The organism is Paraburkholderia sp. MM5496-R1 (assembly GCF_050436205.1).
GTDB lineage: Bacteria > Pseudomonadota > Gammaproteobacteria > Burkholderiales > Burkholderiaceae > Paraburkholderia > Paraburkholderia tuberum.
On sequence record NZ_JBNDLT010000003.1, the window covers coordinates 112,065 to 169,735 of the forward strand.

Annotated in this window: 46 protein-coding genes and 2 pseudogenes (2 of these 48 cut by a window edge); 14 read left to right on the top strand and 34 right to left on the bottom strand. The window is 63.1% G+C overall.

Annotation, left to right across the window (positions count from 1 at the left end; translation table 11 throughout):
* From OKW38_RS26720 to rhaM, 3 genes are all read right to left on the bottom strand, one after another.
* Window positions 1-1,048: the 5' portion of a sugar ABC transporter ATP-binding protein gene (locus OKW38_RS26720; protein ID WP_429363944.1), read on the bottom strand. It extends 482 nt beyond the left edge of the window; the window shows 1,048 of its 1,530 coding nt (coding positions 1-1,048); it begins with the start codon at window positions 1,046-1,048; its stop codon lies beyond the left edge, outside the window.
* A gap of 47 nt (window positions 1,049-1,095) precedes the next feature.
* Window positions 1,096-1,989 carry an amidohydrolase family protein gene (locus OKW38_RS26725; protein ID WP_429363945.1) on the bottom strand — a complete coding sequence of 298 codons (894 nt, stop codon included), beginning with the start codon at window positions 1,987-1,989 and terminating at the stop codon, window positions 1,096-1,098.
* A 74-nt stretch (window positions 1,990-2,063) separates the two neighbouring features.
* A complete protein-coding gene (gene rhaM / locus OKW38_RS26730) occupies window positions 2,064-2,381 on the bottom strand; it encodes an L-rhamnose mutarotase (protein ID WP_090806566.1) in 318 nt (105 codons plus the stop codon).
* 121 nt (window positions 2,382-2,502) lie between these two features.
* Between rhaM and OKW38_RS26735 the strand changes: the two genes are divergently transcribed.
* Window positions 2,503-3,498 carry a LysR family transcriptional regulator gene (locus OKW38_RS26735; RefSeq protein WP_090806568.1) on the top strand — a complete coding sequence of 332 codons (996 nt, stop codon included), beginning with the start codon at window positions 2,503-2,505 and terminating at the stop codon, window positions 3,496-3,498.
* A gap of 19 nt (window positions 3,499-3,517) precedes the next feature.
* On the opposite strand, the gene OKW38_RS26740 is transcribed toward OKW38_RS26735, so the two are convergent.
* The 5 genes from OKW38_RS26740 to OKW38_RS26760 form a co-directional block, all read right to left on the bottom strand.
* Window positions 3,518-4,300, bottom strand: coding sequence for an SDR family NAD(P)-dependent oxidoreductase (locus tag OKW38_RS26740; RefSeq protein WP_184011280.1), 783 nt, complete (start codon window positions 4,298-4,300; stop codon window positions 3,518-3,520).
* Window positions 4,301-4,358: 58 nt separating this feature from the next.
* Window positions 4,359-5,537: an L-rhamnonate dehydratase gene (gene rhmD, locus OKW38_RS26745; protein WP_429363947.1), complete on the bottom strand. Its 1,179-nt coding sequence runs from the start codon at window positions 5,535-5,537 to the stop codon at window positions 4,359-4,361.
* Window positions 5,538-5,658: 121 nt separating this feature from the next.
* A complete protein-coding gene (locus OKW38_RS26750; RefSeq protein ID WP_090810144.1) occupies window positions 5,659-6,411 on the bottom strand; it encodes an SDR family NAD(P)-dependent oxidoreductase in 753 nt (250 codons plus the stop codon).
* 162 nt (window positions 6,412-6,573) lie between these two features.
* On the bottom strand, window positions 6,574-6,807 hold the full coding sequence (locus OKW38_RS26755) for a hypothetical protein (protein ID WP_429333683.1): 234 nt from the start codon (window positions 6,805-6,807) through the stop codon (window positions 6,574-6,576).
* Window positions 6,808-6,951: 144 nt separating this feature from the next.
* Window positions 6,952-7,569: a copper-binding protein gene (locus OKW38_RS26760; protein WP_090806574.1), complete on the bottom strand. Its 618-nt coding sequence runs from the start codon at window positions 7,567-7,569 to the stop codon at window positions 6,952-6,954.
* A gap of 941 nt (window positions 7,570-8,510) precedes the next feature.
* Here OKW38_RS26760 and OKW38_RS26765 point away from each other — a divergent pair.
* Window positions 8,511-8,786, top strand: coding sequence for a hypothetical protein (locus tag OKW38_RS26765; protein WP_429363949.1), 276 nt, complete (start codon window positions 8,511-8,513; stop codon window positions 8,784-8,786).
* Window positions 8,787-8,904: 118 nt separating this feature from the next.
* On the opposite strand, the gene OKW38_RS26770 is transcribed toward OKW38_RS26765, so the two are convergent.
* Window positions 8,905-9,213, bottom strand: coding sequence for a hypothetical protein (locus tag OKW38_RS26770; RefSeq protein WP_167368698.1), 309 nt, complete (start codon window positions 9,211-9,213; stop codon window positions 8,905-8,907).
* 787 nt (window positions 9,214-10,000) lie between these two features.
* On the opposite strand from OKW38_RS26770, the gene OKW38_RS26775 reads away from it, so the two are divergent.
* On the top strand, window positions 10,001-10,327 hold the full coding sequence (locus tag OKW38_RS26775; RefSeq protein WP_429363951.1) for an H-NS family nucleoid-associated regulatory protein: 327 nt from the start codon (window positions 10,001-10,003) through the stop codon (window positions 10,325-10,327).
* Here the strand turns inward: OKW38_RS26775 and OKW38_RS26780 are convergent.
* Complete coding sequence (locus OKW38_RS26780) at window positions 10,324-11,145, bottom strand: arsenate reductase ArsC (protein WP_429363953.1); 822 nt, start codon at window positions 11,143-11,145, stop codon at window positions 10,324-10,326. The genes OKW38_RS26775 and OKW38_RS26780 overlap by 4 nt on opposite strands.
* 99 nt (window positions 11,146-11,244) lie before the next feature.
* A complete protein-coding gene (locus tag OKW38_RS26785) occupies window positions 11,245-11,958 on the bottom strand; it encodes a J domain-containing protein (protein WP_429363955.1) in 714 nt (237 codons plus the stop codon).
* Window positions 11,959-12,332: 374 nt separating this feature from the next.
* Here OKW38_RS26785 and OKW38_RS26790 point away from each other — a divergent pair, with 374 nt between their 5' ends.
* The 4 genes from OKW38_RS26790 to OKW38_RS26805 all read left to right on the top strand — a co-directional run bounded on the left by OKW38_RS26790 (window position 12,333) and on the right by OKW38_RS26805 (window position 16,245).
* Entirely contained in the window at window positions 12,333-13,157 is an 825-nt protein-coding gene (locus OKW38_RS26790; RefSeq protein WP_429363957.1) for an NADPH-dependent FMN reductase, read from the top strand.
* A gap of 322 nt (window positions 13,158-13,479) precedes the next feature.
* Window positions 13,480-13,695, top strand: coding sequence for a hypothetical protein (locus OKW38_RS26795; protein ID WP_008917353.1), 216 nt, complete (start codon window positions 13,480-13,482; stop codon window positions 13,693-13,695).
* A 203-nt stretch (window positions 13,696-13,898) separates the two neighbouring features.
* Window positions 13,899-15,353 (top strand): indoleacetamide hydrolase, encoded by a 1,455-nt coding sequence (gene iaaH, locus OKW38_RS26800; RefSeq protein ID WP_429363959.1) that lies wholly within the window; start codon window positions 13,899-13,901, stop codon window positions 15,351-15,353.
* 103 nt (window positions 15,354-15,456) lie between these two features.
* Complete coding sequence (locus OKW38_RS26805) at window positions 15,457-16,245, top strand: CDP-diacylglycerol diphosphatase (protein WP_429363961.1); 789 nt, start codon at window positions 15,457-15,459, stop codon at window positions 16,243-16,245.
* Between the two features lie 51 nt (window positions 16,246-16,296).
* Here OKW38_RS26805 and OKW38_RS26810 read toward each other — a convergent pair whose 3' ends face one another.
* The 18 genes and pseudogenes from OKW38_RS26810 to OKW38_RS26895 form a co-directional block, all read right to left on the bottom strand.
* Window positions 16,297-17,961: a glycoside hydrolase family 44 protein gene (locus OKW38_RS26810; protein ID WP_429363963.1), complete on the bottom strand. Its 1,665-nt coding sequence runs from the start codon at window positions 17,959-17,961 to the stop codon at window positions 16,297-16,299.
* A complete protein-coding gene (locus OKW38_RS26815) occupies window positions 17,939-19,114 on the bottom strand; it encodes an alginate O-acetyltransferase AlgX-related protein (RefSeq protein ID WP_429363965.1) in 1,176 nt (391 codons plus the stop codon). Before OKW38_RS26815 ends, OKW38_RS26810 begins: the two co-directional genes overlap by 23 nt.
* Before the next feature lie 4 nt (window positions 19,115-19,118).
* A complete protein-coding gene (locus tag OKW38_RS26820; protein ID WP_429363967.1) occupies window positions 19,119-20,528 on the bottom strand; it encodes an MBOAT family O-acyltransferase in 1,410 nt (469 codons plus the stop codon).
* A gap of 153 nt (window positions 20,529-20,681) precedes the next feature.
* Window positions 20,682-21,377: a cell division protein FtsQ gene (locus OKW38_RS26825; protein ID WP_429333673.1), complete on the bottom strand. Its 696-nt coding sequence runs from the start codon at window positions 21,375-21,377 to the stop codon at window positions 20,682-20,684.
* 50 nt (window positions 21,378-21,427) lie between these two features.
* Window positions 21,428-22,078 carry an SGNH/GDSL hydrolase family protein gene (locus OKW38_RS26830; protein ID WP_429363969.1) on the bottom strand — a complete coding sequence of 217 codons (651 nt, stop codon included), beginning with the start codon at window positions 22,076-22,078 and terminating at the stop codon, window positions 21,428-21,430.
* 52 nt (window positions 22,079-22,130) lie between these two features.
* Complete coding sequence (locus tag OKW38_RS26835) at window positions 22,131-25,856, bottom strand: cellulose synthase subunit BcsC-related outer membrane protein (protein WP_429363971.1); 3,726 nt, start codon at window positions 25,854-25,856, stop codon at window positions 22,131-22,133.
* 333 nt (window positions 25,857-26,189) lie between these two features.
* Window positions 26,190-28,598 (bottom strand): cellulose biosynthesis cyclic di-GMP-binding regulatory protein BcsB, encoded by a 2,409-nt coding sequence (gene bcsB / locus OKW38_RS26840; RefSeq protein ID WP_429363973.1) that lies wholly within the window; start codon window positions 28,596-28,598, stop codon window positions 26,190-26,192.
* A 40-nt stretch (window positions 28,599-28,638) separates the two neighbouring features.
* Window positions 28,639-30,975 carry a cellulose biosynthesis cyclic di-GMP-binding regulatory protein BcsB gene (gene bcsB, locus OKW38_RS26845; RefSeq protein ID WP_429363975.1) on the bottom strand — a complete coding sequence of 779 codons (2,337 nt, stop codon included), beginning with the start codon at window positions 30,973-30,975 and terminating at the stop codon, window positions 28,639-28,641.
* Window positions 30,972-33,227, bottom strand: a complete 2,256-nt coding sequence (bcsA, locus tag OKW38_RS26850; RefSeq protein ID WP_429333669.1) for a UDP-forming cellulose synthase catalytic subunit — start codon at window positions 33,225-33,227, stop codon at window positions 30,972-30,974. The genes bcsB (OKW38_RS26845) and bcsA overlap by 4 nt, the downstream gene beginning before the upstream one ends.
* 103 nt (window positions 33,228-33,330) lie before the next feature.
* On the bottom strand, window positions 33,331-33,753 hold the full coding sequence (gene bcsR / locus OKW38_RS26855) for a BcsR/BcsP family cellulose biosynthesis protein (protein ID WP_090806611.1): 423 nt from the start codon (window positions 33,751-33,753) through the stop codon (window positions 33,331-33,333).
* Window positions 33,754-34,208: 455 nt separating this feature from the next.
* A pseudogene (locus OKW38_RS26860) lies at window positions 34,209-34,403 on the bottom strand (tetratricopeptide repeat protein); the annotation flags it as partial.
* Between the two features lie 91 nt (window positions 34,404-34,494).
* On the bottom strand, window positions 34,495-35,634 hold the full coding sequence (locus OKW38_RS26865) for a mannitol dehydrogenase family protein (protein WP_429333668.1): 1,140 nt from the start codon (window positions 35,632-35,634) through the stop codon (window positions 34,495-34,497).
* A gap of 25 nt (window positions 35,635-35,659) precedes the next feature.
* Window positions 35,660-36,670 (bottom strand): zinc-binding alcohol dehydrogenase family protein, encoded by a 1,011-nt coding sequence (locus OKW38_RS26870; RefSeq protein WP_429363977.1) that lies wholly within the window; start codon window positions 36,668-36,670, stop codon window positions 35,660-35,662.
* Between the two features lie 113 nt (window positions 36,671-36,783).
* Complete coding sequence (locus OKW38_RS26875; RefSeq protein ID WP_429363979.1) at window positions 36,784-37,098, bottom strand: L-rhamnose mutarotase; 315 nt, start codon at window positions 37,096-37,098, stop codon at window positions 36,784-36,786.
* Between the two features lie 57 nt (window positions 37,099-37,155).
* Window positions 37,156-38,172 (bottom strand): aldo/keto reductase, encoded by a 1,017-nt coding sequence (locus OKW38_RS26880; protein WP_429363981.1) that lies wholly within the window; start codon window positions 38,170-38,172, stop codon window positions 37,156-37,158.
* A 114-nt stretch (window positions 38,173-38,286) separates the two neighbouring features.
* Window positions 38,287-39,231 carry an ABC transporter substrate-binding protein gene (locus tag OKW38_RS26885; RefSeq protein WP_429363983.1) on the bottom strand — a complete coding sequence of 315 codons (945 nt, stop codon included), beginning with the start codon at window positions 39,229-39,231 and terminating at the stop codon, window positions 38,287-38,289.
* Window positions 39,232-39,299: 68 nt separating this feature from the next.
* Window positions 39,300-40,328, bottom strand: coding sequence for an ABC transporter permease (locus OKW38_RS26890; protein ID WP_429363985.1), 1,029 nt, complete (start codon window positions 40,326-40,328; stop codon window positions 39,300-39,302).
* A complete protein-coding gene (locus tag OKW38_RS26895; RefSeq protein WP_429365541.1) occupies window positions 40,321-41,868 on the bottom strand; it encodes a sugar ABC transporter ATP-binding protein in 1,548 nt (515 codons plus the stop codon). The genes OKW38_RS26890 and OKW38_RS26895 overlap by 8 nt, the downstream gene beginning before the upstream one ends.
* A gap of 244 nt (window positions 41,869-42,112) precedes the next feature.
* Between OKW38_RS26895 and OKW38_RS26900 the strand changes: the two genes are divergently transcribed.
* The 5 genes from OKW38_RS26900 (at window position 42,113) to OKW38_RS26920 (ending at window position 49,669) form a co-directional block, all read left to right on the top strand.
* Window positions 42,113-42,853: a FadR/GntR family transcriptional regulator gene (locus OKW38_RS26900; RefSeq protein WP_429363987.1), complete on the top strand. Its 741-nt coding sequence runs from the start codon at window positions 42,113-42,115 to the stop codon at window positions 42,851-42,853.
* A gap of 465 nt (window positions 42,854-43,318) precedes the next feature.
* The gene (locus tag OKW38_RS26905) at window positions 43,319-44,623 is read left to right on the top strand and encodes an ATP-grasp domain-containing protein (RefSeq protein ID WP_090806627.1); all 1,305 of its coding nucleotides are present in this window, start codon (window positions 43,319-43,321) and stop codon (window positions 44,621-44,623) included.
* Between the two features lie 10 nt (window positions 44,624-44,633).
* Window positions 44,634-47,333 (top strand): CoA-binding protein, encoded by a 2,700-nt coding sequence (locus tag OKW38_RS26910; protein ID WP_429363989.1) that lies wholly within the window; start codon window positions 44,634-44,636, stop codon window positions 47,331-47,333.
* A 201-nt stretch (window positions 47,334-47,534) separates the two neighbouring features.
* Window positions 47,535-48,833, top strand: coding sequence for an MFS transporter (locus OKW38_RS26915; protein ID WP_429363991.1), 1,299 nt, complete (start codon window positions 47,535-47,537; stop codon window positions 48,831-48,833).
* Between the two features lie 53 nt (window positions 48,834-48,886).
* A complete protein-coding gene (locus tag OKW38_RS26920; RefSeq protein ID WP_429363993.1) occupies window positions 48,887-49,669 on the top strand; it encodes a substrate-binding domain-containing protein in 783 nt (260 codons plus the stop codon).
* Window positions 49,670-49,709: 40 nt separating this feature from the next.
* On the opposite strand, the gene dctA is transcribed toward OKW38_RS26920, so the two are convergent.
* On the bottom strand, window positions 49,710-51,020 hold the full coding sequence (dctA, locus tag OKW38_RS26925; protein WP_429363995.1) for a C4-dicarboxylate transporter DctA: 1,311 nt from the start codon (window positions 51,018-51,020) through the stop codon (window positions 49,710-49,712).
* Complete coding sequence (locus OKW38_RS26930) at window positions 51,017-51,985, bottom strand: LysR family transcriptional regulator (protein WP_090806635.1); 969 nt, start codon at window positions 51,983-51,985, stop codon at window positions 51,017-51,019. The genes dctA and OKW38_RS26930 overlap by 4 nt, the downstream gene beginning before the upstream one ends.
* A 479-nt stretch (window positions 51,986-52,464) precedes the next feature.
* Here OKW38_RS26930 and OKW38_RS26935 point away from each other — a divergent pair, with 479 nt between their 5' ends.
* Together OKW38_RS26935 and OKW38_RS26940 are read left to right on the top strand one after the other, a co-directional pair.
* Window positions 52,465-54,612, top strand: coding sequence for a molybdopterin-containing oxidoreductase family protein (locus tag OKW38_RS26935; RefSeq protein WP_429363997.1), 2,148 nt, complete (start codon window positions 52,465-52,467; stop codon window positions 54,610-54,612).
* A gap of 524 nt (window positions 54,613-55,136) precedes the next feature.
* Window positions 55,137-55,448, top strand: coding sequence for a hypothetical protein (locus tag OKW38_RS26940; protein ID WP_090806639.1), 312 nt, complete (start codon window positions 55,137-55,139; stop codon window positions 55,446-55,448).
* A gap of 6 nt (window positions 55,449-55,454) precedes the next feature.
* Here the strand turns inward: OKW38_RS26940 and OKW38_RS26945 are convergent, their stop codons facing one another.
* From OKW38_RS26945 to OKW38_RS26955, 3 genes and pseudogenes are all read right to left on the bottom strand, one after another.
* A complete protein-coding gene (locus tag OKW38_RS26945; RefSeq protein WP_429363999.1) occupies window positions 55,455-56,348 on the bottom strand; it encodes a class I SAM-dependent methyltransferase in 894 nt (297 codons plus the stop codon).
* Between the two features lie 258 nt (window positions 56,349-56,606).
* Entirely contained in the window at window positions 56,607-57,278 is a 672-nt protein-coding gene (locus tag OKW38_RS26950; RefSeq protein ID WP_429364001.1) for a SagB/ThcOx family dehydrogenase, read from the bottom strand.
* Between the two features lie 250 nt (window positions 57,279-57,528).
* Window positions 57,529-57,671: pseudogene (locus OKW38_RS26955) on the bottom strand (nitrate reductase) (its annotated part continues 1 nt past the right edge of the window); the annotation flags it as partial.

Sequence of the window (57,671 nt, forward strand, 5' to 3'; positions counted from 1 at the left end):
GCGCGAGCCCTTGCTGGCGGCGATCCTCCGGCACGAGCGCGAGCCCGGCGCGCACCGCGGCCGCGGGCTTGCCGGTGCCGAGCCGCTTGCCGGACAGCCACACTTCGCCCGAATCGAGCGGATCGATACCGAAGATCGCCCGCGCGACCTCGCTGCGTCCCGCGCCGACGAGGCCCGCGAGCGCGACGATCTCGCCGGCGCGCACGTCGAACGAGACATCCTTGAACACGCCGATGCGCGTCAAGCCGCGCACCGACAGACGCACGTCGCCCGGTGTGCAATCGGCCTTCGGATAGAACGTTTGCAGATCGCGGCCGACCATCTTGGCGACGATCGCGTCGGTGCTCAGATCGGCGGTCAGCGCGTCGAAGACTGTCGCGCCGTCGCGCATGATCGTCACGCGCTGCGTCAGCGCGAACACTTCGTCGAGCCGGTGCGTGATGAACAGAATCGCGACGTCGCGTTCGCGCAGCTTGCGCACGATCGCGAAGAGCCGCTCGACTTCGGGCAGCGACAATGCGGCCGTCGGTTCATCCATGATCAGCACGCTCGCGTTCAGCGACAACGCCTTCGCGATTTCGATCACCTGCTGATCCGCGATCGACAGACCACGCACCAGTTGATCCGCGCGCAACTCGACGCCGAGCGACGCGAGCAGTCCGTCCACTTCGCGATGCATCGCGTCGTACTGGATGCGGCCGAAGCGGTCGACCGGCTGCCGGCCCATGAAGATGTTCTCCGCGATCGACAGATCGAAGAACAGCGTCGGCTCCTGATAGATGACCGCGAGCCCGGCGTCGCGCGCTTCGGCCGGCGTCGCGAAGCGACGTGGCTCGCCCTTCACCAGAAGCTCGCCGGCGTCGGGCTGATGCACCCCGGCGAGAATTTTCACGAGCGTCGATTTGCCCGCGCCGTTCTCGCCGAGCAGCGCATGCACCTCGCCGGGCCACAGCACGAGGTCGCCGTCGGACAGCGCGCGCACCCGGCCGAAGGATTTGCTCGCGTGCCGCAATTCGAGTCGCGGCACCGTGGAAGGGGATGGCTGCACTGCGTGTCTCCTTTTTTGCGGCTGTCTTCTCTTCGACGCGCCGCGCGTCAAATCCGGTAGTACCGTTGCGCGTTGCGCCGAAACAGCGCGTCCTTCTCAGCCTCGCTCGCATCGCCAACGATCGCCGCATACGCGCGCCACAAATCCGTATACGAACCAAATAGCCGGTCGACGGGAAAATTCGACGCGAACATCGCACGTTCGACGCCGAACGTATCGATCGTTTCGAGCACATAAGGCCGCAGGCTTTCGACGCTCCAGTGATGATCGAACATCGCGAGCCCGCTGATCTTCACCGCGACGTTCGGACACGCCGCCAGCAGGCGCATGCCTTCGCGCCACGCGCGGTAACCGGCCACGCTATTGCGATCGACGAACATGCCCGCATGATTGACGACCAGAAGCGTGTCCGCATGCGCACGCGCCAAGGCGGCCGCCTCCTCCATTTGCGACGGATACAGTTGCAGATCGAACGACAGGTCGTAACGGCGCAGCAACGCGAAATGCTCGCGCCACCGCGGCTCGCGCATGTAATGACGGCCGACGTAATCGAACAGTTTGTTGTCGTGCACGTTGAGAATCTGCCGGATGCCGCGCGTATTCGCGAACGACGCATGCGCTTCGAGCAACTCGGGCGCATTTTGCGCGGACAGGTCCACGGCGGCGACGATCGCATTCGGCATGCCGCGCGAGGCGTCGCGATCCGCGATCGACTGCAACCAGCGCGTTTCCTCGACGGGATCGGCCGGATCGTGATTCGCTTCGACGTGCACGAGCTTCAGCACGTCGATGTCGCCCGCTTCACCGAGCAGATCGTCGAGCAGATAGTCGTGCCTCAGATCGCGCGCATCGCCGACGAACGACACGCCCGGGTTCTCCAGCCACGGATAGCGATGCGTCTTCAGATCCCACAGATGGATATGCGAATCGACAACCTGCATGCGGCACCTTCGTCCGGTGAAAAGCGTTTCGAGGTTCGTGCGTCGTTGCGGGGTTCAACTGGGTTCAGCTCGACTCAATGACTGAGACGAAAGACCGGTTCGAGCGTCTGCGACAGCGGCGTGTGATCGGGCGCGGTCTGCATGATGTCGGCCATGTAATCCCACCATTTGCGCATCACGTCGAGTTGCGGCAACTGGTCCATCGTGTGATCGCTGGTGCGCGAGAGCACCGCGAAAAGATGATGCGTGTCGGGGTCGAAGAAAATCCGGTAGTCGCGCACGCCGGCGTTGTGCAGCGCGTCAACGAGCTCGGGCCAGATCTGCGTATGACGCCGTTCGTATTCTTCGCGCATGCCGGGGTTCAGCACCATCCGAAAAGCGATTGTCTCCATGGCGGCCTGTCTCCTGTCGACCTCTTCGGACGACTATAATTCCTGCATCGATAGCCTCTCAATCCGTTGTTGGGATTGGTCGATCCACAAACCGAATCGCACGGGCACTCCTACTGGCACCATGAGCCAACATTCAGCCGCCGTCGCACTCGTCAATCGTCTCAAGTTCAAGCATCTCGCCCTGCTCGTCGCACTCGACGACACCCGCAACCTGCATCAGGCCGCCGAGACCGTCAACGTCGCGCAACCGAGCGCAAGCCGCATGCTCGGCGACATCGAGGAAGCGTTCGGCTTCCTGCTGTTCGAGCGCAACGCGCGCGGCATGACGCCGACGCCGCTCGGCGTCGTCACGCTCGCATACGCGCGCCGTGCGCTCGCCGAGCTCACACGCTTCGCCGAAGACCTCGATGTCAAACGCCGCGGCGGTCACGGCCAGTTGACCGTCGGCGCGATCATGGGCGCCGCGCCCGATCTGCTGGCGATGTCGGTCGCCGCGCTGAAGACCGAAAGCCCGCTGCTCAGCGTGCGCATCCTCGGTGAAACAAGCGATCAGGTCGTGCAATTGCTGCATCGGCGCGAGGTCGATCTCGCGCTGGGGCGCCTGACCAACCCTCTGCAGCACAACGACTTCAGCTTCGAGCCGCTGGCGCGCGAAACGCTGCTGCTCGTCGTGCGCGCCGTGCATCCGCTCGCGCGGCGCACGCGCATCACGTTGCGCGAACTGGTCGCGTGGCCGTGGGTTGCGCAACCCGTCACGAGTCCGGCGCGCGTGCTGTTCGAGGAAGAACTCGCGCGTGCCGGGCTCGCCACGCCAGTCAATCTGACCGAATGCGCGTCGATCTTCGCGACGCTGCAATTGCTCGAGAATTACGATGCGGTCGCGATGCTGCCGGAGTCGGTCGTGCGCGATCATGTGCGCGGCGGCCTGCTGGTCGCGCTGCCGCTCGAAATCGGCAAGAGTCTCGCCGGTTTCGGCATTCTCACGCGCAAGGAAGAGCAGCTCGCCGAGCCGGCGCTACGCTTCATCGAACTGCTGCGCGGCTTCTCGCGCGACCTCGCGCGCGACGATCCGGCCGCCGCACCCGGCACGCCGACTACGCCCGTCACGGTCAATTGACGCCCGCATCGCGCGTCGCTTATTGCAGGTTCACGAACAGGCCGCCGTCGACGAGCAGCGCGGCGCCCGTCACATAGCGCGCGCGGTCCGAGGCGAGAAACACGACGCAATCGGCGACGTCGTCGGGACGCCCGAGGCGGCCGAGCGGAATGCGCTTTTCGAAGTAGGCCTTCTTCGCTTCGTCGGCGAGATCTTCGGCGTTCAGATCGGTCGCGATCGTGCCCGGCATGACAGAGTTGCAGCGGATGCCGAACGGCCCCAACGCAATCGCGCACGACTGCATCAGCGAATGCACGCCGGCCTTGGTCGGCGTGTAATGCGTTTGCATGCCGCCGCCCACCAACGCGCTGATCGAACTCGTCGCGACGATCGCGCCGCCAGTGCCCTGCTTTTTCATCTGCTGCGCGGCAGCCTGCGTGACGAAGAACGCGCCGTTCAGATTGACCGCGACCGTCGATTCGAGCACGTCCGCCGGCATGTCGAGAAACGCGTGAAACGGGCAGATGCCGGCATTGCTCGCGAGCACGTCGAGCTTGCCGAACGCGTCGAGCGTCCGTCGCACCAGCTCCTGGCCGGTGTCGCGCGCCGCGACGTTGCCTTCCACCGCGATCGCGCGCCGCCCCAACGCCTCGATTTCGCCGACGACTTCCTCGACCGCCGAGCGCCGGCCATACGATGCGTCGTTGTCGCCCCAGTAGTTGATCGCCACGTCCGCGCCTTCGCGCGCGCAGGCCACCGCGATCGCGCGTCCGATGCCGCGCGAGCCGCCGGTGACGATCACGACTTTGTCCTTGAGCAGCACCCTAATCTCCTTTGCGGCGGGTTCGCCGTTCGGCACAGCTTCAAAACGTTCGACACGTTCAATGCTGATAAGGCCGCACCAGCGCGCACTCCGGATTGAGCCGCACGCCAAAGCCCGGCGTGTCCGGCACCTTCATGCGCCCGTTCACCGGCACCGGCTCGCCGAGCAGCAGCGGGTGGAACATCGGCACGACTTCGTCGGCTTTCGGCGCCATCATCAGAAACTCGGAGAACGGCGAGTTATGGCGCGTGACGACGAAGTGATAGCTGTACACCGACGACCCATGCGGCACCACCATCACGTTGTGCGCATCGGCGAGCGCGGAAATCTTGATCAGCTCGGTGATGCCGCCGCACCAGCCGACGTCGGGCTGGATCAGATCGCAGCACTGCATCTCCAGCAGCATCCGGAAGCCCCAGCGCGTCGCCTCGTGCTCGCCGGTCGACACCATCATGCCGCGTGGCACGTTGCGGCGCAGTTCGGCGTAACCCCAGTAATCGTCGGGAGGAAGACATTCCTCGACCCATTTGAGGCCGTATTGGTGCGCGCCTTGCGCGAGCCGCGTCGCGTAGCGCAGGTCGAGGCTCATCCAGCAGTCGTACATCAGCCAGAAGTCGTCGCCGACGCGCGAGCGCATGTCGGCGAGCTTGTCGAGGTTTTGCCTGAGTCCGTCTTCGCCTTCCGCGGGACCATGCTGCAACGGCAGCTTGCCGCCGATGAAGCCCATCTCCTTCGCGAGATCGGGCCGCGCGCCGGTCGCATAGAACACCAGCTCGTCGCGCACCGGGCCGCCCAATAGCTGATACACGGGCTCCTTGCGAACCTTCGCGAGCAGATCCCACAGCGCGAGATCGACACCGGAAATCGTGTTCAGCACGACGCCCTTGCGCCCGTAGTACAGCGTCGCGAAGTACATCTGATCCCACATCTTCTCGATGTCGGTCACCAGTTGCCCTTCGAGAAAACGCGCGAGATGCTTCTCGACGATGAACGCGCCGATCTCGCCGCCGGTCGTCACCGCGAAGCCCACGGTGCCGTCGCTCGCTTCGATCTCGACGACCAGCGTGCCGAGCACATTGATGCCGAACGACTGGCGGCTCTGGCGGTACTCGGGATAACGCGCCATCGGCGTCGCGATGTGATCGTCGATCCAGTGTCCGCCGGCCTGGTCGTGATAGTCCGCGCCGCCGCCGCGAACGATGAAGGCACGCACGTGCCGGATGGTAGGCATGGCCATGAAAGGGCTCCGTGAGAGAGGCGTGGAAGCGGCTCGACAACGCGCGTTCGACGCGTGTGCAATACGCTGCCGGACGTGAGCACTGCGTGAGCACTGCGTGAGCAATGCGCGAGCAGCGCGCTCAATAGGTGGCGCGGCCGCCCGACAGGTCGAATACCGAGCCGGTGCTGAACGCGCAGTCTTCGGAAGACAGCCACAGGATCAGCGACGCCGCTTCTTCCGGCAGCAGGAAACGGTTCATCGGAATCTTCGACAGCATGTAGTCGATGTGCTGCTGCGACATCGAATCGAAGATTTCGGTCTTGGCCGCGGCCGGCGTGACCGCATTGACGAGGATGTTTCTGGTCGCGAGTTCCTTGCCGAGCGACTTGGTGAGCCCGATCAACCCCGCTTTCGATGCGCTGTAGTGCGAAGCATTCGGATTGCCCTCCTTGCCCGCCACCGACGCGATATTGACGATGCGGCCGTAGCCCTGCTTCAGCATCTGCGGCACGACCGCGCGGCAGGTCAGGTACGGGCCGATCAGATTCACGTCGATCACGCGGCGCCACATGTCGGGCGCAAGCTCCCAGGTCGTGCCGTTGCCGCCGGTGATGCCCGCGCAGTTGATCAGCACGTCGATCGAGCCGTGCCCGGCGACCGTTTGCGCGGTGGCCTGCTGAACCGCGGCGTCGTCGGTCAGCTCGACCGTGATGGCGCTGACCTTACCGAGTTCGCTCAGCTCGCGCTGGCTGCGCGCGAGCCGTTCGCTATCGACGTCCCACAACGCGACCGACGCGCCCGAGCGCAACGCCCGCTGCGCGACCGCGTAGCCGATGCCACGCGCGCCGCCGGTGATGACGACCGTGCGCCCCTCCAGATCGATCCGATTCATTGCTGTGCTCCTGTAGGCCGCCGTGCGGCGTGCCATCGAGTTGTTGTATATCGCTGCGGTCAATATACGGGCGGTGCGATGCGCCAACAATTCGACTATTGGAGGGGGCGATAGCAAAAGTGGATCGGCAGCGGGAGCGAGCGCTAAAGGGAAGCGAAGCGGCTAATCATCGGCAGCGACGAAAAGCATCGAGACATACAGAATGGTCGACACGACGATGATGCCGACGCCGACCAGCACCTTGGTCTGGTCGAAGTTGATCCCGCCGATGATCGCTATGCCGATCCCGAACACCGACGACAACGTGCCGAGCGCCGCGAGGCCCACGTGTATCTTGCTGCGGACCAGCCGTTTGCGCTCCGATTCGGCAGTGGTTTCCGTTTCGCTCTGTTCCATTCCCCGCTCCTTCGCGCGCGACGCGATGACCATCGTGAAACCTGAGCCGCAATGGCCGGCGCGACGTCGAACCGCCGGTTGCGGTTCGACGCCGCGCACCTCGATACGCTTCAGCGTAGTTTATTTAAGCCTTCTCGATCGCCGTTATTTGACGTCCGCGCCATTGCGCGACACCGACGCCGCGATGGCCGAGACGAACACCGCGCGCACCGAATCGCCGACCTTCAGTTTCTCGAGCGCAATGTCCGGCGCCACGTCGAGCGTTTCCGTGCGCGACGGCCCGCGCAGCGTGATCGTGCGCTTCTTGCGATCGATCTTGCGCACCGTCGCGACGACCTCGATGCGCCGCGCCGATGCAACGACACCGTTGGCCGCAGGCTGTGTGACTTCGGTATCGATGCGCTGGCGGATTCCGTTCGGCGCGAGTTTGTCGACGCCGACCAGCACCGCCTTCTTGTACGCAATCGTCACGACGTCGCCGACATGCAGCTTGCTGACGTCGGCGGCTTGCGGATTCACGTCGAAAGTTTCCTCGCCGCCTTGCGGGCCGCGCAGCGTCACGCTGTTCGTCGCGGGATCGATCGCGACGACGCGCGCCTGAACGTGCAGCAGCGCGGCGGCGCCAATTGCCCGCTGTTCCGGCGCGGACGCGGCCGCGTTGTCCTGTGCCAGCGCCGGACCCGCCGCGGCGACGCAAACCACCAACGCAACCGCGATTGCCTTCACCTGCATGAGCCCGGAGTCCGTTGAATTACAAGCCATGAAATGCTCCTTTTGATTGCGTCGATGTTACGGCAAATGTTTTGTCGCGGATCGCGTACTACGCTTAGCACCGGCAGGTGCACTCGCTTCGAATAAAAAGAAAAACGGACTATTAATCGCTTTTAGCGGACGGGGTTACACTTTTTGAAACCAATGGCGGTTCCTTTCTAATGCGTCGATTCGTCCTGGAGAGCCAATCGCGAAAAGCGCGTGCTTCTCCATGCGATGCAATCGGTATGCGAGTCGTGGCGGATGAGCTTGCGCAAGGAGCCGCGCGGCTTTGCGCATGCGTTCCCGCGAGCGTCAGCGGAGGGGTAGAGAGCTAGCCATAACATATTCCTCGCAACGAGATGGACTACCGGGCGACCCAACGTGAGCGGGTCCGGAAATTGCCAAACGTTATGACTATTTCAAACGGTTTCGGGGATGCTAGCAAACGCGCAAAGGAATGGCAAGGCAAGTGGCTGCGCATCGCCATTCCTGATTAATCGGGTTTGCCGCGTCAAATCCTTTATGACGGTGGGCGATTCATTTGCCATAAAAATATGATCGCTGCAATTCGCTGAGCTCAGATGCCCGGCGACGCCGTCCTCGCTCTGACTCTGTCCGGTTGCCTGACAACCGTCGAATCGGCGCATTCGATATGCATTGAAAAGCGGTGGGCGCGCGGCAGATTGGCAATCGCCGAACGACTCCGCACAAACCCTTAATGGATGATACTGAAGCGATTACGCATCGCTGCGCGACAAATACAAAAAAATGTCGTCAATCATTGGAATACTGCGAAAACGGGTTATTGATCGAGCGAATTTTGCCGTCAAGGCAACGAGAAAGACGCTTGAGCCGATGGCCACGGTCATATGGGCATCACAGGCACAGCGTTTGCTAAAGCTCGCGTCACCGTCTAACGCACACACATTGTTTATCGAAGGACACCACACATGGTCACGACTCGCCCCTGCACCGCCGCCTGCGTCATCGACGGCCTCCTCGTCACGCTGACGTTCTATCCGGACAACGGCGTATTGCGTATTGCCGATTCGTCCGGCGCCTGTCTAAGAGAAACGCGCTGGCATGGCTCATGGCGCGCTCTGCTCGAGGAGTTCCGCGGTTACTACGAAGCGGCGGAAAACGACGCGGCGCGCGGCGTCGACGATATCGTCGCTCGCCTCGGCGAGCGCTGCGCTGAGGCCCAGCGGGGATTGGCATTCGCGTGAAATGGCATGCGCTTGCGATCAAGCGCGTGAAAGGCGGCGGCGGCAGCGCTCGGCACCTGTTCGTTGCCTCGCGATCCGGGGTCGTTCCTGGCGCCCCGCTGCCGCTCGCGAACTCTGGTCATTGACCGAAATAAGTCTTGCACTCCGTGCTGAACGAGCATGACTGGCTGCGCCGGCCTCCCGCTTGCGACTCGCCCGCCGGAACACCACCATACGACGCGTTGCGTATGCCCTGCTCACGCGGGTCCCAGTTCTGACCGAACGACATGTCGGTCGTCGCCTGCGCCGATTCGTCCGCATCGTGCTCCATCATCGCGCGACCCGACACGGCGTGCTCCGCCTGGCCGCTCAACTCCTCGGCGATGGCCGTTCTCGGCGCGAGAAACAGAACGGCGGTCGCGGCAATCATCAATATACGTACTCTCATTTCCGGACTCCTCGAATCCGGCGCAGCAGTGTTCGTCCTCCACAAGAATTGATCCGCGAACAGCCAACCTGCCCAATCGGGCCGAGGAACGGAGCGATGCCAATGCGCTACTGCTGCGACGGGTCACCGAACTAAACAGATGAAGAATTACCGCGCTTGCACCCGATACTCGACGCGTTCCGGAGCGTCGGCGGAATCGGCGCGCACAAGGCGGCTGTAAGTCTGCATTCGCAGCTTGTCGTCCTTCTTTTATAGTTCGCGCACCCCGGAATTCAATCCAGGAGCTTCCAGCAGTGTCGCCAATCGTCCACACCGTTCGATAAACCGCATTCACCGACAAATTCAACGTGAACTAAGCGTGCTTTGCTCGCGCATTGCGCTATCATGTTGCTACAACGCACAAAAAGCGAACCCGCACATCGACGAAAGTCCGGTGAAAGACGGACAGCGTGGAATGACTCCATCCATTCGCAATCATTGCATCGAGACACAGAGTTTTTCATAGCGAACGTCAGGCTTACCGGCCTCGTTCGTCGCGTTGCGACATGCTGAAATATTTGCTGATCGAGACTCTCGGTTCGAGGGTCGGTTGTTCCAGCGGCCGTCTTTGTCCGAGGCCGTATTGCAATTCAGGGAGCAACGTTTTTTAACCCGGCACATGGCATTTCCGTCAATCGACAACCCCACCGCGGGGCGGCCCCATTCAGTCGGGCTCGACGCTTCGCAGCTTTTTCCCCGCAATCTGTCTTCGACAGCACGCTGCACGTTTTAGAAGGACGAATATCCTATGGACGAAAGGAAGCGAGATAGCATGATTGCCTATCTCCGCCATCGTATGGAAGAGTTTGGTATCAGACCAGAAGACCTTGCCGCAGCGCTGGCGACCGAGTCATTGGCCAAAAAGGCTGAGCGCTATCGCAATGCGACCGGAGACAGCTGGGACGGCAATGGCGAAATGCCGCAATGGTTGAAGCAGGCTATTAGTGCCGGCCAGAGCATTGAGCATTTCGAATTGGCCGCAAAACCGGCGCCCACGCCCCAACCGAAAAAACAGGTGGACTGGTCGAATGACCCGTTCGCCGGCACGCGGCTCGGGCGCCCGAATAACCGCTAGGTGCAGGCAGCCGCGCTCGAAGGCGCGGGCACAATGGCTGCGGCTTCGAAACGAACCGCCGTGCCACGCACCGGTTTTGCGCCACCGCTTGCCACATTGACGGCATTCACCGTATTCCCCGCATTGGCGGTATTCCCCGCATTGGCGGCATTCGCCGCATCGACGAGATTCGCGTGATTCGAGGCAGGCTGCGCATATTGCGGCAGCTCGATAAGCGCGCTGACCTGCCGGACGATCTGCCAGAAGGTCTTGTCGAAAAGACAGGCCTGCTCGTCAGCGGACCCGTGGCCGCCCGCGAGCGGATCGGTAATGGTCCAATAGACGAACGCCGGTGCGCCGGGAAATACCGGCGCGTGCAGTCCGCCGACGAATTCGTCGAGCGCGATCACGATGTCCATGCGCGGCGCCCATTCGCCGGTGAATTCGAGCCAGCTTTTAGGGCTCAGCACCGCGCGCCCGGAAATGCCGGGCCGCAATTGCGCGACCGCGAGTGGATGAAGGCGCGCGGCCGGTTCGGGGCCCGCGCTGAACGCGTCGAACCGGTGCCCCGCCAGTTCGCGCAGTAAAGCTTCGGCAATGATGCTGCGGATCGAATTATCGCGGCAGAGAAACAACACCTTATATTTTCTGGACACGCTTACCCCGTACCGATGTTTTTTATTGGCCTCTGGGCGGAATTGTGCCGCTCCAGTCTTGCGCCCCCGTGACACAACGGCGTCTTTATTATTTGCGCCTCGGGATTCGCACCAGGTATCTCGACTCACGGGCACAGAGCACAACTTTGCGAACGATCGGCAGTGTACCAGTGTCCGGCCCACTGTTTCAGCACCCTGTCAATATTTGCCAGATCAACCGACGCTGCCGCCGGCCCGCCGGTCCGGCACGATGGGCCTGGCCCGGTCGCCGTCGGCGGCGGGTCAGAACTTCAGGCTGTTGAGGAACTGAAACCACAGGTTGCCGAGCGCGCCGGCCGGATGCATGTCGCTGACGGTTTCGTCGCGCTTCGCATGGTTCTCGCGTCTGGAAGGCTGCGTGTCGTGAGGGGCGGTTTGCGAGGCCGCGCCGGTGTCTTGCGCGCGGTCCGCCAGTTCGGGCTCGGACGCCTCGGCTTGCGCCGCTTGCGCGCTCTTCGCGGTCTTTCCCGCGCGCTGGGCGTTTTGCGCGGCGTCCGCCTCGTCGCGGCGCGCGGCCTGCAACGCCGCGACGCTGTCGGCGATCTGCGCGGCGCGCTGCGGTTCGCATTGCCGCCCGAGCAGCACGCCGAACAGCACGTCGCGATTGTGGCCCTGGTCGGCGAAGCGGATCGCGATCGACACCATCTCGGCATACGCGGCTTCGTCGGCCGCGCGCGCCGCTGCCTCGCGCTTCGCCTGCGCGCGTTGCCGACGCGTGTGCTGCGCCTCCCACTCGCGCATCTGCTCGGTGTAGACCGCGTCGTAGACGTTGCGCTGCTCGGCATCGGACAGGATCGCGTACGCGTCCTTGATTTCCTGGAACGCCGCGCGCGCCACTTCCTCGGCACCGTGGTTGCGGTCCGGATGCCACTTCATCGCGGCTTTCCGGTAGGCCCGCTTGATTTCGTCGTCGGTGGCGTGCGCGGGCACGCCGAGCGTCTCATACAGGGTTGCCATGCTGGACTCGATCTCGCGAAAAATCACTGCGGGCATCGTAGCATGCTCAAAGCGGCGTCATCGTGACCCGGCCTCCACGCAAGCACGCGCATGCCGGCATTGCCGCGATGGCACGGCGGCAGATCGTCCTCCAACGGCCCACGAAAAAAAGGCCCCACCACTTGCGTAGCGAGACCGAGTCCCATGTCTAAGGAGATGTCATGGAGGAGACGAGCCCATCTTATCGTCAGACCCGCACGCGCCCAACCAACGGTTCGCCATATGCTTATCGGCCGCGCGCTCACGTGCATTGCAAAGCGGCTCGGCGACCTGCTCATGCATGGTTATATCGTTAGAACAAAAAGTCCTTAGCCGCGCGGCGGCCGCTCATTAAGATGACGCTTCAAAGTCCGGTTCGCTCCGGCCGGTCCGTTCGCGGCCATGCACGTGCGTTGCTAGCGCTGCATGAGTTCCGCATAAACCGCACCGTGAACCGCAATCGAAGGAGCATTTCGTTGAGCAGATCCGATCATTTCCGCCCGCCGCTCGTCGTCGGTATTGGCGGTACGACGCGCGCGGCCTCGTCGACCGAGCGCGCGCTCGCCTTCGCGTTGCGCGGCGCCGAAGCCGCGGGCGCCCATACCCGCCTGTTCGGCGGCACTTTTCTGCATAGCCTGCCACACTATGCGCCAGAACAGCCGGCCCGCACCGACGAACAACTCGAGCTGATCGAGGCGGTGCGTCGCGCGGACGCGGTGATCATCGCGACACCCGGCTATCACGGCGGCGTGTCCGGGCTCGTGAAAAACGCACTCGACACGCTCGAGGAATTGCGCGCCGACGAGCGCCCGTATCTGGATGGCCGCGCGGTGGGCTGCATCGTCACCGCCTACGGCTGGCAGGCGGCGGGCTCCGTGCTGACGTCGCTTCGCTCGATCGTGCATGCACTGCGTGGCTGGCCGACGCCGTTCGGTGCCGGCATCAACACGCTGGAGACGCGCTTCGATAGCGCGGACAGCTGCTCCGATCCGAAGGTGATCGAGCAACTCGCGACCGTCGGCCAGCAGGCCGCGCAGTTCGCGCTCGCGTTCAATGCACAGCGTGCGCACGGCACGCCCGCCGCGTCGAGCCATGCGACTGCGAGCCTGGCCGGCGCACCGAGCCCCGCCACCTCCATCGCCACTGACGGTCGTCCCGCGCGCGTCCTGCACCCGGTCTGAATACTCCCCCAGGCACCGTGACGCCGCCGCAATCGCGCGCGGCGCCACGCTTTGCGCCGAGCGACCGTGCGCCACATAACAGACACCGCGCCTCCACGCGAATAGAGTCACCGGACACAGCGACTTCGATCCAATCCGGGCTTCTGATTACCACTGCGGCCCCGCGCTGGTTTGCTTTCGACGAAAGATTGGTTCAACCGCTGCAGAGCGCGCCCTACGCTTGACCTGCCCGCCGCTTCACTCACCTATGGCAACGACAGGGCCGCGCCGCACGCATTGGTATTCCGCACGACATTCGCGGGCACACAGACAAGTCAAGATCATGAACTCACACATCCGCTACAAGGGCTACGAGGTCGAAGCGGCAACGCAACTGCTCCCCAACGGATTATTCGCCGCCAATCTGACGATCGAGCAGCGCGACGAGAATACGCGCAAGGCTTATTCGTTCGACGCGCTCGACTACTTCTTCGACGAAGAGCATGCGCTCGCCTACGCGTCGGACTGGGGGCGTATGTGGATCGATAATCACCAATAAGGCGATCCCGGAGCGCATCGATATCGATGACAGCGAGCGCGACACGCGTTGCGCATCGCCCGGCATCGGGTTTCAGGCGGATGTGCCAGAATAGGTGAACCCTTGCGTTCGCTGTCCGCCCGCGTGACCTGTCCGCTCCTTCGACGGATGCAGTCGAAACTCGCGCCGCCCGCGACGCACCCATCGATACGGAGACGCCGGTCATGACATGGACCGTCGACGCACAGCTCGCGCTCAGCGCGACACAAGCGGTCGAGGCGCTGCAATCGGGCCGCCTCAAAGCCGCCGACTACGTCGCCACCCTGCTCGCGCGCGCCGCCGCGCTCACGCACCTGAATGCGCTCACCACGCTCGACTTCCACGGCGCGCTCGCGGCGGCGCAGCGCATCGACGCATTGCCGCCGGCTGAGCGGGCACGTCTGCCGCTCGCCGGTTTGCCGATCGTCGTCAAGGACAACATCAACACCGCAGGTCTACCGACGACGGCCGGCACGCCCGCGCTCGCGGGCTTCGTGCCGAACACCAACGCCCCATCGGTGCAACGCCTCCTCGACGCGGGCGCGATCGTGCTCGGCAAGGCCAACATGCACGAACTCGCGTTCGGCATCACGAGTACCAACCTGTCCGCGCACGCGGGGCCGGTGCGCAATCCGTACGATCCGTCGCTGATACCCGGCGGCTCGTCGGGCGGCACCGCGGTGGCGATCGCCGCGCGCATCGCGCCCGCCGGACTCGGCACCGACACCGGCGGCTCGACCCGCATCCCGGCCGCGCTGACCGGCACCGCGGGCTTGCGTCCATCGGTCGGCAATGGCGGTGCCGAGCGGCGCTATCACGACCCCAACGCGGTGGTGCCGATCAGCCATACGCGCGATACCGTCGGGCCGATGGCACGCAGCGTCGCCGACCTGGCGCTGCTCGACGGCGTGATCACCGGCGACGGCGCGTTGCCTGCGATTGCGCTCGATGGCTTGCGCATCGGCTTGCCCGCGCCGCTGTGGGATGCTCTCGAGCGACAGGTCGAGGACGTCGCGCGCGCCGCACTGCAAAAGCTCGAAGCGGCGGGCGTCACGTTCGTGCCGGTCGCGATGAGTGAGTTGGAGTATCTGAACGGGATGGTCGGCGCTCCGCTCGCCATTCACGAAGCGCGCGACGACGTGCTCGCGTGGTTGGTCGCGAATCGGGCGCCGGTGCAAACCGTCGCCGCACTGGCCGTGCGCATCGCGAGCCCGGATGTGCGCGCGATCTACGACGACGTGCTCGCCGACGTGCTCGGCTCGCACTACTCGGCGGCGCTCAACTACTGGCGACCGCGGCTGCGGAACTACGTCGCCGCGACGTTCGCGAATGCCGGTCTCGACGCGTTGCTGTTTCCGACGACGCGGCTCGTCGCGGTACCGATCGACGATCTGAACGGTTCGTCGACGGTCACGATCGACGGCGGTCCACCAATCGATACGATGGAAGCGTTCCTGCGTAATACCGACCCGGCCAGCACATCCGGCATTCCGGGGCTGTCGCTGCCGGCGGGTATCAGCGCGAGCGGGCTGCCGGTCGGCCTCGAACTCGATGGACCGCTCGGCTCGGACAGGCGCCTGCTGGCCATCGGTGTCGCGTTCGAACAGGTACTGGGAACGTTGCCCGCGCCGGTGCTTTGAAGCCCGTGTTTCACGTGCGCGCCATCAGGTTTGTGCTTTAATGCCTGCGCGTTGCAGCCCGCATTCCGACGCTTTGCCCGCACGAACCTCCCCCTAAGCGACGATGACGAACCCCGCCACCGCCCTCTCATCTCGCGGCCTCGTACGCCGCGTCGTTCACTTGAGCGCCGTGCTCGCGGTCGCTTTCGCCGCCAGCGCCTGCGCGCGCCTCGCGACGGTCGATTCCAACGCGCTGTGGAAGATCGTCGACATCCGCTGCGTGCCGTCGCAGCAGGCCACGGGCACACCGGGTCAATGCACGGTCGTCGATCTCGACAAACGCTACGTCGTCCTGAAGGACATTCTCGGCCGCTCGCAGTTTCTGCTGATGCCGACCGATCGCATCACCGGCATCGAAAGTCCGCTGATCGTCGCGCCCGATGCGAAGGACTACTGGCGTGACGCGTGGCATTCGCGTCATTACGTGCAGCAAGCGGTCAAACGCGAGTTGCCCGACGATCAGCTCGGCCTCGAAATCAACTCCGAATCTCGTCGCTCGCAAAACCAGCTGCATATCCACATCGATTGCATGCGGCGTGAAGTCAGCGCCGCGCTCGCCGATCACGCTCACGATACGCCCGGCGAGTGGCGTTGGCAGACGCTCGATGGCGAGCGCTACAGGATCATGCGGGTGAACTCGCTGAGCGGCGCCGACAACCCGTTCCGGATCGTCGCCCGCGACAATCCTGATCCGGCGACGATGGCCACGCAAACCATCCTGGTTACCGGCGCGGGACCGTCCGCGGCTCGGGATGGCTGGCTGATCGTCAACAGCGGCATCGACATCGAAGGCGGCAGCGGCACGGCCGAAGGACTGCTCGATCACGCGTGCCGCGTCGCGGACGATCATTGAGCGTTTGCCGAACACGCAGAATTGGCCCGCACCAGCATGCGAGTAACGGAGTCATTGCCGGCCCGCGCCGTGCAAAACCAGCAAGGTTACGGTTTTCGGCGGCAGAGTAAGGTGCAATTGGCCGCTCGCATAGTCGGTGTCGTGCAGACGGGATATGGCATTGTCCATGAGTTGCCAGGTCTGGGCTTTGCCTTGAATCACATCAAAGTTGTTGATCGCAATGGTGGCGTCAGCCGGTTGATCAAGCTGCTTGTTGATCACCACGATGGTCATGACGCGGTCGTGATCACGCACGGCGGCAAAGGACGAGACCCGATCCGGGTCGGGCTGCGTGTCGGCGATGCTGGTGGTGCCGAAGCCCGAGCCCTGGCCATCGTAGTTGCGATAGAGCTTGATCGCCTTGTAGACCGGCATGTCCCGATTCAATGTGCCCCAGCGCGTGGCAATGTCCAACCCTTCCCGGCCAAAGATGCCCAGCACGTCGGCCTGGGCCGTGGCGCCGTTCATGGTCGTATCGCCGCCCCAACTGTATTCCGTCAGCGCGATCGGCGTACCCGCGTAGTAATAGCTGTCGACCCACCGCCGCATCAACGGAATCAGGGCCACCACGCTATTGATCCAGGTCGGATCCTCGTAGCTCGTATCCCACAGGTCGCGCGTGGAGCGGTTACGGGCGAGTTCGATGGCAGGCGTTTCAGCCGTGGCCGCATTCTGGTTTTCCTTGAATTCTCCGCCCTGTGGGTAAAAGTGCAGGCTGAAAACGTCGACAGGGCGGCCGGCCTGCTTCCATTGCGTGAGCAGCCATGGGACGTAATCCATGCCTCGCGTTTCGTTTTCCCGGTCCGGCGGATTGCCCTGACCGTGCGCGGCGAAGTACTGCTGATCGAAGCCGCTAAAGCGATACCCGGTCCAACCCCACTCTTCCGGCGCCACGACCCGCGCGCCCGGGTCTGCCGCCTTCACGGCGTGCGAATAGGCGATCACCTTGTTCGCTACCTCGCTGGCATGGGCGCCGATGGGATGCATGTCGCGATGGTTGAGTTGCCACAGACTCGGCTCATTGTCCATCAGGTAGTAATGCACACCGTCCGGGCCGGCACTACCGGATCCACGCATGAGTTGCCTGACGCGCTCCTGCTGGCTCTGCGGATCGTCCAGCAACGAAGCATCGTCCGGGTCGTTCCTGATAGGGGTGCCGTCGGGTGCGATGCCGTTGCCCGCGTCAGACAAGCCGTGAGCGTCGACACTCTGCTGCTTGCCGTACCTGTTGACCGAAAAACTGACGAGCGGCTTACCGTCCTTATCGAGTCGCGCTACCCTGCCGATCATCGGGATGGTCAGCATCGGTAAAGCGTGTCCGTCACGGGTAAGCGCCGCGAAACGGTCGTTATATTGGTAGATGTCTTTTGGATCGGTCGGCAGGCTTTCGAAAAACCAGTCCTGGCCCGTGTTGTGAGCGTCGACCCGCCAGTTGTAAGCCGAAGCGGTGTTGCCGCCCGAGCGGTTGATCGGCACGCGCAGATCCCGCAGGATTTCCGCCGTCCCGAAGTTCAAGCCATAGATGAGCGGGCTGATTGGATGCCGGTTGGCCGCGGCATCCACCGTAATGGTCACCGGCAGCGGCGCAGCCATGGGCAGATCGGCGTATAGCAGCGCGCCCGCCCCTAGCATCATCGCCATCAAGCTATGGCAGTTAAAGTGTGCTGGCTTCGACATGCGGAGTCCGTGAGTCTATGGCGCTGGATTTCGGCACGACGACCGTATCTTCCGCTTCGAGCGGCGACTGCAGATCCCGTTCGTCCAATTCCCAAACGACGAGCCTGGGCGGTGTCTGAGCATAAGCCGGACTCGCGAAATAGGCGCGCGCCGAGCCGCCGAACTTGCCGCCCTCGCGTGCGAAATTACCCACGCCTGTTCCGAGTGCCAAAGCGAGCTGAGGCACGAAATCGGACGTCGTCGAATAAGAAGTGCCGATCACGGCGATGCCAGGCAGATCGGCATCGCCGAACAGATCGTCGGCTGACGCGGCCGCCTGAGCCTGAGGAATGTAGTCACGGCTGGCCGCAATCTCAGGCCTCGGCTGCCAGGACGGCGGCAAATCATCCAGGCCGGCCAGACGCACAAGATCGCCGGGCCGCCGGCCGGGAGGCGTGTCCGTGACGCGATAGTCGGGCTTACTCGAACCCAGCGGGACCCCCATCGCACGGATGCGCTGCGCCACGGCCTGCGCCGCGGCACCCGCGCCGTCCTCGGTCCAGTGCGTGTCAGTCCGAAAAAAAGCGCCGCCCGGCGCGCCACGCAGCGCCGCACTTAGATCCAGCACCTGCACGCCGTCAGCGGTCAGACGCGAGGTCCAGTCAGCGAGACGCGCACCCAACGAAACCGGACGATACAGACTGCACAGATGTTGCGGCTCGATACGCGACTTGTCGGGCACCACGGCGACCAGCAACGCGATACCGTGCCTCGCCAGCTCGCGCTGCACGGCGGCCACCGTGTCCGCGCGCGTGGCGAGATGACTGTCGCTATCGGCATACACGCTGAGTTCGTCGCGCAGGAACAACCAGCCCGGGCAGCCCTGCCGCACGCGCGGCCCCAGATCGTGCAGCGTCAGCCAGCCCAGCGCACGCTGCGCGCGCGCCGCGTCGGCGGCGATCGGCGTATCGGCCATGCGATTGGCGAGTTCTTTCGATACCGTACCGTCCAGAATGCCGGCCCGGGTCACGGCATGAGGCAACACCGATTCGGTCGTCGACGCGAACCTGAGATTGGAAAGCAGGCCCGCGAACAGGAAGACCATCAGGATGACGGCAGCGATCTTGCTGGCGCGCGAGGCGGGTAATTGAGGTAGCGGCTTGGGATCTTCCATGGCGTCAGAACTGGAAGTAGAGGAAAGGCACCGCGCCGCGCGCGACGATCAGACCGAACGACAACAGAAAACCCGCGAGCGGCCACCCCGCCTGCCATAGCTGCCGCAGCGCCGTGTCGGGAAGGCGATCCCAACGCTGTTGCCAGAGCGGCAGCAGCACGCACACGATGCCCAACCCGGCAGCCAGAGCGTGCACGGGCCGCAGCAGCACGAGCGTCGCGTCGCTCAGGCCGATGCCATTCAAACCGAACTGGCCGCGATACATGGCGAGCGCGGCAGGGAAACCCGCCGCGCGAAACAGTGTCCACGCGAGCATGACGAAAACCAGCGTCAGCACGTGCGATAACCAGGACGGCATGGTCGGCATGTCGAACCGGCGCCAGAGGCGCGCGACCATCAGGGCGATGCCATGAGCGAGGCCCCACAGCAGGAAGTTCCAGCTATCGCCGCCGTGCCACAGGCCGGCGATCGCCATGGTCAGCAACAGATTGCGGCAGGCTTGCCACTCACCGCGGCGGTTGCCGCCTAGCGGGATGTACAGGTAATCGCGTATCCAGCTCGACAACGACAGGTGCCAACGGCGCCAGAAATCCTGAATGCTGCTGGCAAGGTACGGATGGTTGAAGTTCTCGGGAAAGCGAAAGCCCAGCATCTGCCCCAACCCGATTGCCATGGCGCTGTAGCCCGCGAAATCGAAGAACAACTGCAGCGTGTAGAAACCGCAGCCCAGCCAGGCGTCGGCCAGCGTGGGCGCGTGCAACGAGAAGATCGCGTCGACCATCGGCGAGAGTGTGTCGGCCACCAGCACCTTCATGCTCATGCCCACCATGAGCCGCCTTGCGCCGGCTGCAAAACCGTCCCAGTCGATCTCGCGCGACACCAGCTCGCGCCTCACCCACGCATAGCGAATGATCGGCCCCGCGATCAGATGCACGAACATCCCCTGATAGGCGCCGTAACGGATCATGCTGCGATCGGCCGCCACCGTGCCGCGCTGCACGTCGATCAGATAGGAGATGGATTGCAGCACGATGAACGAAAGCCCGATGGGCAGCACGACGTGTCGCCAGGGGATGGACCCTGCATGGCCTGCCCCCAGCACACTGTCGAGACTATCGACCACGATGTTGGCGTACTTGTACCAGCCCAATATCAGGACGTTGACGACGATGAACACGGCCAGCCAGCCGCCGCGTGCACGCTGGCTCGGCGCCCTGTCTATGACCATGCCGCCGAACCAGCCCCAGAAGTTCAGCGCGATGAACAGCAGCAGAAAGACCGGGCTCCACCAGCCGTAGAAAAGCCAGCTGCAAAACAGCAGCACGCCATTGCGCCATCGCGCGGGCAACGCGACGTAGATCGCCAGAAAGGCCGGCAGAAACAGCGTCAGGAATTCGAGGGACGCGAAAACCATGCATCGTTCTCAATCGAAAAAGATATCTGGACCGACGCGCCATCGCGAAACACACCGAACCCCGCTCTGCCCGTCGTAACCAGATGACAAACGGGGAACAGCCGGAAATCGGCGATAAGCGGCGTCGCTTTCAAGGAGGAGGCGCAAATGCGATCAGTGGCTCACCGCGTCGTTCGCCATGAAGATGCGCGAATGCGCCCCGCCCGGCACGAGCAACACCGTATAACGCTGCCCCGCCGCGAGCGTACCCAGGCTGAGCGGCTGCCCCACAGGCTGGCCGCCGCAGACCAGCTGCACCGAGAGGGCGACCGGGTTGACCTGGCGCCGCCTGGCTTGTCCCACAGCCACGCCGTCGAGCAGCACGATGTCGCGACCCGGCACTTTCAGCGTGGGTGCCGCGCAGCCAGCGTCGAGGTTGTAGAAAGCCACCGAAGCCTTGAGCGCATTGAAGTCGTCGGGTTTTTCGCGGACCGTCACCGTATGCAGGCCACCCGCTTTATCCGCGCCATCGAGCGCAACGATGCTGACGAACTCGCCAGGCTGCACCGTCGCCGATACGTCCTGGTGCGCGCTACCGGCTCTCAGTGTGCCGGCCACCGGTTTGCCGGCGGCGATCGGAAGGAAGTGAGTGGCCGGGTTCGCGGCGTCGAGCGTCAGACGCGCTTTCGACCCCACCGCGCTCACGTCGACCGGACCCGAACCGCCATCGACAAAACGCACGAACGACGAGTCCTCCGCGGGACCGGTCGGGTATAGCGGAATTTCTGCGGCCATGGCCGGCTGCACGGACAAACCGAGACCGGACAGAGCGAAGCCGGACAACAACAGGGAGGAGAGGAAATTTTTCATTCTTTTCTCGAACGGGAAACCTGGGCAGGCGCAACTCGAAGCCCGACGCGTCATTTCTGCGGAACGACAGGCAGCTTGACCAGTGCCTTCATGATGTCCGTGCCCCAGTACTTGTAGCCGGTCGTCGTCAAATGCTGACCATCGACCGTCGCCCATTCGCCCGGCCTGGAAAACGTGAGCGAGTCGATGTACTGACACGGCGCGACATTGGCGGCGAGGAAAGACGACAGCTGCTTCACACGGGCGAAGCTCTTCTGATACTTGCCGCCCTCCGTGCCCCAGACCGGCCCTACCCAGACGCAAGCCGTCTCGTTGGCGGCCAGGTCTTGCGTCAGCGCCGTGACCTGCTGCCAGGCCCAGGCCTTCGGGAAATCGTCCTTGCCGTATCCGCCGATCGTGTCGCCCTGGACGATGATGACGAGCTTGGCCTTGTTCGCGGCGATCAATTGATCGACGGGTTGGGTCTTCGCGTTGTGGTCGATGACCAGGGGCGCCTTGCCGTTACGCTCGGCGCCACCGCATGTGCCGGGCACGGACTTCACCCAATCGCCGGGAATACTGCCGCAGACGCTGTAGGTATGCACCTGCGCGCCAGCGGCGATCAACTGATCCTGCAACGTATCGATGAGATAACCGGGTTCGCTCAGATGGCTATCGCCGACTATGAGAATGCTGAGACCAGCAAGTACGGAAGCAAGCATGACTCTTCGACTCCTGAAAAATAATCAATGTCCGATCGATCAGTATGGCGGGCTACTGATCGCTGTAATGCGACTGGTAAGGGATGACCGGCATATCCAGTGCCTTCGTCTGCGGCGCAAGGGTATAGCGCAGATACAGGCCCGCCGCCCACTGCCGGTAGCTGGACGCGTTGTTGGCGCCCACCGAGGCTCCGCCAGTCAGATGATTGGTGAAGCGGTATTCGGCCGTGGCCAGCAGGTTGTAGCCGAAGCCGGTCGAGGACTGGTCGGGATGGATCGCGCCGTCGGCGAGGCCAATCGTCGAAGCCGCTGAGACTGCTGCGGCCTGCAACCCGCTGTCGGTCGGGAAATACGCCGAGCCGGCCTGGTGGTAGTACTGCACACCGACGGCCGCTTGCAGCTTGTAGGTCCAGCGCTCCGAACGCTGCGCCCACGTGAGCGGCAGGTTGAACGCATAGAACCGCTGCGGGCTGAAGTAGCCGCCGTTGCCGTAGGTGAAGTTGTTTTCGTTGTGGTCGTAGATCATGCCGCTCAGGTTCACGCCCGCGCTCAGCATGCTGTTCTGCGTGCGCAGCAGGTACCAGTACGTCCCGGCGCCGACCTCGGCACCGACGTTGGACTGGACGTTATGGCCGTCCAGGTATTTCGCGGAACCGTAGCCGTAGACGCCGTAGTCCTGATTGTCGAGGCCGATCGCACCATGCACGCCGGTGGCAGTCACGCCGCCCCAGCTCAAGCCGGATCGCGAATCGGTCGAGCCAGCAAAAGACGTGATGCTATCCGTCACGGCGCGGCGCGATACGCCCACGTTGAACCAACTGCCCTGCCCGGCATCGATGGAGTTCCTGAACATCACGCCGCCAACGACATTGGTGTACTTGAAACCCAAAGGCGTGGTGCCGATGTCGGCCATCCAGTTCCCAGTCTCGTAGCCGAGACCCAGACCGACGCCGTAGGCGGTCTGTTTGCCCGGTGCGGCGACCTTGCCGGCCTGCTGCGCCCGGGTGGCGGCCGGGCCGCCGCCGAACTGACTGGCGCTGAAGACGTCGGTAGCCAACGTGCCGCCCTCGAGTTCAACCGGCGTGACGCGAATGGAAAGCTTGCCGTTGTCGACCGGCAGCACCCCTTCCAGAGCTTGCTGCACGCTCGTCAACTGACCCGTACCGGGTGCTGCGTTGTTCGACGAGACGAACAGCCCACCCCTGACTTCCGGTGAACGCTGCGCACGGAGGTCGCTGAGTTCATTACGCATTTCCTCGAGCGACGGCGAACCGTCCTGAGGCTCGCTCACCGCGACCGTGTCTTGCGGCGCCAGGCCGCCGACCGGCGTGCCCGCCACGGTTGGCAGAGCGGATGGAGCAGAGGACGAGCGCTCGCGCGCAGCCGTGGATGTCACGGTCGAGGCAGTCGCGCTCGCTGCGGTAGCAGCCGGAGCAGCAGCGGGCCCGAAACCAGGCTTCTGGTTCGCCGGCACGCTGTCCGGCGCCGCGGGTTGCGGGGCGAACGTTTCGGCAGCGGGCAGGCGACGGTGGCGGTCCTGACGACGGTGAGCGTCGTCGTGGTGGACAAAGGGATTGCCCGCCACGTGGACGTCTTGCGCCTGCACGCCGAGCCGCTTTTCCTTGGCGGCAATGGCGGATTCCAGCAGCGACTGTGCTTCGCGGGTCTTGCCCTGCATGACGTAAATGCGCGCGGCGCCGGCCAGCACGTCGGGATCGTTGGGCGCCTTCGCAACGGCCTCTTTCAATGCCGCATCGGCAACGCTGTTCTTGCCGGCCTGCACTGCCGCCATCGCGACGCCCAGTTGCAAACCCGGATTGTTGGGGTCGTTGACGAGCGCCTTCTGGTAAAGCGACAGTGCCTGGTCATACTTGTCATCGGCGGCGTACATGCGCGCGAGCGCGGCCGTGGCGAGGCTGTCGTTGGGCCGCTTCGCGAGGATCGGCGCCAGCGTGTCGTAGGCCTGCGCGAGGTCACCTTGCTGACGTTGCTGGTCAGCCAGTCGCACGGTGTAGAGGTAGTTCAGTTCGTCCAGTTGCCGGCGCTGGTCCGCGGTCAGCGTCCGGCCCTGCAACTCGCGCATCGCGAGCCCGGCCTGGACATACTGGCCGGTCTTGAGCAACAGGCCCAGATAAGCCAGTTGCACATCCGGTCCGCTGCCCTGCAGACCGTTAGGCATCAGCCCGTGCATCAGGCTCATGGCGCGCGGCGTATTGCCCGCGTCGACATACGCCTGCGTCAACGCGCCCACCTTGGCCGGGTCTTGACCCGCCGCGGGTTCGAGCCGCGCCAGCATACTGCGCGCATCCTCCAGATTGCCTTCGAGCGCCGTTTGCGAGGCTTGCGCCACGACCATCTGAAAATCGATCTGCTGCGCCGTCGCAACCATGTTCGGCGTGCGCGAGGCGTTGGAGATGCGCGTCATCGTGTCCTGCGCGCGCGTCCAGTCGCCCATCTGCATGGCCAGCAGCGCGCTCGCATAGAGCGCTTCGGGATTGTCCGGGTTCGTGACGAGCAGGCCGTCGACGAGTTGCTTCGCTTCGTCGGCATGCCCCTGTTTGAGATCGTAGCGCGCCAGTTCCAGACGAATCCACGGGTTGTCGGGCGCGCTGCGCTGGGCGTCTTCCAGAATGTGCCGGGCCGCGCTCAGATCGCCACGCTGCGCGGCGGCATCGGCCCGAGCGGCGGCGACGGCGGCGCGCAGCCGATCGAGCCCGCCGATGCCGACCTTCTGCTCGGATGACATGCCGTCGATCAACTTCTGGGCCTCATCGGCGCGTCCCGTCTGCGCCAGGATATCGATGAGGCCGCTCGCCGCCTCGCGGTTATCGGGGCTTGTCGCCAGCACGTCGCGGTAGCCCTTTTCAGCACGCGTCAGATCGCCCTGCGCCGCATCCAACCGGGCCGACGCATTGCGCCCGCCCGGCTCGGCTGGATCCAGCCGCAGCGCCTGATCGAGTTCGCGTCGCGCGGCGGCGAAGTCGCCCACGTTTTGCGCGCCCTCGGCCTGGTTCACCAGCAGCCAGTAGCGCGCGGAATTGAGGGCCTTGGCCCAGTTCGCGCCCGCGCCCGGACGCGACACCGCCCGCGACAGCAGCGTCTGCGCCTGCGCCAGGTCGCCTTGCTGCATGCGCACGAGGCCCAGTCCCCCCAGCGCATCCGTGCTGTCGGGTTTGTCACGCAGCACAACGGAAAAGGACTGCTCGGCCGTGGTGATGTCGCCTGACTTGAACGCGGCGAAACCGCGTGTCAGTCGTGCATCCACGACCGGACCGGCCGGTGCGAGCGGATGCGGCGCCAGCATCTGATGGCGTATTTCGTCGTCGTCCGGATGCAGCTTCAGATAGTCTTCAAACCACGATCTGTTTTTCGGCGTGGGCGTGACCCAAGTCAGCACGGAGCGCCAGACTTCGGTCGCTTCGCCGCCGATGTCCGGACGAGCGGCAAGCTTTTCCAGAAGGGCGACACCCGCCGCGCGATCCTGTTCGTCGCGCACCATATGCTGGGCCAGCGGCAACATGGTGTTCGGATCGTTCGGCGTCTCCGCATTCAGGCGCTCGAGGCCCTGGATGGCCTGATCCACACCGCCATCCGTATAGCCCAGATAGCTGTAATACTCTCGCGCCACACTGCCCTGCGGCGCTTTACCGCCCAAGGCCTTGTTATATTCGGCGATGGCCGCCAACAACGCGGCCTGATCCTTCTGGTTGACGGCGTCTTGCGCCATCTGGCGCGCCTTGGCGAAGGTGGACTTACCCGGTTCGACCGCGAGGCGCAAGCTCTGCTCGAGCAGCGGCACGAAGCGGCTGTCCGGCGCGGCCGCACGAAGTCTGGCCAGATACCCGTTCGCCGCCGCGAACTGCTGCTTGCCGACGGCGATCGTGCCCATCCCATACAGCGCCTCGGGCTGCTTCGGGTCGCTCAGCAGCAGTTTCGACCAGGACTGCGCGGCCAGATCGGGCTTGTCATGCGTTTGCCAGTAGCGGCCCTGTTCCAGCAGCATGTTGGACGTAGCATCCAGCGCCCAGCCCGGGTGGCCGACCGAGGCGACCATCAGTCCGAGAATCCAGGCCCGGTTGCGGCTGCGTCTGACTACCATGACTTTCCTTGATTATGATTGTTGCTGCCGCGATGCCCGCAGCCGCTCACGGGCTTCAGCGTCACGCCGGGCCTGGCGGCGCCGCAAGAACGAAAACAGACCAACCGCGATCAGCACGAGCGCGATGATGCCCAGCGCCTTCAGCACCCACGCGAGCGACAGGCCGAATGAAGCCAGCCACCAGTCGAGGCCGCGCCAGACGCCGAGATGCCCGACGTAGTAGGTATGCTCGCTCACGAGCGAATCGACTTCCGTGCCGCGGATCGACACGAGGCTTCCCTGGATGGGCTGCTTGCCCGAGTTCGGCGCATCCAGCAACGCGGAGACCGCATCCGTCAGGCCGTCGGGCTGATTGCTGGCCAGCATGACCACGCTGCGGCCCGGTTGCTTCGGCGATTCGAAGCCTGCGAGCACGGCGCTCACGCCCGGCCCCGACCAGGCCAGCGACAGGCGGCGGGGTTCGGCGTCGAGGCGCGGATTGGCATGGAACCAGCCCAGCACGCGACCCGGCAGATCCGATACGGCGAACTGCGCGCTGTGGTCATACGCTGCGGGCATGGTCCGCGCCCAGTCCTTGAGCCAGGCTTGATCCGCACCCGAGGCGATCACGAGCAGATCCTTGTCGGACGGCATCGCGTCGATGCGCTGACCGCGCAGCACGGTGACGCCGCGCGCCGGATAGCCGGTCGAATCGCCCATGCGGCCCATCACCGCCAGATACGTGCTGTATTCCGATGTGCCCGCGTTGGGGCCCAATACGACGTCCGTTCCGGACAGGTCGGCCATGCGCGTGAACGGGAAGCCCGCCTGGGCGAACGAGGCCAGGTTCGGCATGGCGATGTAGTGCGGATACTGCGACAGATCGATCGTCGATTCGGGATCGACCGCGCCGCGCACGTTGTCGATGATGATGTCCCGGCACTCGCCCTGCTTGATGTAGTCGTACATGTAGCGGAACTGCAACTGGGTATTCGGCTGCAACAGCGCCTCCAGCGGCACTTCCAGTTTCGCCTGGCGCGGCAGGCTGCTGTCGGGCAAAACTTCACCCCGCAGCTTGCTGCCGCCCTCGAGCCGTTCGAGCGAGAGCAGCGGAATCGACTTCATGAACTGGTCACTGACGCTGAACAGCAGCGACGAATTGACCATATAAGGCTGCGGCGTATAGCGGTAATGCAGGTCGATCGGCACGTTGGGTGCATGCCAGCCGAACAGGTCGGGCGGCACGCGCATATTGATGCGGATCAGATCGGGGCTGTAGCCCGACACCTGCAATTGTTTGGTATCGACGAGTTCGCCCAACGACATCGGACGGTCGGTGCGCAGCCAGCGCGGCGCATCGTACGGCTTGCGCGGCGCGAGCTCGGCGAACCGCGTGATGAGCGCGCTCGAACCCGACAGCGTCTGGCTGCCCGTGACCAGCGCGTCGGCGGCCTGCTTGAGTTCCTTGCCGTCACGGCCCATCACCAGCAACAGCTTGCCGTTGGGATCGTTGGGGTTGGTCACGACGGCGAGAGTCGGACCTTGCAGCGGCGAGTCCGCCAGGCTCGCTTGCGCCGCGCTGTCGACGATGACAACCGCGTTGCCCCTGGCAGGCACGGTAGAGATCGATACCGGGAATTGCGCGCCGCGATATTTCGCCAATGCGCCGAACCACGACGACACGGCGCCGGCCGCTTCCAGCGCGGCCGTATCAGGATTGCCGGCGAACACGAACGGCAGGTTCAACCGGCGAATATCGTGCTCGTCGAAGAAGGGTCGCGGCAGGCGAGCCAGATCGCCGGCCTGCGCCAGCGGCTGGGTGTCGATGCTCAGCGTACTGTCGTTGCTGATGTTGGCCCACAGGCTCGAATGCAGCGGGTCTTCGCACTGGTTGGTGTAGTGGCCGATCAGTTGCAGACGCAGCTTGCTGTTCGCGGTGAACAGATACGGCGGCAGCGTGATAGTGCGCTGCAGGTTGGTGCCGGACGTGTTTTTGGGCACGTCGATCGATGCCGCCACCTGATCGTTGACCAGCACATTGATGTGCGACAGATCGGGCAGCAGCGCCGGCGAATAGGCATAGCGCAGGTTCAGTCGCGCACCTGTGACGACCCGATCGTCGCGCACGCCGACCGGCAGCGTATTGCTGCCGTCGACGCCGCGCAGGTTGAGCGCGTATTGCGCGCCGAGTTGCTGCAGCGAATAGGTCACCGTCGAAGAAGCCGCGGTAGCGGCTCCGGCGTCCGGCGCGGACTGCAGCGGCGCCGCGTTGCTATCTGCCGTTGCCGGCCGCGCGGACGGGTTGGCCGCGCCGCCGGCCGAAGCCGACGCGTCCTGCCGCGCAGCGGCGGCAGCCGCCGCTGGTTGCGCGGCCTGGGTTAGCGTCGATGTGACAAACATACAACCGAGCAACAGTGCCGGCCATACTGGTTGCGCAGTCATGCAACGCGCAAGGCGTGCCCGGGAGATGTCAGGCCGTCTTCTAAACATGAGAACCTCTTCGTCCTTCTTCACGTTGCGATGTCTGGGGAATATCCAGGTCTAATCGATTCAGGGCACGCCGGTGCAGAAACACGCCGCCGAGCAAACCTATGAGCACGACGCTGGCGAGCGTCGCCACGAGCAGCAGCAGGATGTGGCTCGCGAAGAACCATTCGAGCGCGAGCCCAGGCGGCAAGGACCCGATGAAATAGCTTTGATCGTTGCTCAGCGTGGTGAGCGTGCCGTCATGCACGACCACGAGGCTGCCGCTGATCTTGTCGTCCGGACGCTTGCTGATGAGGTAGCGGTTGGCTTGCAGCACGTCCACGACAGCGTCGAGACCGTCCGGCGTATTGCCCGATACGACCACCGCGCTGCGGCCGCGAGCCAGCGGCGACTCGAGTCCCGCCAACATGCCGTCATGGTCGTCGCTGCTATACAGTGCGGCGATGGCGGCCTCGCGTTCAGCCTGCGCATGCCCACCCGTCAGCTTTTCCCACCACGCGGCGATCCAGCGGTCCGATGAAGCAACCGGAGCGAAGAAGCCGCGCGGCAGATCATCACGCCATGCTTTGAGCAAGGGCTGGTTATCGCCCGACGCCAGCACGAGCAGGTCCTTGCGACGCAGCGCGTCAACCTGCGCTGGCTCGCCCACCGTCACGCCCAGCACCGGATAACCCGTGGTTTGACCCATGCTGCCCATCAGCGTCAGGTAAGCGGAATAGTCGCCAGCGAGCGGCTGTGCGGGCAGGATCACCGCCGTCTCGGACAGATCGGCCATCCGCGTGAACGGAAAGCCTGCGTCTGCGAAGGCGCGCAGATCCGGCATGGCTGCGTAACGCGGCAGTTGGGAAATGTCGATCGTCGAAGTCGGATCGATGGCGCTCAGGAGCGGGCCGCCGGGCACATCCTCGACGTGGTCTTTCGGCGCCACCGACTCGTAGCGATAGTCGAATTGCAGCGTCGTCAACGGCGGCAGCAGATAGGTCGGAACGCGTATCACCGCATCACCGTCCGACGCGTCGCCTGTCAGCGGCAAGGTCTGCAGGGGCGTGTTGCCGGCCAGCACACCGAGCTCCGAGCGCGTTGACTCCGGACGGGCCGTATAACGGTAATGCAGGTTCAGCACCGCGCCGCTGTTGTCAAAACCGAACAGACCCGGCGGCAGACGCAGGTCCACATTGATCGCCCCAGGGCGAAAGCCCTGCACCGTCAAGCGGTCCACCGCTAGCATCTCGCCCAACTGCACCGGGCGGTCGCCCGGCAGCCAGTTGGGTGCGTCATAAGGCTTGCGCGGCACAACGGAAACCGGGGCGTCGATCTTGACCAGAGAGCCCGACAGCGTCTTTGCGCCAAGCACCAGCGCGGTCGCGGCCTCGCGGATCTGCGCGTCGTTGCGGCCCATGACCAGCAGCAGCTTGCCGTTAGCGTCATTGGGGTTGGGCACGATGGCCAGCATCGGCCCTTCCACCGCAGGCAGGGTCAAGCCCGGCACCTCGCCCGGCAGCGCGAGCACCACCGCATGTCCGTGCGCGGGTATCGCACCCAGGCTCGCGGAGAAGTGCGCACCGCGATAGCCCGCCTGCGCACCCAGCCACGAGGTCACGATACCGGCCGATTCGAGGCGCTGCGCGCGAGGCGCTTGCGGCAGCACGACGGGCAGCTCCACCCTGCGCACATCGCGCACGTCGAGGAACGGCGCGGGCAGTTGCGACAGGTCACTAAACAGGGTCGCCGGAACCACGGTCAGTTCCAGCGCACTGTCCGGCCCGGGCTTCAGCCACAGGTCGGAACTCAGCGGATTGTTGCCCTGATCGCTCGCCTTGCTATGCGCGATCAACTCGAGGGTGAGCTGGTTGAACCCGGACAGCAGCGACACCGGCAGATCCACACTGATATGCGCCGGCGTCCGCGGCGCCGGTTCGGGCAACGCTACGGTCGCCCCCACAACGCTGTTGAGCAACACCTTGAGATGTGAGAGCGTAGGCAGCAAGGTGGACGAGTAACTGTAGTCCAGCACGAGCCGCGCGCTGACTACGCGCTCGTCGCGGCGCAAACCGAAGTCCATGCCCGCATAGGCATCCTCGCCGAGCAAGGTCAATCCCTGTTCCGCGTTTTGCCGCAGCAGCGGGATCCGGTAGGTATACGCGTCGGCCGGCGCCGCCGCGCTGAGTTCCGGGTGCGGGCTTTGCCGCACGGCATCGACCGGGACAGCCGACGCGGGCACCGTCGCGGCCAGCACGTCGCCCGCTCCGAGCAACAGGACCGAACACAACACCGCGCCCAACCGGCGCGCGCTCGTCAAGGAGCGCAAAAGCGACAGGTAGCCGACACTCACGATTGCTTTGTTCCCAAGTCGCTTGCCGGGTCTGCGGACGAACGGCCAAGGCGCTCACGCCCACCCAGGAACAGATGCCGGAACAACTCCCCGAAGCCGCGCATGCCGACGCCGAGCACCTCAAACAGGCTTCGCAGCGGCCTGTCGGGACGATAGCTGCCCCATGAGGCGATCCAACTGTCGGCGCGCGAAAACGTCGCCCCTATCCAGGCGCGCTCCTGAGCGATCGTCAGGGTCGGAAAACTCACGCCGATGGTGCGTCCGCGGCACACCTGCACTTCGGCCGGGAAAACGTCCTCGTAGTCGTCGCGCAACACCGCCACCGTGATGCGATCGCCGTGCTCCGGCAACGGTGCGCCCTCAGGCAGCACCAGCCCCAGACCACCGTGCGAATAGTCGCTGGTCTGACAGTCGATGCGAGTTCCGTCGGCGTGAATCACGGCGGCCGGCAGTTCGATCTGGACCCGCGGAGCGAGACGCAACTGTCTCGATTCGCTCGCTACGCCCGCGGCCGCGCTGAGGTTCATGATGTTGTAGGTTACCCATACCAGGTTGAACAGAATGCTCGTCGCTTCGGGCCAGCCCGGACTGCGGATCAGACCTGCGACACCCACCATGAATCCGGTCAGATTGATGAGCAGCAGAACGATGTAGGGCCGGGCCATCGCCCAGTCCAGGAAGGACTGACGGATCACCCCGCCCTTGGACGTCACGTTGAAGCCTTTGCTGCCTGGAAAGAGTACGGCTTGCAACGCGGGCAGAATCACGTACCAGGCCAGTACCGTTTCGTAGACTTCGCTCCAGAACGAATGTCGGAAACGCCCTTGAATGCGCGAGGCGCCGAGGCTCGAAATGACGAGGTGCGGCACGACATAGGCCAGCACCATCAGCGCGGAAGCATGAAAGACGTGCGCGCCAAAGAACAGATACGCCATCGGTGTGATCAGAAACACGATGCGCGGCAAGCCGAAGAAAAAGTGCATCATCGCGCTCAGGTAACACAGACGCTGAGGCAGTGTTAGCCCCGCGATCAACAGCGGGTTGAAGCGACGGAATATTTCCGCCATGCCTCGTGCCCAGCGTATGCGCTGACCGACGTGACGCCCCAGACTCTCGGTGGCGAGACCCGCTGCCTGAGGGATGGCGAGATAGGCCGTGTTGTAGCCCCTCGTGCTCATCTTGAGCGCGGTGAGCGCATCTTCCGTGACACTTTCCGTCGCCACGCCGCCTACATCCTCCAGCGCCGAACGCCGCAGCACCGCGCAGGAACCGCAGAAAAAAGCGGCATTCCACAAGTCGTTGCCGTTTTGCAGCACGCCGTAAAACAGGTCACCCTCGTTGGGCACCTTGCGGAAGGTTTCGAGGTTGCGCTCGAACGGATCGGGCGAGTAGAAGACGTGCGGCGTCTGCACCATGGCCATCTTCGGATCTTTCAGGAACCAACCCATGCAGACCTGCAGGAACGAGCGCGTGGTGACGTGATCGCAGTCGAACACTGCGATGTACTCGCCGCTCGTCCTGGAGAGTGCCGCGTTGAGATTGCCTGCTTTGGCATGCGCGTTGTCCGGCCGGGTCAGATAATCCACGCCAGCCTGCTCGCAGAATTGCCGGAATTCGTCACGACGGCCGTCGTCCAGCACATACACGCGCAGCTTGTCGGCCGGCCAGTCGAGCAGCGTGGCGGCCAGCACCGACTGCCGCACGACCTGCAGCGGCTCATTGAACGTGGGAATGTACACATCCACCGTCGGCCACGCCGAGCTATCGGCCGGCAATCGCGCAGGCCGGCGATGCAAAGGCCAGAGCGTCTGAAAGTAGCTGCACAACAGCATGAGCACCGCGTACCCTTCGGCCAGCAGCAGAAGGCAGCCGAAGGTCATGTCGAGCGAGGTGGTAAAGGACAGCGTCTGCGTCAGGCGCCAGTACAGGTAGCGCAAGGACACAAACACCGACAATGCCACCAGGGACACCGTGATGATCCTGCCGCGAATGCGGTTCAGCAGAACCGCGACGACCATGCAAAGGATGCCAAACGTCCATTGCTTCGACGCGGCCAGATTGACCGTCATGGCAGAAGTGAACAACAGCGCGGCCAATAGCGTCACTGCCAGCCGCAGCCAGTTCGACGCCCATAGCCGTGTCCCCGCTTCCAGAAGTTTGTCGTCCCAACTTCCGGCATCGTCACTCTGGTCCGTGTTGCGCGTTTGCCGCCGCGGCTCCGTCTTGCTCAGCCTGCGTTTGATCTGTGCCATGGAAAGGTCTTCTAGCGCGTGCGCCGGTTCGGCACGACGCGCTGGTTCGCGGCCACCGTGGTTTTAACCAGGCCGTCATTGACGGAAAAGACTGTGACGAAGTTCATGACGTCTGGCGTTGCGGAACACCTTCTTGAGGCTCACTCCGTTCCCGCAGGCGCGCAAACACGGCGCTCAGAGAGTCCGGCTGTTGAGGAGCGGTGACAGGTTCGGGATTGAACTGAAGGACCGGCTGTTCGGGGGCGGCTTGCAATACCGGAAGAGATCCGGACACGGCAGCGGGGACGGCTGGCGCAATCAACTGCGGCGGCGCGGCGGGGGCCACTTCAGTCACATCGGTGGGAAGAACGGCTTCAGCCTCGCGAGCCGAGTCGTCCCGGGTCGTGTCCCCTGGCGACGACGTGGTCTGCATGGACCAACGCCCACGCGAACCTTGCCCCTGCTCGATTCTTTCTATTTCTTGATAATGCGACGGGCTCACGCCCAACATCTGGAAGAGATTCGAAATGTCTGATGCACTGCTCATACGCCATCCCCGTCGAACTGCCCATATTGTTTGTTGCAGACTGCACCGCGTACCGGTCGGGCAATCTGCTGTAATTTTTACTTAGGAATAAGGATAACCATTATTTCCGTTACATTATTGCGTCCGCCATAATAATTCCCAAATCGTGAGGCGGCACCGTTGATACACTCGCCCTCTAGAGACCTCTTCAGGAGAGCCGCGCCCAGGCCTTATTTTTCAGCCAAGGCAACCGAGGGCCCCGCCGCTGCGGTACCAGCGTGTAAGCGGCGCGTATTGTACAGCGGAACTTAATGCGTGGACCCAAATAATTCCAATCTATATATCGGCCATTTCAGCGCAAAGTTAAGCGTTTAAAATGTTAAATACGGTCAGTCAAACGTTTGCTTTTTATTGGGCGTCCGATTATTCCCGAATTTGCGCTGGGAATCGGTTTTGAAAAGCGCGCCGTGATGTTACGGGCTGTCGTCGCGCCCGAGCATCCACACCCAATGCGGGTCGACGTCGAGCAGCAGCCGTGTCGGCACACCGAGCGCGCCCGACAGATGAGCAACCGACGTGCATACGGTAATGACCAGATCGAGATTGCCGACGAGCGCCGCCGACTCGTCGAACGACTTCAGCTCTTTCGTGCAGTCGACAACATCCAGTCCGTCGGACGCCGCGTTACGAGGGCCGACGTCGGAAATGTAACGCGGGACCGGTCGATAATCGCGTCGTACATCTATGAGGACGTGAAGAACGTCAAGGCAAACGACATGCGACGCGCTCCAGCATCGCTCGTATTCGCAGCGGTCCAGGCTTCACGCCAAGTTTGTCGGCAAGTTGCACGAGCGGCAGAAAACGCCGCTGCAATTTCTCTGTGTGATTCTGCGCGATGTCCGCTATCCGGTGCTCAAGAAACGGATTGAGTAGGCGCTCGCGTAACTCGACGAGATAGGCGAGAGCCTGCTCGCGCTGACCGAGGACCGCAAATGTCGGGAGCACATCTTCCGCCCAGACAGTTTCCAGGCTGGCGCGTAGTATCGGGTCGTTCATTGCCTGACATACGGTCTCGTCAACCGGTCTGCGGTCCTCTAGCCACCGCTGCGCCAGATAGCTGTGACCGAGATTGAGCAGGAACAACTTCAGGCGCTCGAAGTGCTGCAGATCGTCAGTCAAAACGATGTTTTCATGAGTGCAGGGTAGAACCAGCCCCGGCTGCTGCTCAATCGCCCAGAGCGCATACGGTTCGGCAACGGCGCCCACCGGTTCGATCGCCTGAGAAACGATGCGGTCAACGAGCGAATTGGCCCATATGCAACGCGTTCGAAGGTAGGTAGTGAACGGCTCCGGCAGCCGCCACTTTACCGCGAGAGTCACGACAAGTTCGCGCAACGTATCGCCGTTATTGACCACGAGTTCGCATGGAAAAAGGGAGAGCGGCGCATCAGGGTTTCGTTCCCAACGGGCATGAAGCAACACCAGCAGCTTGGCCGGAAAGCTCTGTGGCACGCGCTCCGGATGATTCACGAGCGTCGCGGTATCTCGGTCATCGAGCCGGAATCCCCTGTCTCCCGTATTGGAAACAATCACTTCGACGTGCTCTGCCACGGCGTCTCGCACTTGTGCCCAATGAGACTCGGCGTGCCATGCTGCGCGCACCGCGTCGCCGCTCAGCATCTCGTCCACCAGCACGCCGTGACGCATGCCTCGAACCCGTACCGGATATCGCCCGCCCTCTGCCAGCGCTGCAATACGCTTCTGACTGGACTGGCTGCTGGTGGTCTGCACGACTGTAATGCCACCGAGCGCGGCACCCCGCGTCATGGCTTCCGAAACAAACAGGTCGACATGCGCCTGAAGAAAGCGGCTAGTGCCGAACTGGAGAATTGGCTGGCTCATGGCAAATATCCGATATGCGTCAGAGTCAGCATTCGATGATGGCTTTCACTACACCTTCGGACGGTTCGAGCAATTTCGAAAATTCGGCAGGAACATCGGCAAGCTTCATCCGGTGCGTGTTGAGTGCCGCATCGGGCACCTGACCGGCACGCATGGCCCTGAGAACAGTTTCGAAATCTTCCGCAGTCGCATTGCGGCTTCCGATCAAGGTGGCTTCGCGCTTGTGGAACTCCGGATCGGAGAAAGTGATCTTGTCTCTCACCACGGAAATCAACACGTATTTCCCGCCGTGCGCAATAAACTCAAAGCCGCGCTCCATGGCAGCCGGATTACCCGTCGCATCGAAGACCACATCGAAGAATTCGCCGCCGGTGAGTTTCGCCAGCTCGTCGACGTCGGTATCACCGATTTGCACAGTAGCCGCCACTTCAATTTTCTCAGCGCAGAATGTGAGACGATCGAGCCGTGTATCGAGCGCCGTCACCGTGGCCCCGCGCAGACGCGAAAAGATCATTGCGGCCATACCGATCGGACCTGCACCGACTACCAGCACGCGCTGTCCCGCCTGAACGTCCGCGCGACGAACCGCGTGCGCGCCAATGGCGAGAAACTCGATCATTGCCGCCTGATCGAGCGTGATTCCTTCAGCCTTGTGAACGAACTGACGCGGCAAACTCAGATACTCCGTCAATGCGCCATCACGATGCACGCCCAATACCTGAATGTTCACGCAGCAGTTCGTTTTTCCGTTCCTGCAGGCAATGCACTGACCGCATGACAGGTAGGGCATCACGTAGACCGGGTCGCCGGCGTCCAGGCCGGAATCCGTGTCGGCTTCTTCGACCGTGCCCGACAGTTCGTGTCCCATCACGCGGGGGTAGGCGAGAAATGGCTGATTGCCGGTAAAGATGTGCAGGTCGGTGCCGCATACGCCGACGCGTCGCACGCGCAGCAACACTTCGCCGCGATCGCGCGGCGGCCGTGAGCGCGTCTCAGCGCGTAGTACGCCGGGAGTTTCACAAATAATAGTGAGCATGAGGTTTCCTTTTTCAGCTACAGAACCCGCGAAGCCATAGTGCGGTTTCGATGCGAGCCCGGTTAATTTGTTTCTTCATGGCGAGGTCAAACGAGTGCCGTGTCGAGACAACGCTATTCGAGGTAAAAGACCTCTTCCATCCGTGCCCAGTGTTCCGACGGCGCACGACTCACCAACGGTTTCTGGCACGGGCTGCACAGGCTCCACCAACGTTGTGTTTCCGGGTCGCTCGCAATCTCGGCCATATCGCTTTCATAGTCGGTTCCGACGTATTCCCAGTAACCAAACAACAGGTTCTCGGGCTCCCGCAGGAAAATCGAGTAGCGGGTGACATTCGAGCGTTTCAGGCGATCGAGCACCGTCGGCCACACCTGCGCATGCAAGCGTTTGTATTCGTCGATGTGCTGCGGATCGATACCGATGACCATTCCCATTCGTTGCACTACATTCTCCCTATTAATGGTGATGTGCGTCGATACACAGGCTCACTCGACCACCTCGGGCACAGGTGCGGTGTCCGCGATCAGACCGTCCGACTTCAGTTCCTGCCACAATCCGGCTGGCAGCGCCTGCTCAAACCACGCGACGTTCTGCTGGAGTTGTTCGACACTGCGCGCGCCCACCACGCACGACACAACCGCAGGATGCGCAAGCGGAAACTGCAGTGCCGCGGCGGGTAGCGGAACCTCGAATTCGCGGCAAACCTCAGCCAGCCGGTTGACGCGCGACACGACACCGGCGGGGGCGTCCCCGTAATTGAACTTGCCGTTACCTGCCAGCACGCCAGAATTGAACACACCGCCGACCACGATCGAATTCCCATACCGTACGCAATTGTCGAGAAACGGCGCGAGACAATCCTGCTCGAGGAGGGTATAGCGGCCCGCCAGTAACGTCACATCGAGTTGTAATTCCTGCATGGCTTCATGCGCGACCTGCCACTCGTTCACGCCGAGGCCGATGGCTTTGACCACCCCCGCGTTGCGCAGCGTGTCGAGCGCGCGGAAACCGCCCCCTTCTGTAAGCTGTTTCCAGAATTCGACGTTTGCATCCCCATGTGTCATTCGACCGATGTCGTGCACATACAGCAGATCGATCTGCGCAATACCGAGACGCTGCTGGCTGTCTTCGAAAGACCGCATGACGCCGTCGAAGCTGTAGTCGTAGTGCGGCCGGAAAGGAAGCGGCTCAGCCCAGCCGTCGTCGCCGCATTGAACAGTCGGATCCGGCCGAAGAAGCCTGCCGACTTTCGTACTCAGCACGAATTCGTCGCGTGGCCGCGCTGACAACGCGTTGCCCACGCGGCGTTCCGAAAGCGTGTACCCGTAGAACGGCGCAGTGTCGAAATAGCGCAGACCGAGCGACCATGCTTCATCCATCAGCGCGCGCGCCTGTTTCGGCGGCATCGTGCGATACAAGCCGCCAAGTTGCGAACAGCCCATACCCAGTGCGCTCAGTTGCACCCCGGCACGCGACACCTCACGCAGATCACTTGCTTTCATCAGGAATTCCGTTCCCAGGGATTCATTGCCGGATGTTTAACGCTTCACAGCGCGTCTTGAGTAGCGCTGGACTCAAGGGCGGACAACGCCGTCTGGCGTCGTCCGCATCGCGCTTCAATACAACACATTCTTCGCGGCGGGCTGATCGATGTTGTCCTTCTCGACCATCACGACACCGGTATCCAGTTGCTTCGTAACCGGCTTGTGTTCGATGACATCCACCGCCGTTTTGACACCCTTGTAGCCCATCTGATACGAGCCCTGGACAGCGATGGCCTGGATGGTTCCGTCCTTGATGAAGCCCTGGAGGTCCTGGTTGCCGTCAAAGCCGATCGCGACGACCTTGCCGGCTTTCCCGGACTGCGCCAACGCGCGCCCCATTCCCACAGCAGTCGGTTCATTTGCACCGAAGATGCCCTTCAGATCCGGATTGGCCGACAGCACGTCGGTGGTCTGATTGAGCGCGGTCGCCATCTGCGACTGCGAGTAGAACGGTCCGACAATCTGCAGCTTCGAGTGCTGCGCGAGATACTTCCGGAACCCACCCACGCGGCCAATCTCGGAACCCGCGCCGGCGACGTACGACATCACAGCGACTTTCCCCGTCTGTCCGACACGGTCGATCATCGCTTTCGCGCACAACTCACCGGCCTTGACGTTATCGGTCGAGAGAAACGACTGGTAATACTGCTTGCCGGAATCGGACACGAGCGAATCGATCAGGACGACCGGAATTTTTGCCTCCCAAGCCTTCTTCATTGCCGGGATCAGTGCGTCGGGATCGGACGGCGCGAGCACGATCGCCGCGACATGCCGGTTCACCGCGTTCTCGACCATATTGACCTCGTCCGCCACGGCTGACTCGGTCGCCGGTCCCTGAAACGTCATCGTGTAGCCGTTCAGCCCTTTCATGCCCTCTGTTGCGCCCTTTTGCACGTTCTGCCAATAATTCGAGTTGGCCGTCTTGACGATCACGGCGATCTCTCCGCTCGCCGCATTCGCGTGCGCCGTCACTGCGGTCAAAAGTGCGGCGGCCAATGCCAGATACATCTTTCTCATGTCTCACTCCTTGGGTTGGTGATTGCACTGCTTTGTTGGACTTCTCGAATAGCATCATTCGATGTGCTTCATCGACGGTTTCTGACCTGGTCGATCCAGACCGTGCCGAGAATGACCAGTCCGATGATGATTTGCTGGATGAAACTCGATACGCCGTTCATGTTCAGGCCATTGCGCAGCACGCCGATCACAAACGCACCGATGGCCGTACCGGAGATCGTGCCTACACCGCCCATCAGGGACGTCCCGCCAATCACGGCGCTGGCGATCGCATCGAGCTCGTACATGACGCCTTCGTTTGGTTGCGCCGTGACGAGGCGCGACATCAGCACGCAGCCCGTCAGACCGGCGAGCACGCCGGACAGCACATAGGTAAACAAGGTGACGCGGCGGACATTGACGCCGGAGAGCCGCGCGGCTTCGGCATTCGATCCGACTGCGTAGATGTGGCGGCCAAGCGAGGTGCGCGTCAGCATGATCGACACGGCCACCGCCAGCACGACCATGATGATCACCGGATACGGGATCCCCGGAAATACCGTATCGGGGAACCCGTCTGCACCGATATGCGAGATGCGGAACAATGCGCCGTTTCCGAGTTCGCCGAACGCGTCGCCGAGTCCCGAAACCGGGCGCGCGCCAGTGATCTGAAGCGCGAGACCACGCGCGACCAGCATCATGCCGAGCGTGGCGATAAAAGGCGGCAGACCCATACGCGTGACGCACAGGCCATTAACGAATCCGCACAGGCCGCCCACCACGATGCCGCCGAGCATGCCGAGAGGAATCGGCACGCCAGCCTTGACGAGCAACGCGGCGACCACACCGGACAGCGCGAGTACGGAACCCACGGACAGGTCGATTCCGCCCGTAATGATCACGCAGGTTGCCGCCACGCCGAGATAGGCAATCGACGTCACCTGCAAGGCCACTGTCATGCCATTGTCGACCGAGAAGAAAGCGGAACTGGTCAATGAAAAGACGGCCACCAGCATGATCAGACTGCCAAGCGCGGCAAATTTCTGAATCAGGTCGCGACGCCGGAGCTTCGCACTGGTGTCGACAGTAGTGGCCTGTTCGGATGTTATTTCAAGCATGATTTCGTCCCGATGCGAAGTGCATGATTTCTTCCTGATTGGTGTGGCGCGTCTCCAGGATCGTGGCGATCCGGCCTTCGTGGAATACCGCGACGCGATCGGACATGCCGAGAATTTCAGGCAATTCCGAACTGATCAGCACAACGCCGATGCCCTGCGCGGCGAGCTGGTCCATCAGCGTGTAGATCGCGTATTTCGCGCCGACATCGATCCCGCGCGTGGGCTCGTCGAAAAACAGAATCTTCGATTTGCGAAACAGCCATTTGCCGATCACAACCTTCTGCTGATTGCCGCCGGACAGGTTGCGCGTGAGTTGATGGACCGTCGGCGTGCGGATCCCGAGCGTTTCGACGTAACGCTGTGCGATGGCCGCTTCTTCGGCGAAACGAATGAAGCCGGCGCGACCCGACACCGCCTCGATATTGGCCAGCGTGATGTTGGTCGCGACCGGCATCTTCAGCGCGAGACCGTCGCTCTTGCGGTCTTCCGACAGATACGCGATACCGTGGTGAATCGCATCGATAGGCGAGCGGATCGAGACGCGCTCGCTCCCGATATGAATCTCGCCGCCGTCCGGTTGGTCAGCGCCGAAAATCGCCCGTGCCACTTCGGTCCGGCCTGCGCCCATCAAACCGGCAAAGCCGAGAATCTCGCCTCGCCTCAGTTCGAACGAAACCGGCCCAAATGCCGGTGCGCGCGACAGATTGTCGACACGCAGCAGCACGTCCTGCGTCGGGACCGAGCGGCGCGGCGGGTACGCATCGTTCAGCGCCCGGCCGACCATTCGCGCAACGATTTCATCCATGCTGGTCGCCGCGAAATCGTCGGTTGAAATGTGGTGTCCGTCGCGCAGCACCGTCACGCGATCGACAATCTGCTTCATTTCGTCGAGACGATGAGAGATGTAGACAATGCCGACCCCGCTCTCGCGCAACTCCTTGATGATCCGGAACAGGTGCATGGTTTCGGATTCCGTGAGCGACGAAGTGGGTTCGTCCATGATCAGCACCTGGGCGTCGAGCGAGAGCGCCTTGGCGATTTCGACCATCTGTTGCTGGGCGATCGACAGCGTCCCCACCAGCCTCGTGGGCGGCAACGACAATCCAATGCGGGCGAGCGCGCGCTGGGCGTTCCCATTCAGTCGTGCGCGATCGATGAACGGCCCGCGTTTGGGCTCGCGTGCCAGGTAGATGTTTTCCGCAATCGACAGGTGCGGCACCAGGTTCAGTTCCTGGTGAATGATCGCAATGCCTGCTTCCTGTGCCTCGAGTGAGGACGCGAACCGCCTTTGCATGCCGCGAAAAACGATCGTGCCGGCATCCGGCCGGTATTGCCCGCTGACGATTTTCATCAGGGTTGACTTGCCGGCGCCGTTTTCGCCACAAATCGCGTGTACTTCGCCGCGGCGCAATTCGAAGTGCACGTCCTCCAGTGCAACGACACCGGGAAACCGCTTGCCCAGCCCGCTCAGTTTCAATAGCTCCGGGGGTTCCTTCGAAGCGAAGCCGTCCACCACGCGCGGGGCCAGGTCAGTGCTCAGATCTGTCACACCTGTCTCCTTCTTTTGTGTAGAGGCGCTGCCGCCGGTCAGGCCAATCTGATGCAGATTAAAGAATAAACGGCGATTTTGGTCAAGCCAATTTGCAAGATACTTCTTCCGGCCTTACCAAGGGCAAACCCGCACTGTTCCTGCAAAATGCGCTGAAAACCTTGTCAGGCTTGCGTGGTAGACTTTGATCGCTGGTCGACGGACGACCCGGGCCATTTATCCTTCCGGCAGCAAAATGAAACAGACCGAGCCAAAGCGGCTTTACCAATTAGTCGCCGACCAGATTCGCGGCCTCATCCACGGAGGGGATTTCCCGCCGGGGTCGAGACTGCCGCCGGAGCGCGAGCTGTCGCAGCAACTGGGTGTTTCGCGCCCGTCTCTGCGCGAGGCGTTGATCGCACTGGAAATCGGCGGCAGCGTCGAGACCCGCATGGGTTCGGGCGTCTATGTGCTCGAAACCGCAAACGAACGTGAAGGGTCACTGGCTGTATTAGGCGAAAGTCCGACGGAAATCATGCAGGCCCGGGCCGTCATCGAAGGCAGCCTCGTCGTGCTCGCCAGCACGCGGCTTACGACCGGCTCTCTGGACCGGTTGCGGCGCAGCGTGGATGCGATGCATCGCCTCGCCTCTGCCGGCAAATCTCCTGTGGAACCGGACCGGCAATTCCACCTGATCATCGCGGAAACGGCCGGCAATACGGTGTTGAGCCGGTATGTGGCCGATCTGTTTGACGCGAGGCGCGATCCGATCGGGGCGAGGATTAGCGAACTCGTCGAAAATACGGCCACATGGATGGCTGCGGTTGAGGAGCACGAAAATGTTCTGCATGCACTGCAAGCAGGCGACCCTATTGCTGCAGAAGCGGCGATGCGATCGCATCTGAAATCTTCTGAAGAGCGGTGGGTCGGAAGTGACATCAAGAAAGTTGCACCCAGCGATGCCGACGGTAAAGCTGGCCGCGTGCGACTGGGTTGAGTTGCGAAGTCGACCGGTGTTCCTTCAGCTCGGCCAGTTCCCTGCGCAATCCTGAACATCGCCGTGAGGCCCACCATGAAAGCAGCACTTGTCGCCACAACGTAACGGCGTTCGACGATATTGATAACCGTTGAACATCAATGCTTCAAAAAATTGCACTTCTCGTTCGGGGCGTCTTGAGCAAATATCGATGCTCAAGAACTTCATAAACGCGTCGACAGAGAACGCATCGGAGACAGGCGCGAAACGCACAACAGCGTTTCGCCGCATTCCAGTGCAACCCGGTCACGGGTGCCGCCAACGGTAGCCGATGCCGATCTCGCATGACCCACCTCGCGTTGTGAATCCTGCCGCCGCTTTCAAGCGAGTCCACGGCAGACGAGCATTTCGCGCCTTGCGCAGCGAGCTACGCGAACTCAGTACCTGCTTCAATCGTCATTGCCTTGAATTTCAGGAGACACTCATATGCAGATCACCGGAATGTTGCACGGCGCGCGCCTATTGCAATTCGTCGGATTCCCGGCTAGCGAAGTGCTGGGGCCGAGCGCCAGCGAAGAGGAGATAAAGTCGCTGATCGACCGCCACGGGCAGGTCTTTATCAAGCCGGTATTCAAGGGCGGCGTGGGCAAGAAGGGCAAGGCCGGGTTGCTCGGGCGCGCGACAGATCTCAAGACGGCGCTCGCCGAGAAAGAGCGGCTGTACTTCGCCGAGCACGTCGTGGGTCATGTGAGGGCCAAGGCGAACGGCGTCACGTTCGAAGCAGGCGTACCGGCCAAACATGAAGTCTACTTCTCGATCACCGATTCCACCCGCTTTCGCGCTCCCACCATGACGCTGTCGCACGCGGGTGGCATGGACATCGAAGAGGTCGATCCAAAGCACGTCGCAATGGTGCCCTTTGATGCATTGACCGGCCTGAAGGCGTTCGTCGTCGCGAATGCGCTGAGCGAGATCGGCGCGCCGCGCGAGATCATTTCCCCACTCGTGCAGCAATTGCCGAAGCTCTGGGAGCTCTTTCACGACTTCGGCATGACGACGCTCGAGCTGAATCCGATCCGCATGCGCGAGGACAAGAATGGTCGGCTCACACCCGTGGCCTGCGACTTCAAGTGCGGGTTCGACCGTGACGACCCGCGCTTCTCGCGCCTCGGCCTGCCTGCTCACCTGTTCGCTGCCGACTACTCAGACTTCGAGCAGGAGATCAACCAGCTTCGCACGCACCAGGGTCAAAGCGATGTCTATGTGATCAATGACAAGGGAACGATCCTCGCGCCCACGTTCGGCGGCGGGGCCAACTCGCTCGTCACGGAGATGTTGGGCGACGCAGCCATCATCTCTTCGGATTTCGGCGGCAATCCTCCCTACGAAAAAATGAAGGAAGTGGCGCGCATCTGCTTCCGACATTGGCTGAAGCAGTCCAACGTACTGTTCATCATTGGCGGCAAGTCCAACAACACCGATATCTACGAAACACTGCGCGCGATGGCCGATGCGCTGCGCGAGCACTTCAGCGAGCACGGTCCCACCCCGCTTTATGTCGTCCTTGGGCGCGGCGGTCCAAACCTTGTTCGTGGCATGTCGGCACTGCGCGACACCTGTGATTCGCTCGGTCTTCCCTATCGCCTGTTCGGCTTTGACTCCGACATCAGCGAAGTGATCCAGTACGCACGGAAGGCCGATGCGTGGATGCAATCGGGAGGACGCGCGCAGGTCGCAGCGCGCATCGGCGCGCGTCAGACGCAACCGCAGGCGGATACGGCAAAGGCGTAAGGAGATCGATATGGTCAAGCAAGGCAATAATCATTTCAGGTATTTCGTCGGCATCCAGTCGCTTGCACAAATAGTCACGCGCGAGGACCGCGTTTGTGTGCTCAACATTCTGGGAGGCGAGTCGTCGGACGTGACGCCGGTGAGCCACGCGTTTTCCGGTGGGAATATCGTATTCGGCACTGCGCCTGGCAAGCGCGGGCAGGTGCTCGTGACGCCTGCCGGCGACATCCCCGTCTATAACAACGTGCGCGAAGGCCTCGAAGCCGGGCATCGTTTCAATTGCGGCGTCGTCTATCTGCCGCCGTCCGCCGCGCGCGATGGGGTGGCCGAACTGATCCGCGTCAATCCCGATCTGCGCAAGATTTTTATCATTACGGAGAAGATCTCCGTGCACGACGCCCGGGAAATTCGCGCGATGGGCCAGCAAGCAGGCATCGACATTTTTGGCGCGAACGGGCTGGGCGTCGCGGACTCCTGGCAGCGGGTGCGCATCGGGGGTGCGCTCGGCGGCGATGATCCCGGCGCAACTTTGCGGCGGGGCTCGATCGCGATCTTTTCCAACTCGGGCGGGTTTAGCACCACCATTGCGCAATATCTGCGCATGAGCGGCTGGGGTACAACGACCGTCGTATCCAGCGGCAAGGACGTCTACATCCACTATGCGGCGCCGGAGTTCGCCTTTGCCCTCGCCAACGACGCGCGCAGCAAGGCTGCCGTACTGTACTGCGAGCCGGGCGGCTACTACGAGGCCGACGCCACATTTACGAAACCCGTCATTGCCTGCGTGGTAGGCCGCTGGAAGAGTCGTCTGACGCGCGCGGTGGGGCATGCGGGCGCAATGGCGGGCGGCGCCGACGATGCTCTTGCCAAGGAGCGTTGGTTCATGGAGAAGTTCGGCGTCGAGCGTCTTTTTACGCCGGACGATCCATGCTGCTCGGTGAAGGGCGCCGTTGTGACAAACATCGCGCACATTCCCGCCGCGCTCACCGCAGTGATGCGCGCGAACGCGACGATGCCCGACTTTGAGCCGGAAGGCAGCCTCTCGCTCAAACCGTGGTTTGGCTCGGATCAGGGAATCGAACTGCCAGACGACCTCGCCCTGCCGGTCGTGGAAGCAGTCGCGCCGTACAACGAACAGATTACGCGGGCGAACAGCCAGATCGGCGCAATCCCGCCGCGCCAACCCTTGAAGGACGCTTCGGGCGCCTCGCAGATGGACGCAAAAACGCAGGTGAGCAGCCTGCACGGGGTATCCATGCTCGAAGCAGCGACGCGCTCGCTCGAGGAGAACATCTGCCTCGCGCTGTTGCGGGAGTTCGGCGGGGCAAACGACACAAAGCTCATCGACGTGGCTGTTGGCGCTGCAGTGAATCTGCACGGGACACCAGAACTGGCGGCCGCGCAGGCTTCGCGCGAGGCGGGCAATGCGCCCAATGCCGTGCTCGCGGCCGCGGCGGCGATCGTCGGGCCGAATCGCCAGCTTGCTGCGCGCGAGGCGGCAGCACTGATGATCGACGGCTTCGCGACAGCCAGGCTCACAGACGCGTTCGACGAGACCTTTGATGTCGAGGCCGTCCACACCGCGGACACTGCAGCGCTGTTCTGCGATGAACCCGATCCAGAGGCGCAAGCCATGCTGGGCGGGCTCGCCTCGCGCGGCGTAAGTTCCGCAATCATCCGATGGCTGTCGTGTGGCCCGGGCCATCCGCGCCCGGAAGCAGTACTCGCGGCGATCACGACGACACTCGCCTGGGGCCCGCTCATGCGCAAGCGGATCTCCCGCCTGACCGCAGAAAGCTTGCCGTGGTGGACAAAGCTCTTCGGCACCATGATCGGCGCCTCAGCGGACGCCTCGCGGCACGGCCCGGACGGATTTTGCGGCTTCGCCACCGAAGAATTACTCGGCGAACGCACTCTGACGGAAATCGCCTTCGCAGCGCTGCTAAACCTGAAACCGACTGCCGACGACCTTTTCGCGTTCAAGACCCTTGTCGGTTTGCTGCTCACGAACGGACCCGGCGCCATTTCGGCGCAAGGCGCAAAGGGCGCAGTATCTGCCGATGGCCCGGAAAGTCCCGAACGGGTGCAGCTAAACAAGGCTCTGGCGGGGTTCCTCACGCACACTGGATATACGCATGGCGGCAACGGCTACGAAGGCATTGCGTTCCTCAACGAGGCGTTCCGCAGCAGCGGCCTTGAAGATCCGACCGATGCTCGTCATACCGTGGACCTCGAAGCGCTCGCCCGGCGCTCCGTCGAGCGATACGCGCAGTACAAGACGCGCCAGAAGCAGTTGGGGAGCCTCGATATTGCGAAACTTCCGGGTATTAATCATCCGGTCTTCAAAGACAAGCCGGTGAACCACGACCCGCGGGAAATCTTCATCGCCAACCTTTATGAAGCCCGCGGCGAGTACAACGCGTTTCATGCGTTTTACCGTGTGCTGGTGCAGGCTTTGTTCGACGCAGGTGTCTCGCGCAATATCTATTGCGTCAATGTCGATGCCGTGATTGCCGCGTTGCTGTTGAAGATGCTGTGGCAGCCGCTCAAGCGCGGGGAGTTCAGCGAGGCGGACCTTGAAACGGCCGCGTTCACGATCTTCCTCTATCCGCGCATGCTGGGCTGCGCTGCGGAAATTGACGATCATTTGAACCGCGGACGCAATATGGACACGCGTACGGCCGCTTCCCAGTGTCGTTTCGTGGCCTGACCGCTGGCCTCTGATGGTCGCCGCCACGCGCTGGCGCACAGCTAACGCGCGGCGGCGGCGAAAAAGGGGCGCCGATTGATAACCATTCGACATCAATCGTTCGGAAGATTGCACTTATCGTTTGATTGGCCACGGGCCAAAATTCCCGAACAGACAAAGAGCGGGACCACCGCATATCTCGGGATTTCAGGAGACACATTGATGCACCCCTCGCCCTCTACCCTTTCGCTGGGACATTCAAAGGCCGCGGCGGTTTTCCGCGTGACGGCCGGAAATTTTCTGGAGCAGTTCGACTTCTTTCTGTTTGGCTTCTATGCGACGCAGATCGCCAACGTCTTCTTTCCGGCCGGGAGCGAATTTGCCTCGTTGATGATGACGTTCGCGGTCTTCGGTGCCGGTTTTCTGATGCGCCCGCTCGGCGCGATCGTGCTCGGCGCGTACATCGACGACGTCGGCCGCCGCAAGGGGCTCATCGTCACGCTCTCCGTCATGGCGAGCGGCACCATCCTCATTGCGTTCGTGCCGGGCTACGCGACCATTGGCCTTGTGGCGCCCGCGCTTGTGCTGCTCGGGCGGTTGTTGCAGGGCTTCTCCGCGGGTGCGGAGCTGGGCGGCGTGTCGGTGTATCTCGCCGAGATGGCCACGCCCGGCCGCAAGGGCTTCTTCACGAGCTGGCAGTCCGCGAGCCAGCAGGTGGCGATCGTCGTGGCCGCGGGCCTCGGCTTCGCGCTCAACCAATCGCTGAACGCCGCTACCATCGCGGCGTGGGGATGGCGCGTGCCGTTCTTCGTCGGCTGCATGATCGTGCCGTTCCTCTTCGTGCTGCGTCGTAATCTGCAGGAAACCGAGGAGTTCAAGGCTCGCCAGCATCGCCCGAGCATGAAGGAGGTATTCACGACGCTGGTCCAGAACTGGACCGTCGTAATTGCAGGCATGATGCTGGTGGCGATGACCACCGCGAGCTTCTATCTCATCACGGTCTACGCGCCGACTTTCGGCAAGACGGTCCTGCACCTCAGCACCGCCGATAGTTTGCTTGTGACGCTGTGTGTGGCCGTGTCGAACTTCGTGTGGCTGCCGATCGGCGGAGCCCTCTCCGACAGGATCGGCCGCCGGCCGCTCCTCATCGCCATGACGGTGCTCGCCATCGTGACCGCGCACCCGGCCTTGTCGCTGCTCGCTCACGCGCCCAGCTTCCTCAACATGCTGCTCGCCCTCCTTTGGCTCTCGTTCATGTACGGCATCTATAACGGCGCGATGATCGTCGCACTGACGGAAGTGATGCCGGCGCAGGTACGCGTCGCGGGCTTCTCGCTCGCCTATAGCCTCGCGACCGCCGTATTCGGCGGTTTCACACCGGCGATCTCCACGGCGCTGATTCACATGACTGGCGACAAGGCCGCACCCGGCTACTGGATGAGCTTCGCGGCAGCGTGCGCCCTGATGGCGACGTTTGCACTCTATCGCCGCCGCGCAGCGACGCTGACTCCGGCGCACTGATTCGCGTCTCGCTCCGCATGCGGCTAAACACACAATCTGACACGACTCCGATCATGAGAAATCTGTTTCTGAAACTATGCGGCGCAGCACTGGTCGCAACCTCGGCTGTTGCGGCGAACGTGCAAGCCGCCGACCTGCACGTCATGAGCTCGGGTGGCTTTACCGCAGCGTACAAGGTGCTCGGCCCGAAGTTCGCATCCGAAACGGGCAACACGCTCGACACCGCGCTTGGTCCGTCGATGGGCAAATCGCCCGAAGCGATCCCCAACCGGCTTGAGCGTGGGGAGCCCGCCGACGCCGTTATCATGGTCGGATATGCGCTTGACGAACTGATCCGGAAAGGCAAGGTCATCCCCGGATCGCGGGTCGAGCTGGCCGACTCGCGCATCGGCATGGTCGTGCGCGAAGGAGCGGTGAAACCCGATATCAGTTCGGCAGAAGGTCTTCGGCAGACCCTGCTGCATGCGAAGTCGATCGCGTACTCGGACAGCGCAAGCGGTGTCTACATTGAGCGGGAGTTGTTCAGGAAGCTCGGCATCGAGGATCAGGTCAAGCCGAAGGCGAAGATGATCCCGCGGATTCCAGTAGCCTCGGTGGTGGCGAACGGCGACTACGAAATCGGCTTCCAGCAGGTGAGCGAGTTGCTGCCCGTCAAGGGGGTGACCTTCGTCGGAAAGATTCCTGAGTCCCTGCAGTCGGTCACGCGTTTCGCCGGCGGCATTCCCGTCAGCGCACAGCATCCGAAGGAAGCGAAAGCCCTGCTCGACTACCTCGCTTCACCTGGCGTACAGGCAGACGTCAAATCGACAGGGCTAGATACCGTCTCCGCTCATTGACGCAAACCTGAATGAAGGCTTGCCTCAGGCGGCCTTCCTGTCACATCCCCGAGGTATCTCTCGCGGGATCCCCCGCACCGTCCGCGCCGCCAGGCGCTGCCGCCCCGAGCATTCGCGCAAGACGCGTACGATCGCAAGCACCCTCCCACATGGAAACGAAGATCACCGCGCAGGCGTTGCTGATCACGCTCGTCAGGGCGCGCGCCTCGGACATGAAGCGGTCGATGCCCACCAGTAGCGCCACCCCGGCGACGGGCAGATCGGGAATCACCGTCAGCGTCGCGACGAGCGCCACTAATCCGCTGCCCGACACACCCGCCGCCCCCTTGGACGTGAGCAACATAACGGCGAGCATCATCGCGATCTGCGGCGCGGAAAGCGGCACGTCGCACGCCTGCGCGATGAACATCGAGGCGAGCGTCAGATAGATCGCGGTGCCGTCGAGATTGAACGAGTAGCCTGCGGGCAGCACAAGCCCCACAACGCCCTTGTCGCAGCCGAGCGCCTCAAGCTTCGCGATCAGGCGCGGCAGTACCGGCTCCGTCGACGACGTCGCGAGAACGATGAGCAACTCCTCGCGCATGTAGCGCAAGAGCCGCCAAAGTGCGAAGCCGTGCAGCCGCGCGAGCGGAGCGAGCACCAGCGCAATGAACAGCATGCATGCCACGTAGAAGGACACCATCAACATCCCGAGCGATCCGACCGAGCGGATGCCGAAGCGGCCCACCGTGAAAGCCATCGCGCCGAATGCCCCGAGCGGAGCGAGTCGCATGATCATCGCGAGGATGCGGAACAGAGCCTGGGCAATGCCGTCGATGAGCGCGAGCACCGGCCTGCCCGCCTCCGGACAGGAATTTAGCGCAAAGCCGAAGAGCAGCGAGAGCAGCAGCACCGGCAGCACCTCGCCCTTGTCGAAGGCGCCAAGCATCGTCTCGGGGATGACGCTCAGCGCAAATGCGACAAGGCCGCCCGGCTGCGCGTGCTTCGCATATTGCGCGAGGATGCTCGCGTCCAGATGGTTAGCGTCGATGTGCATGCCCGCGCCGGGTCGCAGCACGAAGGCCGTGACGAGTCCGAGCGCAAGCGCCACGGCTGTCAAAAAATAGAAGAATCCCAGCGCCTGAAAAATTGTGCGCCCGATGGCCTTCCCGCTCGCAAGCGACGTGATCCCCGAGACGATCGTGCAGAAAACGATCGGCGCAATCATCATCCTCACGAGGCCGATGAACCCGTCGCTAAAGGGCTTGAGCAGCGGGCTCGCTTGCGGCAAGAAGTGACCGAGCGCCATGCCGAGCATCATGCCCAGCAAAACCTGCAGATAGAGCGATCGAAGCGGTCTTGCCAACCTCATGATGCGGTTTTCCTGCCTGGCCGCTCTTTTGGAGACGTGTTATTGCCCACGGCATCGCTGCATGCGACGCCGCCGCGCTTCATCTCGACAATCGTTCTGTGAAACTCCTGCGCAGCCGGTGTAAGTGGACGTCCGCGGCGTCTCACGATTCCCACGCGCCGCTTCACCACTGGTTCAACGAGCGGCACGCTCGTGAGGATGGGGTGATCGCGCCCGGGCATGGCCATCGACGGCACTGCGGCGACACCGAGCCCCGCTTCGATTAAACCGAGCATGGTCGTTACGTGACGCGTCTCGCAGACGCTCGGCGCACGCGGCGCCACGGCCGACAGCGCCTGATCGAGCAGCAGTCGGTTGCCGGAAGTTTTGTCCACCGAGACGTACTCGTGCTCGTAAAGCTCGTTCCAGGTCACGCGTTTTTTGCGGGCGAGCGGGTGATCACGGCGGCAGGCGGCCACGAAGCGCTCCTGCAGCAGAACCTTGAACTCGACCTCGGACTCCTGGCTGCCCAGAAAACTCACGCCGAAATCCGCCTCTCCGCTGATGACGGCGCCAAGCACCTCATTCGCGCTCATATCCAGCATCTTGACCCTGATGCGCGGGAAGCGGCGGTGATAGCTCGCGACGGCGCTCGGCAGGAAGTAGTAGGCCACCGAAGGCACGCAGGCGATGGTGACACGTCCCAGTCGGCTCGAAGAAACATCGCGGATGCCGAGCAACGCGACGTCGAGATCATCAAGCAGCTGCTCGGCGCTCGGCGCGAATACCCGGCCGACGGTGGTGAGCGTGACGCTGCGCGTGGTGCGCTCGAATAGACGCACGCCGAGTGCTTCCTCGAGCTTGTCGATCCGGCGGCTCAAGGCCGGCTGCGAAATGCTCACCGCCTCGGCGGCCTTGCGGAAGCTTCCCAGTTCCACTACTGCTCGAAACGCCTGCAAGTCGTTCAAGTCGAAGTTGATACCCACGAGTCATCCTCCACATCCTGGATGCGGCTATTTTGCATGAAGCAGCTCAAAGCGCCCATTGCGAACTACGCCCGTTCGCTCGGCCCTCCGGCGGTACTGCGGACGTGAGGCGCGACGGGCCGGTTTCACGGACTCAGCCGTCATTCATATGAGAGACGCGGGCATCGCCCTCTGGCCGACAACGGGCGAAAGCACGGCGCGCCAAAGTCGTGTGAGACAGCAGCAGGGCGCTAGAACAGCGAGGCCTCTCGATGACAGTGTCGGTCGGGCAGCGGCGCTCGCAACAGGTCACCGGGCTATTTGCCAAAATATGAACGTCGTTTATAATAGCGAATGAACGGCCGCAACCTGGCGGCGATCTAACGCTAGTCGTATGCGGGTGCTCTGTCATCGCGCAGGTATCCGGCACGGCTTTAACCTTTACGCCGAAAGTTGTGGGTGGTTACGAGGTGTGGGCCACACTACACGAGGAGCTCGCCGTGCCACGCGAAGCCGTCACCGCCTGCCGCATCTGCGCCGGCAACTGTTCACTGCGCTTGACCCTGGACGACGCCGGACGCGTCGTTGCCGCGCGCGGCGACCGCGACAATCCGCTCACGCGCGGCTACGCCTGCATCAAGGGCGCGTATCTGCATGAGGCGCATAACAGCGCCGAGCGGCTCCTGCACCCGCTGAAACGGCAGCCCGATGGCAGTTTCGTGCAGATGCCGCTTGACGTGATGCTGGCCGAGATCGCGGCGCAACTCCAGGCACTGATCGAGCGCCACGGCGCCGATGCGGTCGCAGCCTTTCGCGGCACCATGAACTACTCTAACCTCGCCGCCAATCATATGTTGCCCGCCTTCCTCGCGGCGCTGGGTTCGAATTCGTTTTTCTCTACAATGACCATCGACCAGTCGGCCAAATGGGTGGCATTTGAGCGACTGGGCGGCTGGGCTGCCGGCAAAGATCCGTATGCGCTCGCCGACGCGCTATTGTTCGTCGGCACCAATCCGCTGGTGTCGCTATCCACGTTCAACTTTGCATTGCAGAATCCGGTCAAGCAGCTCCACGAAGCGAAGGAGCGCGGCCTTAAGCTGGTGGTGATTGATCCACGAGAGACCGAGACCGCCCGCCATGCCGATGTCTTCCTGCAGGTGCTGCCGGGCGAGGACCCGACCGTCCTGGCTGGCCTGCTGCGCATCATTCTGTGTCGCGGCTGGCACGATGCCGAATTCTGCGCGCGCTACGTCAAGGACCTGCGACGACTGGCGCGCGCGGTCGAGCCGTTCACGCCCGAATACGTCGCCCAGCGCGCCGGCGTAAGCGTCGAAGGGCTCGAAGCCGCCGCTGCGGCCTTCGCGGAACCGGTGCGGGAGGCCGGTGGCCTGCGTCGCAAGCGTGGCTCGGCCGCGTCGGGAACCGGGCCCAACATGGCGCCGCACTCCAATCTGGCCGAGCATCTGGTCGAATGCCTCAACGTCGTGTGTGGCCGCTTCGCTCGCCCCGGCGACCCTGTACCGAACCCCGGCGTAGTCGCCCCACGCTACCAGCGCCGGGCCGAAGTGATTGCGCCACGCCGTTCCTGGGAATCCGGCTGGAAGAGCCGTGTCGGCGGCTATGGCATGCTGTTCGGCCAGAAGATGAGCGGCACACTGGCCCAGGAAATCACTACGCCTGGCGCCGGCCAGATCCGCGCGCTGTTGGTCGACGGCGGCAATCCAGTCGATGCCGTGCCCGACCAGCGCTGCATCGCCGATGCGCTGCGCCAACTGCAACTGCTGGTATGCATCGAGCCTTTCATGACTAACACTGCGCGGCTCGCGCACTATGTGATTCCACCGAAGCTGATGTTCGAGCGCGCCGACCTGCATTCGCGCGACTATGAGTCCTACATCATGTTTCAGCCTTACGCACAATACTCGGCCGCCGTGGCGACGCCGCCGGAGGGATCCGAAGTCGTGGACGACTGGTTCGTATTCTGGGATCTGGCGCGGCGCCTGGGCAAGACCATCATATTCGACGACGTTCCGCTCGATATGCGCGCAGCGCCGACCACCGAAGAGCTGCTTGCGATCCTGGTTCGCCACGGCTCGATCTCATTTGACGAACTGACGCTGTACCCACAAGGGAAAGTCTACGAGATCGAACCGATGATCGTGCAGCCCGGCGAGCCAGGGAACGCCGCGCGCTTCGACGTGATGCCGGACGACGTCGAGTGCGAACTGGCGGGCGTACTGAACGAAGCGGGGGCCCCGCCGGGGTTCACGCATCGCCTGGCGGTGCGGCGCGTGCGCGACGTGCAGAACACCATGTACCACCACCTGCCCGCGGTCCGCCGACGCATGCCGTTCAATCCGGCCTTTGTGCATCCCGATGACCTGGCTGCTCAAGGACTGACCGAAGGCCAGTGCGTGGCCATTGTTTCGCCGCATGGCCGCATTCGAGCTATTGTCAAAGCGGACGCCGCACTGCGCCGAGGCGTCGTGTCCATCCCGCACGGCTGGGGACCGATGCCCGACGAGGAGCCCGAGACCTACGCCGGCGCCAATCCAAACCAGTTGCTCAGCACTACAGTTGGTCTTGATCCGATCAACGCCATGCCGGTAATGAGCGCGATGCCGGTACGCATCGAAGCGGTAGTCTGAATCGCAAGAGAGAACCCCGTTCGAATCGAACGATTTGTTTTCGAGCGCGACGATGCAGCTACCCGGCCGTCCTGCCTTGTCCGAAATCTGGTGAGCGAACGAAAGACTCGACGTCAACACAACGTCCAGCAGCTCTCGCAACTTCGCGACATTGGCCCCCCGCGTCGGCGGCAGGCAGACCGTTGTGGCGGATGCGATAGAAGCCGCCGGGCAGCCGCTGTCGACGCGCTGCGTCACTTCATTGGCAATGAGTCAACGTGGCGGGAACCTCGCGGCGCGGGTCGACAACGCGCGCGATCGGCTGGACCAAGCTCACGACCGGGCGGCGACACGTGGCGCGCCGCTTGCTTCGTTCACAGATGCAGGCGAGATTGGGGGGGTGGTTTCCCCCCAATGGGGGCCGCAGATGGACGATCGAGCTTCGGAGTCGTGCGATCTGCAAAAAGCGAACAGGCAATGAGACTGAGCTGGGAAGAGTCGACATCCCGCTTGCGGCACCGGGCGGGATACGAATGAGGGTGACAATGGATAGCGTGCAGTGCGAGTACGACGATTGCATGGTGCTGATCCGCGCACTACGCAACTGGATTGCCCGCTACTGGCCCGCCGACTACCCGCGGGTCAAGGCCGAGATCAGGCAGCTCATCGACATGGTGGAACGGGCCGGACCGCGCGACGCGATGTTTCACGGTCGTCTCGATGCGGCCCGCTCGCTGATCGTGCTCGGGCGACTGTCGGACGCGCTGGACTGTGTCGATACGCTACTGCGGGTCGTGCAACAAACTGAGCGCAGCCCAACGCGTCGGCCGATTACCGCCCGCGGCTGGCGCCCGTAGAACACGCTAAGGCTTGACGAATCTCAGCGTCATGCGATCCGATTCACCGATTGCGGCGTAGCGCGAGCGGTCGACGTCACCGCCCGCGTAGCCCGGCGGCAGCGACCATACGCCATGCGGATAATCTTTCGTATCTCGCGCGTTCGCGTTGATTTCGCTGCGTTGCGCGAGCACGAAGCCGGCCGCCTGTGCCCGGTCAATCACGAAAGCTTCAGTCACATATCCGGTTTCGATCATCTGCTGTACCGTCGAGCCGGGCCGGGCGCGATGTTCTTCCACACCAAGTTCGCCCCCGTGCTTCAGCGCGTCATGGAACGCACGCAGATTGGCATCGAGCTGCCCATCCTTGATCCAGTTGTGAATGTTGCGAAAAGTAAGCACGCGATCGAACCGCTCGTGTGCATCGAAGCCGAAAAACTGGCCCGCGTGCAATGTGCCGACCACGACGTTCCCGTAGATTGCGGGGGTGCCCGCGAGCTTACGCAAATACTCTGCATCGATTGACCGGTCTTCCGAGGCCAGGTCCGCGGACGTGCTCAGATATTGCGCTTCGTACAGGTGACCCGCGTCGTGCAGATAGGGCGCCAGAATGTCCGTGTACCACCCGCCGCCCGGCGCGATCTCCAGCACGGTTTGCGTCGGACTCAGATCGAAGAAGCGCAACGTCTGCGCCGGGTGACGATAGACGTCGCGCGCCCGGGCGGTCTGACTGCGTTGCGGATTGGCGACCGCCAGGTCGAGCGCCTTCGCCTCGGAAGCTTGCGAAGGTGTGACATGACCGCTCAGTTGTGAGGAGGAAACGCATCCGGCCATGATCGTCGCGATCACCGTCATCGCGAAACGGACAGCACGACGCTTCGAATATTCCGCCAGGGTCGAGCGCACGAGAATCGGCTTCATAGGCACCACGCGGAGTTGACATGGCACACACGATACCCGCTCCTTCGAAGTTCGCGTTTGCCGCACTGCTGGCCGGTGCATCGATGTCCGCGCATGCCGTCGCGCCGGGAAGGACCGCGTGTCAGGGAGCGGGCGATGCCTTGTAGGTGTCTTCTATTGCCGTCAGCGTATCGAACGCGAGGTCCAGGTCCTGTTTGAAAGTATCGAGCACCTTTCGTTCGCGGGTGGGGCGCGTTCATTTCATTCTCACGCAATGACTTAGACCGGAAAACCTACCGGGACCAGATAGACGACGGTCTGGGCGTGAGGCAGGCCGAGCTTGCGCGCCGCCGGAGCCCCGTCGACGGCGCCCACGGTCACCGCGACGAGCCCAAGCGAGACGACCTGGAGCAGCATGTTCTGGGTCGCGTGCCCGACCTCGAGATCGGCATACAGATTCGCTCTCCCGCCATACCTCGCGCTCAGCCGACTGGGGTCGGCGGCCACCACGAGCAAGGCCGGGGCCGCCTCGACGGACGCCTGGTTGACCGCCAGTGCTCTCAGCTCGGGGCGCAGGTCGTGGGTCGCCCGCGTCTCGGCCCGGTGGCCATCAGGCAGATAGTGCATCACCTCCGTGGCGGTCACCACGTAAAGTTCGAGCGCGTACAAAGCGCCGGCCGCCGGAGCCGCGCGCTTGCCGTCCGAGGTGGTGATGCCCTGCCCGGCCCACAGCAGTTGGCCAATGGCCTCGACCGGCAGCGGCTTTGGCGCGAATCTGCGCACGGACCTGCGCTTCTCGATGGCTTCTTCGAGGGACATCGTGCCTTTGAGGTTGGGCTTGGGCAGATCGATCTGACCGGTGAATTTCGCCTGGCTTGCCTGCACCAAGCCGGTAGAACCCTCGGCGAGCGCGCCTGCGGCCAGCGCAACCAACAGTTCACGGCGTTTCATCGGCACCTCCATCAGCAAGAAAGCAGGCTGGCTGGCAGAGCCTGCAGCCTGCGCGAATCTCAGTGCTGCACATTTGCCGCCTCGTCTTTTGCGGGGGGAGGTCCGTCGAACGGCAACGGCGCAGTCGACCACTCGCGCGGAGCAAACACGAACACGGCTAAGCGACGGAACCCACGACCGGTGTGCGCCGCACTTCCGACAGGTAGGTCAGGATCAGCGAAACCCAGACGATCCCGGTGACGACGCCCATGGAGCGAACTATCTTGTCGTGCTGCCAGCGCTGGCGGTAAGCATCCTCCCATTGCCGGTCTTCATCTGTGACAGCACCATGACCATCCGAGAACTGGGGACGGGGGGCCGTGAAGTAACGTAACCTGTCCAGAAAGTGGCTCA

Bases quoted from the DNA above. Each gene is read 5' to 3' on its own strand.
- OKW38_RS26725 (WP_429363945.1), bottom strand. From the start codon at position 1,989: ATGCAGGTTGTCGATTCGCATATCCATCTGTGGGATCTGAAGACGCAT.
- rhaM (WP_090806566.1), bottom strand. From the start codon at position 2,381: ATGGAGACAATCGCTTTTCGGATGGTGCTGAACCCCGGCATGCGCGAA.
- OKW38_RS26735 (WP_090806568.1), top strand. From the start codon at position 2,503: ATGAGCCAACATTCAGCCGCCGTCGCACTCGTCAATCGTCTCAAGTTC.
- rhmD (WP_429363947.1), bottom strand. From the start codon at position 5,537: ATGGCCATGCCTACCATCCGGCACGTGCGTGCCTTCATCGTTCGCGGC.
- OKW38_RS26750 (WP_090810144.1), bottom strand. From the start codon at position 6,411: ATGAATCGGATCGATCTGGAGGGGCGCACGGTCGTCATCACCGGCGGC.
- OKW38_RS26755 (WP_429333683.1), bottom strand. From the start codon at position 6,807: ATGGAACAGAGCGAAACGGAAACCACTGCCGAATCGGAGCGCAAACGG.
- OKW38_RS26760 (WP_090806574.1), bottom strand. From the start codon at position 7,569: ATGGCTTGTAATTCAACGGACTCCGGGCTCATGCAGGTGAAGGCAATC.
- OKW38_RS26765 (WP_429363949.1), top strand. From the start codon at position 8,511: ATGGTCACGACTCGCCCCTGCACCGCCGCCTGCGTCATCGACGGCCTC.
- OKW38_RS26770 (WP_167368698.1), bottom strand. From the start codon at position 9,213: ATGAGAGTACGTATATTGATGATTGCCGCGACCGCCGTTCTGTTTCTC.
- OKW38_RS26775 (WP_429363951.1), top strand. From the start codon at position 10,001: ATGGACGAAAGGAAGCGAGATAGCATGATTGCCTATCTCCGCCATCGT.
- OKW38_RS26785 (WP_429363955.1), bottom strand. From the start codon at position 11,958: ATGGCAACCCTGTATGAGACGCTCGGCGTGCCCGCGCACGCCACCGAC.
- OKW38_RS26790 (WP_429363957.1), top strand. From the start codon at position 12,333: ATGACGCTTCAAAGTCCGGTTCGCTCCGGCCGGTCCGTTCGCGGCCAT.
- OKW38_RS26795 (WP_008917353.1), top strand. From the start codon at position 13,480: ATGAACTCACACATCCGCTACAAGGGCTACGAGGTCGAAGCGGCAACG.
- iaaH (WP_429363959.1), top strand. From the start codon at position 13,899: ATGACATGGACCGTCGACGCACAGCTCGCGCTCAGCGCGACACAAGCG.
- OKW38_RS26805 (WP_429363961.1), top strand. From the start codon at position 15,457: ATGACGAACCCCGCCACCGCCCTCTCATCTCGCGGCCTCGTACGCCGC.
- OKW38_RS26810 (WP_429363963.1), bottom strand. From the start codon at position 17,961: ATGTCGAAGCCAGCACACTTTAACTGCCATAGCTTGATGGCGATGATG.
- OKW38_RS26815 (WP_429363965.1), bottom strand. From the start codon at position 19,114: ATGGAAGATCCCAAGCCGCTACCTCAATTACCCGCCTCGCGCGCCAGC.
- OKW38_RS26820 (WP_429363967.1), bottom strand. From the start codon at position 20,528: ATGGTTTTCGCGTCCCTCGAATTCCTGACGCTGTTTCTGCCGGCCTTT.
- OKW38_RS26825 (WP_429333673.1), bottom strand. From the start codon at position 21,377: ATGAAAAATTTCCTCTCCTCCCTGTTGTTGTCCGGCTTCGCTCTGTCC.
- OKW38_RS26830 (WP_429363969.1), bottom strand. From the start codon at position 22,078: ATGCTTGCTTCCGTACTTGCTGGTCTCAGCATTCTCATAGTCGGCGAT.
- bcsB (WP_429363973.1), bottom strand. From the start codon at position 28,598: ATGACTGCGCAACCAGTATGGCCGGCACTGTTGCTCGGTTGTATGTTT.
- bcsA (WP_429333669.1), bottom strand. From the start codon at position 33,227: ATGGCACAGATCAAACGCAGGCTGAGCAAGACGGAGCCGCGGCGGCAA.
- bcsR (WP_090806611.1), bottom strand. From the start codon at position 33,753: ATGAGCAGTGCATCAGACATTTCGAATCTCTTCCAGATGTTGGGCGTG.
- OKW38_RS26865 (WP_429333668.1), bottom strand. From the start codon at position 35,634: ATGAGCCAGCCAATTCTCCAGTTCGGCACTAGCCGCTTTCTTCAGGCG.
- OKW38_RS26870 (WP_429363977.1), bottom strand. From the start codon at position 36,670: ATGCTCACTATTATTTGTGAAACTCCCGGCGTACTACGCGCTGAGACG.
- OKW38_RS26875 (WP_429363979.1), bottom strand. From the start codon at position 37,098: ATGGTCATCGGTATCGATCCGCAGCACATCGACGAATACAAACGCTTG.
- OKW38_RS26880 (WP_429363981.1), bottom strand. From the start codon at position 38,172: ATGAAAGCAAGTGATCTGCGTGAGGTGTCGCGTGCCGGGGTGCAACTG.
- OKW38_RS26885 (WP_429363983.1), bottom strand. From the start codon at position 39,231: ATGAGAAAGATGTATCTGGCATTGGCCGCCGCACTTTTGACCGCAGTG.
- OKW38_RS26890 (WP_429363985.1), bottom strand. From the start codon at position 40,328: ATGCTTGAAATAACATCCGAACAGGCCACTACTGTCGACACCAGTGCG.
- OKW38_RS26900 (WP_429363987.1), top strand. From the start codon at position 42,113: ATGAAACAGACCGAGCCAAAGCGGCTTTACCAATTAGTCGCCGACCAG.
- OKW38_RS26905 (WP_090806627.1), top strand. From the start codon at position 43,319: ATGCAGATCACCGGAATGTTGCACGGCGCGCGCCTATTGCAATTCGTC.
- OKW38_RS26910 (WP_429363989.1), top strand. From the start codon at position 44,634: ATGGTCAAGCAAGGCAATAATCATTTCAGGTATTTCGTCGGCATCCAG.
- OKW38_RS26915 (WP_429363991.1), top strand. From the start codon at position 47,535: ATGCACCCCTCGCCCTCTACCCTTTCGCTGGGACATTCAAAGGCCGCG.
- OKW38_RS26920 (WP_429363993.1), top strand. From the start codon at position 48,887: ATGAGAAATCTGTTTCTGAAACTATGCGGCGCAGCACTGGTCGCAACC.
- dctA (WP_429363995.1), bottom strand. From the start codon at position 51,020: ATGAGGTTGGCAAGACCGCTTCGATCGCTCTATCTGCAGGTTTTGCTG.
- OKW38_RS26940 (WP_090806639.1), top strand. From the start codon at position 55,137: ATGGATAGCGTGCAGTGCGAGTACGACGATTGCATGGTGCTGATCCGC.
- OKW38_RS26945 (WP_429363999.1), bottom strand. From the start codon at position 56,348: ATGAAGCCGATTCTCGTGCGCTCGACCCTGGCGGAATATTCGAAGCGT.
- OKW38_RS26950 (WP_429364001.1), bottom strand. From the start codon at position 57,278: ATGAAACGCCGTGAACTGTTGGTTGCGCTGGCCGCAGGCGCGCTCGCC.